Annotated in this window: 55 protein-coding genes and 1 pseudogene (2 of these 56 running past the window's edge); 53 read left to right on the forward strand and 3 right to left on the reverse strand. The window is 39.7% G+C overall.

Features of this window, described 5'->3' with window-relative positions; genetic code table 11:
- Positions 1-780, reverse strand: partial view of a nicotinate (nicotinamide) nucleotide adenylyltransferase gene (gene nadD / locus CVS84_RS04775; RefSeq protein ID WP_107691379.1) — the 5' portion only. Its footprint begins 102 nt before the window's first position; only the first 780 of its 882 coding nucleotides appear in the window; its start codon is at positions 778-780; its stop codon lies beyond the left edge, outside the window.
- 79 nt (positions 781-859) lie between these two features.
- Here nadD and gap point away from each other — a divergent pair, with 79 nt between their 5' ends.
- From gap to CVS84_RS04955, 37 genes and pseudogenes are all read left to right on the forward strand, one after another.
- On the forward strand, positions 860-1858 hold the full coding sequence (gene gap, locus CVS84_RS04780) for a type I glyceraldehyde-3-phosphate dehydrogenase (RefSeq protein WP_107691380.1): 999 nt from the start codon (positions 860-862) through the stop codon (positions 1856-1858).
- Positions 1859-1874: 16 nt separating this feature from the next.
- Positions 1875-3077, forward strand: a complete 1203-nt coding sequence (locus CVS84_RS04785; protein ID WP_107691381.1) for a phosphoglycerate kinase — start codon at positions 1875-1877, stop codon at positions 3075-3077.
- Positions 3074-3772 carry a triose-phosphate isomerase gene (locus CVS84_RS04790; RefSeq protein WP_107691382.1) on the forward strand — a complete coding sequence of 233 codons (699 nt, stop codon included), beginning with the start codon at positions 3074-3076 and terminating at the stop codon, positions 3770-3772. Before CVS84_RS04785 ends, CVS84_RS04790 begins: the two co-directional genes overlap by 4 nt.
- 288 nt (positions 3773-4060) lie before the next feature.
- Positions 4061-4879, forward strand: a complete 819-nt coding sequence (gene fabI / locus CVS84_RS04795; protein ID WP_107691383.1) for an enoyl-ACP reductase FabI — start codon at positions 4061-4063, stop codon at positions 4877-4879.
- A gap of 200 nt (positions 4880-5079) precedes the next feature.
- Positions 5080-5304: pseudogene (locus tag CVS84_RS09625) on the forward strand (DUF2625 family protein); the annotation flags it as partial.
- A 28-nt stretch (positions 5305-5332) separates the two neighbouring features.
- Positions 5333-5473 (forward strand): hypothetical protein, encoded by a 141-nt coding sequence (locus CVS84_RS09630; protein ID WP_234411906.1) that lies wholly within the window; start codon positions 5333-5335, stop codon positions 5471-5473.
- A 555-nt stretch (positions 5474-6028) separates the two neighbouring features.
- Positions 6029-8035, forward strand: a complete 2007-nt coding sequence (locus tag CVS84_RS04805; RefSeq protein WP_107691384.1) for a TonB-dependent receptor domain-containing protein — start codon at positions 6029-6031, stop codon at positions 8033-8035.
- 128 nt (positions 8036-8163) lie between these two features.
- Positions 8164-9510, forward strand: a complete 1347-nt coding sequence (locus tag CVS84_RS04810; RefSeq protein WP_107691385.1) for an FAD-dependent oxidoreductase — start codon at positions 8164-8166, stop codon at positions 9508-9510.
- A gap of 38 nt (positions 9511-9548) precedes the next feature.
- Complete coding sequence (locus tag CVS84_RS04815; protein ID WP_234411902.1) at positions 9549-10226, forward strand: DUF4272 domain-containing protein; 678 nt, start codon at positions 9549-9551, stop codon at positions 10224-10226.
- Positions 10227-10271: 45 nt separating this feature from the next.
- A complete protein-coding gene (locus CVS84_RS04820; protein WP_107691387.1) occupies positions 10272-11330 on the forward strand; it encodes an NAD-dependent epimerase in 1059 nt (352 codons plus the stop codon).
- A 9-nt stretch (positions 11331-11339) separates the two neighbouring features.
- Positions 11340-11918, forward strand: a complete 579-nt coding sequence (locus CVS84_RS04825) for a DNA-3-methyladenine glycosylase I (RefSeq protein WP_107691388.1) — start codon at positions 11340-11342, stop codon at positions 11916-11918.
- Positions 11918-12766, forward strand: coding sequence for a DNA ligase (locus CVS84_RS04830; RefSeq protein WP_107691485.1), 849 nt, complete (start codon positions 11918-11920; stop codon positions 12764-12766). Before CVS84_RS04825 ends, CVS84_RS04830 begins: the two co-directional genes overlap by 1 nt.
- An 80-nt stretch (positions 12767-12846) precedes the next feature.
- Positions 12847-13830 carry a UDP-glucose 4-epimerase GalE gene (gene galE / locus CVS84_RS04835; protein WP_107691389.1) on the forward strand — a complete coding sequence of 328 codons (984 nt, stop codon included), beginning with the start codon at positions 12847-12849 and terminating at the stop codon, positions 13828-13830.
- Between the two features lie 8 nt (positions 13831-13838).
- A complete protein-coding gene (locus CVS84_RS04840; protein ID WP_107691486.1) occupies positions 13839-15161 on the forward strand; it encodes a UDP-glucose dehydrogenase family protein in 1323 nt (440 codons plus the stop codon).
- On the forward strand, positions 15158-15598 hold the full coding sequence (locus CVS84_RS04845) for an ecotin family protein (RefSeq protein WP_107691390.1): 441 nt from the start codon (positions 15158-15160) through the stop codon (positions 15596-15598). The genes CVS84_RS04840 and CVS84_RS04845 overlap by 4 nt, the downstream gene beginning before the upstream one ends.
- On the forward strand, positions 15595-16827 hold the full coding sequence (locus tag CVS84_RS04850) for a nucleotide sugar dehydrogenase (RefSeq protein WP_107691391.1): 1233 nt from the start codon (positions 15595-15597) through the stop codon (positions 16825-16827). Before CVS84_RS04845 ends, CVS84_RS04850 begins: the two co-directional genes overlap by 4 nt.
- 8 nt (positions 16828-16835) lie before the next feature.
- Complete coding sequence (locus CVS84_RS04855) at positions 16836-18962, forward strand: STT3 domain-containing protein (protein ID WP_107691392.1); 2127 nt, start codon at positions 16836-16838, stop codon at positions 18960-18962.
- A complete protein-coding gene (locus tag CVS84_RS04860; protein WP_107691393.1) occupies positions 18962-20479 on the forward strand; it encodes an MATE family efflux transporter in 1518 nt (505 codons plus the stop codon). Before CVS84_RS04855 ends, CVS84_RS04860 begins: the two co-directional genes overlap by 1 nt.
- Positions 20480-21241 carry a glycosyltransferase family 25 protein gene (locus tag CVS84_RS04865; RefSeq protein WP_107691394.1) on the forward strand — a complete coding sequence of 254 codons (762 nt, stop codon included), beginning with the start codon at positions 20480-20482 and terminating at the stop codon, positions 21239-21241.
- A complete protein-coding gene (locus tag CVS84_RS04870) occupies positions 21242-22174 on the forward strand; it encodes a glycosyltransferase family 2 protein (protein ID WP_107691395.1) in 933 nt (310 codons plus the stop codon). It begins immediately after the preceding gene.
- Positions 22171-23229: a glycosyltransferase gene (locus CVS84_RS04875; protein WP_107691396.1), complete on the forward strand. Its 1059-nt coding sequence runs from the start codon at positions 22171-22173 to the stop codon at positions 23227-23229. Before CVS84_RS04870 ends, CVS84_RS04875 begins: the two co-directional genes overlap by 4 nt.
- Positions 23226-24269 carry a glycosyltransferase gene (locus CVS84_RS04880; protein WP_107691397.1) on the forward strand — a complete coding sequence of 348 codons (1044 nt, stop codon included), beginning with the start codon at positions 23226-23228 and terminating at the stop codon, positions 24267-24269. The genes CVS84_RS04875 and CVS84_RS04880 overlap by 4 nt, the downstream gene beginning before the upstream one ends.
- Positions 24266-25390 (forward strand): glycosyltransferase, encoded by a 1125-nt coding sequence (locus CVS84_RS04885; protein WP_107691398.1) that lies wholly within the window; start codon positions 24266-24268, stop codon positions 25388-25390. Before CVS84_RS04880 ends, CVS84_RS04885 begins: the two co-directional genes overlap by 4 nt.
- Positions 25383-27482 carry an STT3 domain-containing protein gene (locus CVS84_RS04890; RefSeq protein WP_107691399.1) on the forward strand — a complete coding sequence of 700 codons (2100 nt, stop codon included), beginning with the start codon at positions 25383-25385 and terminating at the stop codon, positions 27480-27482. The genes CVS84_RS04885 and CVS84_RS04890 overlap by 8 nt, the downstream gene beginning before the upstream one ends.
- A gap of 2 nt (positions 27483-27484) precedes the next feature.
- Positions 27485-28600, forward strand: a complete 1116-nt coding sequence (gene pglA, locus CVS84_RS04895; RefSeq protein ID WP_107691400.1) for a N,N'-diacetylbacillosaminyl-diphospho-undecaprenol alpha-1,3-N-acetylgalactosaminyltransferase — start codon at positions 27485-27487, stop codon at positions 28598-28600.
- Complete coding sequence (gene pglC, locus CVS84_RS04900; RefSeq protein WP_107691401.1) at positions 28593-29198, forward strand: undecaprenyl phosphate N,N'-diacetylbacillosamine 1-phosphate transferase; 606 nt, start codon at positions 28593-28595, stop codon at positions 29196-29198. The genes pglA and pglC overlap by 8 nt, the downstream gene beginning before the upstream one ends.
- Positions 29185-29775 carry a UDP-N-acetylbacillosamine N-acetyltransferase gene (gene pglD / locus CVS84_RS04905; RefSeq protein ID WP_107691402.1) on the forward strand — a complete coding sequence of 197 codons (591 nt, stop codon included), beginning with the start codon at positions 29185-29187 and terminating at the stop codon, positions 29773-29775. Before pglC ends, pglD begins: the two co-directional genes overlap by 14 nt.
- 50 nt (positions 29776-29825) lie before the next feature.
- Positions 29826-30917 (forward strand): UDP-N-acetylbacillosamine transaminase, encoded by a 1092-nt coding sequence (pglE, locus tag CVS84_RS04910; RefSeq protein WP_107691403.1) that lies wholly within the window; start codon positions 29826-29828, stop codon positions 30915-30917.
- Positions 30918-32702, forward strand: a complete 1785-nt coding sequence (gene pglF, locus CVS84_RS04915; protein ID WP_107691404.1) for a UDP-N-acetylglucosamine 4,6-dehydratase (configuration-retaining) — start codon at positions 30918-30920, stop codon at positions 32700-32702.
- 16 nt (positions 32703-32718) lie between these two features.
- Positions 32719-33330 (forward strand): imidazole glycerol phosphate synthase subunit HisH, encoded by a 612-nt coding sequence (gene hisH / locus CVS84_RS04920; protein ID WP_107691405.1) that lies wholly within the window; start codon positions 32719-32721, stop codon positions 33328-33330.
- Positions 33330-34040 (forward strand): 1-(5-phosphoribosyl)-5-[(5-phosphoribosylamino)methylideneamino]imidazole-4-carboxamide isomerase, encoded by a 711-nt coding sequence (gene hisA, locus CVS84_RS04925; protein ID WP_087579121.1) that lies wholly within the window; start codon positions 33330-33332, stop codon positions 34038-34040. The genes hisH and hisA overlap by 1 nt, the downstream gene beginning before the upstream one ends.
- Positions 34041-34103: 63 nt before the next feature.
- Positions 34104-34469, forward strand: coding sequence for a chemotaxis response regulator CheY (locus tag CVS84_RS04930; RefSeq protein ID WP_002939933.1), 366 nt, complete (start codon positions 34104-34106; stop codon positions 34467-34469).
- Positions 34469-35302: a 50S ribosomal protein L11 methyltransferase gene (locus CVS84_RS04935; protein ID WP_107691406.1), complete on the forward strand. Its 834-nt coding sequence runs from the start codon at positions 34469-34471 to the stop codon at positions 35300-35302. The genes CVS84_RS04930 and CVS84_RS04935 overlap by 1 nt, the downstream gene beginning before the upstream one ends.
- Positions 35295-37220, forward strand: a complete 1926-nt coding sequence (ftsH, locus tag CVS84_RS04940) for an ATP-dependent zinc metalloprotease FtsH (RefSeq protein ID WP_107691407.1) — start codon at positions 35295-35297, stop codon at positions 37218-37220. The genes CVS84_RS04935 and ftsH overlap by 8 nt, the downstream gene beginning before the upstream one ends.
- A gap of 2 nt (positions 37221-37222) precedes the next feature.
- Positions 37223-37849, forward strand: a complete 627-nt coding sequence (locus CVS84_RS04945; protein WP_107691408.1) for a phosphatidylserine decarboxylase — start codon at positions 37223-37225, stop codon at positions 37847-37849.
- Positions 37842-38573, forward strand: a complete 732-nt coding sequence (pssA, locus tag CVS84_RS04950; protein WP_021091822.1) for a CDP-diacylglycerol--serine O-phosphatidyltransferase — start codon at positions 37842-37844, stop codon at positions 38571-38573. The genes CVS84_RS04945 and pssA overlap by 8 nt, the downstream gene beginning before the upstream one ends.
- Before the next feature lie 144 nt (positions 38574-38717).
- A complete protein-coding gene (locus CVS84_RS04955; RefSeq protein ID WP_107691409.1) occupies positions 38718-40232 on the forward strand; it encodes a 2-isopropylmalate synthase in 1515 nt (504 codons plus the stop codon).
- Between the two features lie 535 nt (positions 40233-40767).
- Here CVS84_RS04955 and CVS84_RS04960 read toward each other — a convergent pair.
- Positions 40768-41415, reverse strand: a complete 648-nt coding sequence (locus tag CVS84_RS04960) for a ThiF family adenylyltransferase (protein ID WP_107691410.1) — start codon at positions 41413-41415, stop codon at positions 40768-40770.
- Positions 41405-42181, reverse strand: coding sequence for a 5'/3'-nucleotidase SurE (gene surE / locus CVS84_RS04965; protein ID WP_107691411.1), 777 nt, complete (start codon positions 42179-42181; stop codon positions 41405-41407). The genes CVS84_RS04960 and surE overlap by 11 nt, the downstream gene beginning before the upstream one ends.
- Positions 42182-42283: 102 nt before the next feature.
- Here surE and lpxB point away from each other — a divergent pair, with 102 nt between their 5' ends.
- The 16 genes from lpxB to fliG form a co-directional block, all read left to right on the forward strand.
- Entirely contained in the window at positions 42284-43318 is a 1035-nt protein-coding gene (lpxB, locus tag CVS84_RS04970; protein ID WP_107691412.1) for a lipid-A-disaccharide synthase, read from the forward strand.
- A gap of 3 nt (positions 43319-43321) precedes the next feature.
- A complete protein-coding gene (gene greA / locus CVS84_RS04975) occupies positions 43322-43807 on the forward strand; it encodes a transcription elongation factor GreA (protein WP_087579112.1) in 486 nt (161 codons plus the stop codon).
- A gap of 63 nt (positions 43808-43870) precedes the next feature.
- Complete coding sequence (locus CVS84_RS04980; protein WP_107691413.1) at positions 43871-44662, forward strand: UDP-2,3-diacylglucosamine diphosphatase; 792 nt, start codon at positions 43871-43873, stop codon at positions 44660-44662.
- Entirely contained in the window at positions 44662-45615 is a 954-nt protein-coding gene (locus CVS84_RS04985) for a chemotaxis protein (protein WP_021091802.1), read from the forward strand. The genes CVS84_RS04980 and CVS84_RS04985 overlap by 1 nt, the downstream gene beginning before the upstream one ends.
- A gap of 8 nt (positions 45616-45623) precedes the next feature.
- Complete coding sequence (locus tag CVS84_RS04990) at positions 45624-47978, forward strand: chemotaxis protein CheW (RefSeq protein ID WP_107691414.1); 2355 nt, start codon at positions 45624-45626, stop codon at positions 47976-47978.
- A gap of 9 nt (positions 47979-47987) precedes the next feature.
- Entirely contained in the window at positions 47988-48485 is a 498-nt protein-coding gene (locus CVS84_RS04995; protein WP_072594427.1) for a chemotaxis protein CheW, read from the forward strand.
- An 8-nt stretch (positions 48486-48493) separates the two neighbouring features.
- Positions 48494-49120 (forward strand): phosphoserine phosphatase SerB, encoded by a 627-nt coding sequence (gene serB, locus CVS84_RS05000; protein ID WP_107691415.1) that lies wholly within the window; start codon positions 48494-48496, stop codon positions 49118-49120.
- A gap of 6 nt (positions 49121-49126) precedes the next feature.
- Entirely contained in the window at positions 49127-50119 is a 993-nt protein-coding gene (locus CVS84_RS05005; protein WP_107691416.1) for a transaldolase, read from the forward strand.
- Between the two features lie 117 nt (positions 50120-50236).
- On the forward strand, positions 50237-50773 hold the full coding sequence (locus CVS84_RS05010) for a 50S ribosomal protein L25/general stress protein Ctc (protein ID WP_002939542.1): 537 nt from the start codon (positions 50237-50239) through the stop codon (positions 50771-50773).
- Positions 50774-50784: 11 nt separating this feature from the next.
- Positions 50785-51333: an aminoacyl-tRNA hydrolase gene (pth, locus tag CVS84_RS05015; RefSeq protein ID WP_107691417.1), complete on the forward strand. Its 549-nt coding sequence runs from the start codon at positions 50785-50787 to the stop codon at positions 51331-51333.
- Positions 51330-52394, forward strand: a complete 1065-nt coding sequence (locus tag CVS84_RS05020; RefSeq protein WP_107691418.1) for an LptF/LptG family permease — start codon at positions 51330-51332, stop codon at positions 52392-52394. The genes pth and CVS84_RS05020 overlap by 4 nt, the downstream gene beginning before the upstream one ends.
- Before the next feature lie 55 nt (positions 52395-52449).
- Complete coding sequence (lysA, locus tag CVS84_RS05025) at positions 52450-53673, forward strand: diaminopimelate decarboxylase (protein ID WP_107691419.1); 1224 nt, start codon at positions 52450-52452, stop codon at positions 53671-53673.
- Positions 53657-54736, forward strand: a complete 1080-nt coding sequence (pheA, locus tag CVS84_RS05030) for a prephenate dehydratase (RefSeq protein WP_103618790.1) — start codon at positions 53657-53659, stop codon at positions 54734-54736. Before lysA ends, pheA begins: the two co-directional genes overlap by 17 nt.
- Positions 54736-55833 (forward strand): histidinol-phosphate transaminase, encoded by a 1098-nt coding sequence (gene hisC / locus CVS84_RS05035; protein ID WP_107691420.1) that lies wholly within the window; start codon positions 54736-54738, stop codon positions 55831-55833. The genes pheA and hisC overlap by 1 nt, the downstream gene beginning before the upstream one ends.
- A 4-nt stretch (positions 55834-55837) precedes the next feature.
- Positions 55838-57535 carry a flagellar basal-body MS-ring/collar protein FliF gene (gene fliF / locus CVS84_RS05040; protein ID WP_107691421.1) on the forward strand — a complete coding sequence of 566 codons (1698 nt, stop codon included), beginning with the start codon at positions 55838-55840 and terminating at the stop codon, positions 57533-57535.
- On the forward strand, positions 57535-57671 hold the beginning of the coding sequence (gene fliG, locus CVS84_RS05045) for a flagellar motor switch protein FliG (RefSeq protein ID WP_021091747.1). 895 nt of this gene lie beyond the right edge of the window; the window shows 137 of its 1032 coding nt (coding positions 1-137); it begins with the start codon at positions 57535-57537; the stop codon falls past the right edge of the window. The genes fliF and fliG overlap by 1 nt, the downstream gene beginning before the upstream one ends.

The raw sequence follows: 57671 nt of genomic DNA on the forward strand, positions 1-57671 counted from the left end.
CATCACAATCCAATCAGGCGAGCTCTCAGTGCCTATAAATTTCTCTCCAAGAGGCTTTAACTCCTCTTTTAGATCCTCGCTCAGTGAGTAAGCGTGCCTCTCGCCAAGCGTTGTAGCGATAACTACGGCCTTTACGAAATAATCATCTCCGCTCATATCAAACACTTGTATCTCTTCAGCCTTTTTTGCGTCTAAAACCTTAACTATACTTTCGGTGCGCTCTTGCATTGATCTCTCTTGCATTTTAAATCCTTGGTAAAAATTTATGATCTCATCTTTTATCTCGCTAGGTAGCTCATCAAGCCCTTTTTGATGCCTGATCTGCGACGAGCTAACATCCACGTGCACGTCCATTTTTTGTAAATTTCGCGGAATTTCTATGTGATTGCGCTTGGCGATCACAAACTGCACTAAATTTTTTAGCTCCTCATATCCGTGCCACTTATCAAGCGTGGCTAGGTGGTCCGCGCCTATTATGAGATAAAATTTCTCTATCTTGAATTTCTCATACAAATACTTAACCGTCTCTATGGTAGGCACCGGGCGAGCTAAATTTATCTCATAGTCTGAGATCTCGACCTTCTCTAGGCCGCCCCAAATTTCTCTTATCCACTTTAGTCGAAGCTCTGGCGGAGCTGAAAATTCACTCTTAAAAGGACTTATAAAAGTTGGCATGATGATGAGCTTGTCGACATCAAGGCCACTTAGTGCCATTTTCACAATGCTATCGTGTCCTAAATGAACCGGATCAAAGCTCCCGCCAAAAAGTGCTAACTTCATCTATTAAAGTGCCTTGTTTATATTTGTTTTAAAATTCTTTTTTGTAGAATTAGGCGTAATTATATCAAAAGGAGCTAAGATGTCAGTTAAAGTAGCAATAAACGGCTTCGGGCGTATCGGCAGGTGCGCTGCTCGTATTATTTTAGAGCGAGACGACGTTGAGCTTGTCGCTATCAACGACACGGCGACGCGCGACATGACGCGCTATCTGCTCAAATACGACAGCGTGCACGGCGAATTTAAGCAAGACGTTAAGGTGATAAACGACGATTTTATAGAAGTAAACGGCAAAAAGATAAGAGTTTTTTCAACAAGAGATCTAAACGAGCTTAGCTATGCAGACTACGGTGTAGACGTGGTTTTGGAGTGCACGGGCAAGTTTTTGACCACTGAAAAATGCGAACCGTATCTAGCTCGCGGTATCAAAAAAGTCGTCATGAGCGCTCCGGCTAAAGACGACACGGCGACGTTCGTAGTCGGCGTAAACGACGATAAATACGCAGGCGAAGCGATCGTCTCAAACGCAAGCTGCACCACAAACGGCCTAGCGCCCGTCGCAAAGGTACTAAACGATAAATTTGGCATCGTAAAAGGGCTAATGACTACGATCCACGCCTACACAAACGGCCAAAGCTTGGTTGACGTGAAGGCCAAAGACTTCCGCCGCTCGCGCGCTGCAGCCCTAAATATCGGGCCTACGACCACCGGAGCTGCCAAAGCTATCGCAAAAGTACTTCCCGAGCTAAACGGCAAGATGCACGGCCAAAGCGTGCGCGTACCGGTCGCTAACGTCTCTATGGTCGATCTAACGGCTGTTTTAAAAAGACCAGCTAGCAAAGAGGAGATAAACGAGGCGTTTAGAACGGCTGCGGAGTCAAATTTAAAGGGAATTTTGTTTGTCGATGACGATTATAGAGTTAGCAGCGACTTTTGCACGAGCGCATACAGCAGCATCGTAGCCAGCGACACTACGCAGGTCATCGCTGATGATATGGTAAAGATCTTTGCATGGTACGACAACGAGTGGGGCTACTCGACAAGGCTTGTGGACCTAGCTAAGATCGTGGCTACGAAGTAAATTTAAAGGGTGAAAAATGAGTGAAATTTTATCGATCAACGATCTTGAGCTCGGCGGCGCGAAGGTATTTGTTAGGTGCGATTTTAACGTGCCGATGGACGAGTTTTTAAACATCACCGACGACCGCCGTATCCGCTCGGCGATCCCTACTATCCGCTACTGCCTCGATAACGGCTGCAGCGTGGTTTTGGCTAGCCACCTGGGGCGACCTAAAAACGGCTTTGAGGAGAAATTTTCGCTGCGAGGCGTCGCAAAAAGACTCTCGCTTTTACTGAGCCATGAGGTTGTATTTGCCGAGGACGTCATCGGCGCGGACGCCAAAACTAAAGCCGCCGCGCTGAAGCCGGGCGAAATTTTGCTTCTTGAAAATTTGCGCTTTGAAAAGGGCGAGACCAAAAACGATGAGGCGCTAGCTTCTGAGCTCGCTAAATACGGCGAATTTTACATAAACGACGCGTTTGGCGTCTGCCATAGGGCTCACAGTTCGGTCGAGGCGATCACCAAATTTTACGACGAAAAGCACAAGGCGGCGGGATTTTTGCTGCAAAAGGAGATAAATTTCGCTCAAAATCTCATCAAACACCCTGCGCGTCCGTTCGTCGCGGTCGTGGGTGGCAGCAAGGTAAGCGGCAAGCTGCAGGCCCTACACAACCTGCTTCCGCGCGTGGATAAACTGATCATTGGCGGTGGCATGGCGTTTACGTTTCTAAAATCTCTCGGTGAAAATATCGGAAATTCGCTACTTGAAGAGGATCTCATCGAGGACGCGCGCGAAATTTTGCGCAAGGGTAGGGAGCTTGGCGTTAAAATTTACCTGCCGGTGGACGTCGTCGCGGCTCAGACCTTTTCAGCCGAAAGCGCCGTAAAATTCGTCCCAGCGCAAGAAATTCCGAGCGGCTGGATGGGGCTTGATATCGGACCGGCGTCGATTAGGCTATTTAAAGAGGTCATCGCCGACGCGCAGACCATCTGGTGGAACGGGCCGATGGGCGTTTTTGAGATGGATAAATTTAGCAAAGGCAGCATCAAAATGAGCCACGCCATCATCGACACTCACGCGACTACGGTCGTGGGCGGCGGCGATACGGCCGACGTGGTCGAGCGCGCTGGAGACGCCGACGAGATGACCTTTATCTCTACTGGCGGCGGCGCGAGTCTGGAGCTTATCGAGGGCAAGGAACTACCAGGCATAAAACCGCTTAGAAAGGCTGCGGAGTGAGGTTTTTAGCAAATTTAAAGTGCAATCACACGAGAGCGAGCTTTAAAGAGTACGCCCAAATTTTAGACGCAAATTTAAGCTTAAACGACGACGTGACGGTGTTTCCGCCCTTTAGCGCGCTTGATCTTACGGCTCATAAATTTAAACTCGGCGCGCAAAATTTCTATCCGTGCGAAAGCGGCGCTCATACCGGCGAGATCGGCAAGGCGATGCTGGACGAGTTTGGCGTAAAAAGCGTACTGATAGGGCACTCCGAACGACGCGAGCTAGGCGAGAGCGAGGAGCTTTTGCGCGCTAAATTTGACTTCGCCGTAAAGGCAGGCTGGCAGATCGTTTACTGCATCGGCGAAAATTTGAGCGTGAACGAAGCCGGCGGCACGAAAGAGTTTTTGGCAGAACAGCTAAAAAATATCGAGCTTAGCTACGAGCGGTTGCTGATCGCCTACGAGCCCGTGTGGGCGATAGGCACGGGCAAAAGTGCTGGCACGGAGCAGATCGAGGAGATATTAAATTTCATCCGCGAGCAGACGAGCGCGCTGCTTCTTTACGGAGGCAGCGTAAATGTCGCAAACATCGGCGGGATAGCGGGGATCAAAAACTGCGATGGAGTACTAGTAGGTACGGCGAGCTGGGACGCTTCGAAGTTTTTGGAGCTTATACGCATTGTCTCGCATCGCTATACTTCGTTGTCTTAAAATTTTGCTCGGTCATTACCTGTATGGTAACTCCCGTCGCAAAATTTTAAGCCGCCTAGTCTAGCTTCGCGATACTGTCGCTATCGATTTGTGTTTGAAATTTAGCGTCTCGCGAGATTTCGCGAATTTTAATTTGTAGAATTTTAAGTCAAATTGCGCAGGATTTTTCGCTTAGTCAAGGCAAAATTTAAAAAATAAGCGGAGCGAACATATGGTTCGTGAGCATTATTTTTTAAATTTTAACGCAGAATAAGTAGAAAAGCCAAGCAAAAATAGAAAGGAGAAAGAATGATTTTAAAAGAAAAAAAAGGCCTCATCGTCGGCGTCGCTAACGCCAAATCTATCGCTTACGGCATCGCCGAAGCTTGTCACGAGCAGGGGGCGCAAATGGCGTTTACCTACCTAAACGACGCGCTAAAAAAACGCGTAGAGCCGATCGCGGAGGAGTTTGGGAGCAAATTTGTCTATGAGCTTGACGTAAACAATCCTGCTCACCTTGACGGGCTTGCGGATCGTATCAAAGCAGACCTCGGCGAGATAGATTTCGTCGTGCATGCCGTGGCTTATGCACCAAAAGAAACGCTAGAGGGCGAGTTCGTAAACACGACTAAAGAAGCCTTTGATATTGCGATGGGCACGAGCGTGTATTCGCTGCTAAGCCTCACGCGCGCGGTACTTCCGGTGCTAAAAGAGGGCGGCTCGGTGCTCACGCTCACCTATCTTGGCGGACCAAAATTCGTGCCTCACTACAACGTAATGGGCGTCGCAAAAGCAGCTCTTGAAAGCTCGGTGCGCTACCTAGCACACGATCTTGGCGCTAGAAATATCCGCGTAAACGCGATCAGCGCGGGTCCGATCAAAACGCTTGCGGCAAGCGGCATAGGCGATTTTAGGATGATTTTACGCTACAACGAGGTAAATAGTCCGCTAAAACGCAACGTCACGACGCATGACGTCGGCAACAGTGCGATGTACCTGCTTAGCGACCTAGCCAGCGGCGTAACCGGCGAGGTACACTACGTCGACTGCGGCTACAACATCATGGGCATGGGCGACGTGGCGACCGACGCCGAGGGCAACACGATCCTAGCTTGGGACGCAAAATAATCTACTGACATAAATTTGGCGGGACGACTCGCCAAATCCTTCTTTTAAATTTCATCAAATTTGACCAAAAGGACGCGCAATAAGAGCTTTGAGATGAGCTCATAGATAGCCAGCGGGCGCTGGTCGAAGAGTGACTAAAAGAGGCCAAAAATAGCTACGAGATTTTACCGCGTGACGAGAACAGGGCTTAAAGCGAGCTTTTGGGGCTTCAGGTAACTACTCGATCGTCGATTGGTGCGTTTGTTTATAGGTATGGTGGCATCGTGATGAATGGAGGTTGGCTGCACCTACTTGGTTCAGGATGTGAGCAGATGAAGCGCGGAATTTACAGCTTTAACCTTGGCAAAAACTTTAGCGAGGCAAGGTAGATGTCTAGCAATTTGTTCGTGGCAAACGATGTTTTGTATAAATTTTTCGTGATAAACGGCGGTGCCTTTGGTGGCAAAGCCGGCAATGTCTTTTACTGCATGCCAGACAAGCGGCAAATGGGAAGATGCGCAGCTTGGCTACTCGCAGTTTTTATACTGGGGCTATGCGGCGATATATCTAAATTTTGCTAGCTTTACTACTGGGATGACTGGCGCGAAGATGTGAAAAATTTTAGCCTTGATAGGATGATATTTGTACTACTGCCGATACTTTAGCAAGACACCAACATAAGTCTAAGGCTAAAAGATATGAAAAAAGATATTATTTGCATGAATGAATATTTCATTTTTGTATTCAATGGCGTCTAATAAATTTGCATGATACTTCTATTAGATCCAAGAGTTTTGCTCTATCTTATTTAAATTTTAAAATTTCTTCATAGTCTATCTAAGAGTGTTTATAAAAAAATTCTGAGCGCTAAAAAAGTAAAATTTATTTTAGATTTCTTAAGCCTTTTTTGATAAAAATTATCTATAAAAGTTAAGAATTTTTCTATTAAAAATTAACCTTATTTACTACTTTGATAAAATTATTTAATTTAGTCCTTTATATCGGAATTTAATTAAATTAATGGACAATTAAAAATTTAAAAATAATTTATATTTTTGTCTAAAAACCCGAAAATTTACCCAAAATTTATATTTTAAATTATAATATTCAATATCAAAATTATGTTATAAAATTAAAATAGTAACTTTAATAACCAAATTAGGAGGAAATATGAGATTTAAAAGCTTATTTAAACTCTCTCTTGCAGCAAGCATAGCAGTTTGTGCAAACGGGGCAGACGAGAGCGTATTAAGCGGAGTTGAGGTAACAAGTAGCAGTGGCGGATATGGAGTTGATGACATCAAAATTTCAACCAGAAATGCTGGCCTAGCAAAAGACGTGATGAGAGACATCCCTGGCGTTTACGTAGGCGGAACAAACGGTATGAATCAAAAAATTTACATGAGGGGCGTTAGTGACCGCGGCCTAAACATCACGATAGATGGTGCTAAACAAAACGGAAACACGTTTCACCACAACGCCGATTTACTAATCGACCCAGATCTTATAAAAGCCGTTGATGTCGAAGTTGGCTCAAGGTCAGTAGTAAATGGCTCAGGCGCACTTGGTGGCTCGGTCGCCTTTAAAACGGTTGACGCAAAAGACTTGCTTGATGATGGTGAGATCATCGGTGCAAAGATAAAGACTGGATACGCTTCAAACAACAGCGAATTTTCTCAAGGTCTTATGCTCTTTACTGCACCGGTTGAGGGACTTGACTTTATAGCCGCTATTAATCACAAAGACTACGACTATGGCAAAAGCGGCAATAAAAGAAAGATAGGTGGCGATGGAAACGACCTTAGCTATCTTTTAAAGCTTGGTTATAGCTTCCTTGATGCACATAGAATTTCTATCTCAAGAGAGCACAATGAATTTAAGGGTCTTTATCCTTTAAGAGCAGAATTTGGTAGTTCGCATGCAAATGATGACCACCGCAAATACGAGCGCGATACGACAACGCTAAAATACGAATACAAGCCTAGTAATCTTTTGAATTTAGAGGTAACGGCATATAATACCGAGCATAAAAAAGATGATCCGGTCTTAAAAATTTTAGGCGTAAAGACAAACGGCATAAATGCAAAGGCTAAGAGTATAGTCGAGACCGGCGCTTTGACGCAGACGCTTAGATACGGCGCTGAGTTTTACCAAAGTAAAAATTTTAACAAGCCAAATAATCACTATCCTGAAAAGGTAAATAACTACTCAATCTATGCGGAAGATGCGCTAAATTTTAGCTCGCTAACCATCACACCAGGCATCAGATACACCTATCACGAGCTAAAAAGCTACGACGGCAGAGCTGGAAATGTAAAGAGCTACACCTATAAATTTAATGAATTTACCCCAGCGCTTGCGCTTGATTATGAGATCATTAAAGGGCTTAATGCATTTGCAAGCTATGCAAGAGTCTTTAGAGGGCCTGATGTCATGGAGTCGATGATGGCAAGTGGAAGCAGCAGGGGCAGAGCCTTAAATTGGTCGGCAAATAAGGATCTAAAAGCGACAACTGGTAATAGCTACGAAACTGGTCTTAAATATCATGGCGACATAAATGAAGTTAGCTCATATAGCCTCTCTGCAAAATATTTCATGACAAAATATAAAAATTTAATAGTTGATAACAACGCAGCAGGTGGAGGTGTAAATCAAACTTTAGTTAGGATAAACGCTGGTGGCGCTGATATAAGCGGCGTTGAGCTACTTGCAAGGCTAAATTTAGACGCACTAAGCCTAGCTGCTAGCTACACTCATCAAAATGTAAAATATAAAGATAGAGTAGCAAACCCAGCAAGGGGCGGATACTACACCTCAAACGTTATCGGCTACCGAGATCAGGGCGATAAATACACATTTAACGCAGAGTATGCATTTTCTAGCATTGATACGCTAGTAGGCTACAACCTAATCTACTTTGCATCAAAAAATACCATCTCGGCTGGTAATGACGAAAGTGTGAATATACCAAGCTACGCAGTTAGCGATATCTACGCTACCTATTCACCAAGCAGCGGTAAATTTAAAGGCCTTGAGATAAACGCTGGAATTTACAACCTCTTTAACAAAGCTTATACTTCACAATCTCAAAGATTGGCTACATATACAGGCGACTCAAATTTCATAGACTGGGAACCAGGTAGAAATTTTAAGGTAAACGTATCTTATAAATTTTAACTTCAAGGCAAGGTGAGAACCTTGCCAAATTTCTCTTTTATATAAAAATTCTAGCTTTTTTCACTATGCTGTTTGTTTTAAAATTAATATAGTATCATTTTGGCGACTAAACTTTTTTGGGAGAAAAAATGAGGCAGAAGCACTTTGAAGTGGTAATTGTCGGAGCAGGCATTAGTGGGACGGCGCTCTTTTATGAGTTGGCTGCATTTAGTGATATAAAAAAGGTCGCACTTTTAGAAAAATATGACGGCGTAGCTACTCTAAATTCAAACGGCAAAGGCAACTCACAAACCATTCATTGTGGCGATATCGAGACAAACTACACACTAGAAAAGGCAAAAAAAGTCTCTCGTGTGGCAAATATGCCAGTAAAATATGCTCTAAAATACAATCTTGATGGCAAATATATGTTCGCTCATCAAAAGATGGCACTAGCTATCGGAGATGCTGAAGTAGAGCGCATGAAAGAGCGATATGAGAGTTTTAGAGAGCTTTTTCCTTATCTTGAAATTTATGACAAAGAGAAGTTAAAACAAATCGAACCAAACGTCGTTTTTGACGCAAATGGCAATGAGAGGCCAGAAAACATCATCGCCATAGGCACGCAAAATGGGCAGTTTACGACGATGGACTTTGGCGGCTTAGCAAACTCTCTTGTGCAAAATGCGCTAAATTTAGGCGCAGATGGTTATGAGATCAGCCTAAACTCAGAAGTAACTGATATAAAAAAGGCGGGTGATACATTTCACATAAAGATAAATGATGGCGAGGTGATCACCGCAAACTACGTTGTAGTAGATGCTGGAGGACACTCGCTATTTTTGGCTCACAAAATGGGTTATGGGCTTCATCTTAGCACATTGCCCGTTGCTGGAAGCTTTTATTTCGCAAAAAAACGCCTACTAAACGGCAAAGTCTATATGGTGCAAAACGATAAGCTACCATTTGCCGCGCTTCACGGCGATCCAGATATCCTAGCTAACGGCAACACTCGCTTTGGACCAACAGCTCTTGTCATACCAAAACTAGAGAGATATCACGGCTGTTCAAGCTTTTTTGACTTTTGTAAATGTCTAAAATTTGATAAAAACGTCTTTGAAGTCTTTACAAATCTCTTAAAAGATAGCGACATCAGATCTTATATTTTGAGAAATTTCTTATTTGAAGTACCATTTATCAATAAAAAAGAATTTGTAAAAGATGCTAGAAAGATCGTACCAAGCCTAAGTGAAAACGATCTGAGCTATGCTGTAAATTTTGGTGGCGTAAGACCGCAAGTTATCGACCGTAATAAAAAGTGCCTTGAGCTTGGCGAGGGCAAGATAAGCACAGGCGAGGGCATAAGTTTTAATATGACTCCAAGTCCTGGGGCTACTAGTTGCTTTGAAATAGCAAGAACTGATATGATCGAAGCCTGTAAATTTTTAGGTAAAAATTTTAACGAAGAGAAATTTAACGCTGAGTTTTTTGAATAAAAATGGGAGTGTTTGATATTTTTAAAAAAGGTGCGGATATGCCAAAAACAGCGCAACAAAGAAAAGATGAGAGCATAAAAATTTTAAAAAAAGAGGGCGTGGCTGTGCTTGAGAGTCTGCCACTAAGGTATGATAATAGTGAAGTTACGCCAAGAAGTGTTGATGAGATCATTACTCGTGCGGTTTGCTCATTTACAGCGATCATGTGCGCTTGCACTATCCGCGACAATGGCCACTTAAGTGAAGATGAGATAGCTTGGGCTAAAGACTTTTTGGGCGATTTTTATGGCGATCTAAGTGTAAAAGAAAAAGAGGTCGTAGAGGGCAGAGCCGATATAAATTTGGCTGTAAATATGGGCTGGAAATATGAGTCGCTTTGGATCTTGCTTTGGGCACTTGGTATAGCTGAAGATATTGGAGAGATGGATAAAATTTGCGACTGTGATTTTGTGATGGATGTCTTTAGAGAGGGTGGGCTCAAAAACCGCTCAAAACCGCGCAGTTTGGATGAAATTTTAAGCAAACTTGACCTAGTTTATCGTTACCACTGGGCGTGCGTAGATGCAAGGATAAACGGTAAAAAGGTTGCCGGACTTGACGAAGAGGTCGTTATGGAAAGACGTGCAGGGCTTGAGTGGTTATGTTGCAAAGGGCAAGAAAATGATGACATAAAGGCTGAATTTAACGCCTGGGATCATCCTGATCTAAATACGTAAATTTACATTTTTGCACTAAAATAAGCCAAAAATGAAAGGAAAAATATGAAAATTTTAGTAACTGGAACAGCTGGATTTATAGGATTTCACTTGGCAAATGCACTCATAAAAAGAGGCGATGATGTCGTCGGATATGACGTGATAAATGACTATTACGACGTAAATTTAAAGCTTGCACGCCTAAAAACGGCTGGCTTTGAGACTAGCGAGATAGATTATGGCAAGTTTATCACCTCAAAAACACATCCGAATTTAAAATTTATAAAAGCCGACCTCGCTGATGAAAAGACTATGAAAGAGCTTTTTGCTAAAGAAAAATTTAACGTAGTGGTAAATTTAGCCGCACAAGCAGGCGTTCGCTACTCGCTTATAAACCCAAAAGCTTACATAGACAGCAACATCACAGGCTTTATGAATATCCTAGAGTGTTGCCGTCATAATGAGATCAAAAACCTAGTCTATGCAAGCTCTAGCTCGGTTTATGGCTTAAATGAGAACATGCCATTTTCTACGCATGAGGCGGTAAATCACCCTATAAGCCTCTACGCAGCGACTAAAAAGAGCAACGAGATGATGGCGCACACTTATAGCCACCTATTCAACGTACCAACGACTGGACTTCGCTTTTTTACGGTGTATGGACCATGGGGACGCCCTGATATGGCGCTATTTTTGTTTGTCGACGCTGCACTTAAAGATAAAACTATCGACGTCTTTAACTACGGCAAGATGAAGCGTGACTTTACCTACGTGGACGACATTGTAAAGGGCATCATTAAGTGCATCGACAACCCTGCTAAGCCAAACCCAGCTTGGGATGCGAAACACCCAGACCCAGCCACTTCAAAAGCGCCATTTAAGGTCTATAATATCGGCAATAATAGCCCAGTCGAGCTCATGGACTACATCAAGGCGGTTGAGATAAAGATCGGCCGCGAGATCAAGAAAAATTTCCTCCCACTTCAAGCAGGCGACGTGCCAGCGACATTTGCAGACGTGAGCGACCTTGTAGCGGACTTTGACTACAAGCCAAATACAAAAGTAAACGACGGCGTGGCTAAATTTGTTGAGTGGTACTGCGAGTTTTACGGAGTTAAAATTTAAGGGACGCAGATGAAGCGATGTGAATGGGCAAAAGGCGAGCTTGATATAGCTTACCACGATAACGAGTGGGGCAAAGTCGTAAAAGAAGATAGAAAATTTTTCGAAATGATAGTTTTGGAAGGCTTTCAGGCGGGACTTTCGTGGCATGGAGTGCTTCAAAAAAGAGAGGCTATGAGAGAGGCGTTTGATGGCTTTGATCCAGAGAAGATCAAGCTTTACGGCGAGGCTGAGATAGCGAAATTTATGCAAAATGAGAGGCTGATCCGTAATAGATTAAAACTAAAATCACTCGCTATAAATGCCCTTGCATTTTTATCCGTAACGCAAGAATTTGGTAGCTTTTATGACTATCTTTGGGGATATTTGTTAAGAAAATTTGACCCAAAATTTGACGGCAAGCAGATCATAAATCACTATCAAGATATCAAACAAGTGCCAGCCACTACGCCGATGTCTGATTTTGTGGCAAAGGAGCTAAAAAAGCGAGGGTTTAAATTTTTAGGCTCTGTTAGCACCTATGCGTTTTTGCAAAGTGTGGGCGTTGTAGACGATCATATGGATTATTGCTTTTGCAAGGCAAAAGCTTGATTAGAATATTTTTTGCGGTTTTAGTCCTTTTAAATTTTGCATTTACTCTTGATTTGCTGCGCCTTAGCGAGTATAAAGATCAAAATGTCTCAGGCTGGCTAGCTAGCGAAAAGCTTGATGGCGTGCGTGCTTACTGGAACGGAGAGAATTTACTATCAAGACAGGGCAAAAAGCTAAATGCACCGCTAAGTTTTACTAAAAATTTCCCAAAATTTGCACTTGATGGCGAGCTTTACGCAAAGGAGCTTAAGTTTGAAGAAATTCAAGCAACAGTGATGGATAAGTTGCCCGATGAAAAAGCTTGGCAGAGGTTAAAATTTCATATTTTTGATGTGCCTGAGGCAAATGGTGGCTTGCTTGATAGGCTTGAAGTTTTAGCTAAATTCCTAAAAAATGAGCCAAATGAAAACTTAATCATCATAAAGCAGATAAAAATGCGTGATAATGCTCAGTTTTTAAAATTTACAGAGGACATTATTGTAAAAGGCGGCGAGGGAGCAGTCGTACGTGAGCCAAATGCACCGTACGAGCGAAAAAGAAGCAAAAATGCACTGAAATTTAAAAAATTTAAAGATGCCGAGTGTGAAGTAATCGCTATAAATAAAGGTAGCGGCAAATACGCAAAATTTGCTGGCTCGCTTACCTGCAAAGCGCTTGGTGGCAAGCAGGGTGAAGAAAAAGCTGACGAGCCAAAATCTGGCACTATCTTTAAAATAGGCTCAGGACTAAGCGATGAAAAGCGCCGAAATCCCCCAAAAATAGGCTCTATAATTACATATAAATTTCAAAATTTAACTGCTAATGGCAAGCCAAGATTTCCAATATTTTTAAGGGTTAGAGAAGATTAAAATTTATTCAAAAGCCTTGCTTTACTTTTGCTTTACCCTATTTTTGATAAAATTAACCACTTTTTACGAAAGGCTTAAACTTGAAAATTTTAGTAACAGGTGGTGCTGGATACATCGGCAGCCACGTAGTAAAAGCACTTTTAAGGCAAGGTAAAGATGAGATAACCATCATCGATAATCTCTGCAAAGGCTCACAAAAAGCACTTGAGGCGCTCCAAAAAATCGGAAATTTTAAATTTATAAACGCAAATTTAGAAGATGATCTAAGTGAAATTTTTGAAAATGGTAAATTTGATGCGATCATCCATTTTGCAGCGTTTATAGAGGTTTTTGAGAGTATGAGTGAGCCGCTAAAATACTATCTAAACAACACCGCAAACGTTGCGAGGGTGCTAAGATGCGCAAAAACTTATAATGTAAATAAATTTATATTTAGCTCAACTGCTGCAGTTTACGGCGAGCCAGATGTGGCGGAGGTTAGCGAAACAACGCCTACTATCCCTATAAATCCATACGGTAGAAGCAAACTCATGAGCGAGCAGATCATTAAAGATTATGCCGCTTCAAATGAAAATTTCAAATTTGCAATACTTCGCTACTTTAATGTCGCAGGAGCGGATGAGGAGGGGCTTATCGGTCAAAACTATCCAAACGCTACGCACCTTATCAAAGTAGCTGTGCAAACTATACTTGGCAAGCGCGAGAGTATGGGCATCTTTGGCGATGATTACGCGACAAAAGATGGTACATGTGTAAGAGACTACATTCACGTTAGTGACCTAGCAGATGCTCACATAAGTGCGCTAGAGTATATCGGTCAAAATGGAAGTGAAACTTTTAACGTGGGATACGGCAGAGGATTTAGCGTAAAAGAGGTTATCGAGACCGCAAAAGAGGTGAGTGGGGTAAATTTTAAGGTGCTAAATGCGCCAAGAAGGGACGGCGACCCAGCTATCCTTATCTCAAATGCGAGCAAACTGCGCTCGCTAACAAGCTGGAAGCCAAAAAGAGACGATCTAACACTCATCATAAAAACTGCCCTTGAATGGGAAAAGAAAATTTAAGGATAAGCATGAAAGTAGCTGTGATTGGGACTGGATATGTTGGGCTAGTAAGTGGCGCATGCTTTGCTAAAATGGGCAACAGCGTGATCTGCATCGATGTTGATAGCAAAAAGATCGAAGCGCTAAAAAACGGTGTCGTGCCGATATATGAGCCAGGGCTTGCTGATATCGTGAGCGAGTGCTACAAAAATGGTTCGCTTAAATTTAGCACGCAGATAACTGAGGCGCTAGAGCATGCAGATGTGCTATTTATCGCAGTTGGCACACCTATGGGAGCTGATGGACAGGCGGATTTAAAATATGTGCTTTCAGTTGCTAAATCTATCGGAGAAAATTTAAGCAAACCGCTAATCGTAGTTGATAAATCAACCGTTCCAGTGGGTACTGGAGCTAAGGTGCACGAGGTGATCGAGGCTGAGCTTAAAAAGAGAAATGTAGAGGTTAAATTTGAAGTCGTTTCAAACCCAGAGTTTTTAAAAGAGGGCGCTGCGGTTGAGGATTTTTTAAAGCCAGATCGCGTGGTTATCGGAGCTAGTAGTGAGTGGGGCTTTAGCGTGATGAGAGAGCTTTATGAGCCATTTATGAAAAATCACGACAGGCTCATTTGCATGGACGTAAAGTCAGCCGAGATGACAAAATACGCTGCAAATTCGATGCTGGCAACAAAGATAAGCTTCATAAACGAGATAGCAAATATTTGTGAACGCGTGGGTGCTGATGTAAATTTGGTGCGAAAAGGTATCGGCAGCGACTCAAGGATCGGTTATAGCTTCATCTATCCAGGTTGTGGATACGGTGGCAGCTGCTTTCCAAAAGACGTCGAGGCACTCATCTACACAGCTAGGCAAAATGGATTTGAGCCAGAGCTTTTAAGTGCGGTTGAGTCAAGAAATAAGGCTCAAAAAAGAGTTCTGTTTGATAAAATTTATAACTTCTTTGGCGGCGATCTAAAGGGCAAGACGATTGCGCTTTGGGGGCTTGCGTTTAAGCCAAACACAGACGATATGCGCGAGGCTAGCTCGCTAACTTTGATAAAGCTTTTGGATGAAGCTGGCGCAAAAGTGGTCGCTTACGATCCAAAAGCGAGCGAAGAAGCTAAAAAATATATGCCAAATTTAGATATAAAATACGCTAAAAATAAATATGACGCGCTTAATAACGCCGATGCTATGGTGCTTGTGACTGAGTGGAGTGAGTTTAGATCGCCTGATTTTATGGAGATCAAAGAGAGGCTAAAAAATGCCGTTATTTTTGATGGACGCAACCAATACAACGCTAAAATTTTAGCCGAGCATGGATTTAAGTATTTTCAAATCGGAGTAAAGGCATGAGAAAATTTTTACTTTTTATCGTAGCTTGCGTGCTTCCGTTTGCGCTTTTTGCAGGCGAAAACGCGCCAAAAACCGAGGAAAATATTTTTGAGTTACCTATCTCAAAGATGCCGCCTGATTATTTTAAATACGAAGTCGCATTTTTTAAAGAGATAGAAATCGACTGCAACTTCGCCTTTTTGCTCGGTGGAAAGCTCGAGGAAAAAGAAGACGCACACGGGATTTATTACGAATTTAATGGCGGTGATAAGCTAGCGCAAACGATGATGCTCTGCAAGGACGGAAAGAAAAAGAGGCGGGTTTATTATGAGCTCACTAAAATTTTACCAGGCGTTAGCCCTATTAGAATCATAACTCCAAAAGGTATAAGTGCGGAAATAAGAATGTATGAACGCGTAAAAAAGATAGAAGCAAAAAAGAAAGGAAAAAGTAAATGAAAATAGCAGTAGTAGGACTTGGATATGTTGGACTTCCACTTGCAGCAGCTTTTAGTGAAAAGTACGAAGTAGTGGGCTTTGATGTAAATGCAAAGCGTATAGAAGAGCTTAAAAGTGGCTATGATAGAACGCTTGAACTTAGCAATGAGCAGATGAAAAAAGCGATCGATAATGGCATGAAATTTAGCCTAAATTTAGATGACATCAGAAGTTGCAACTTCTTCATCGTAACCGTCCCAACTCCGATAGATAAGAACAAGCGCCCTGATCTAACTCCAGTCGTAAAAGCGACTGAGAGTGTGGCAAAAGTGCTTAAAAAAGGCGACATCATTGTTTATGAAAGCACCGTTTATCCAGGTGTTACAGAAGAAATTTGCGTGCCACTTCTTGAAAAGAGTGGGCTTAAATTTAACAAAGATTTCTTCTGCGGCTACTCTCCAGAGCGTATAAATCCAGGTGATAAAGAGCACACAGTGACAAAGATCAAAAAGATCACAAGCGGCTCAACTCCAGAGATCGCTGATAAGGTCGACGAGGTCTATCGCTCGATCATCACGGCGGGCACGCACAAAGCGCCAACTATCAAGGTCGCCGAGGCCGCCAAAGTCATCGAAAACACGCAGCGCGATATAAATATCGCCTTTATAAACGAGCTTGCGATGCTTTTTGAAAAGCTTCATATCAACACTATTGACGTGCTTGAAGCTGCTGGCACGAAATGGAATTTCTTAAATTTCCGCCCAGGTCTAGTTGGCGGACACTGCATCGGCGTAGATCCATATTATCTAACTCACAAAGCTCAAGAGGTAGGTTATCATCCTGAAATGATCCTAGCAGGTCGCCGCATCAACGATGATATGGGCAGATATGTAGCTGATCAAGTGATAAAACTAATGATAAGAAAAGGTGTGCTTATCAACAAAGCTCGCGTGCTTGTCCTTGGTATGACATTTAAAGAAAACTGCCCAGATATAAGAAATTCTCGCGTTATAGACGTGGTCGATGAGCTAAAAGATTTTGGCTGCAAGGTTGATGTGACTGATCCTTGGGCTGATAGCGCTGAGGTAAAACACGAGTATGGCTTTGATCTAGTAAAAGAGTATAATCTAGATGACTACGACTGCATAGTGATTGCCGTAGCTCACAATGAGTTTAAAAGGCTAAATTTAAAAGGTTATTTAGTTTACGATATAAAAAATATCTATCCAGAGGCTGACGCTAGGCTATAAGGAATTTAGTGCACAAAGTAAGCGTAAATTGTAAAATTTTACTTATATTTCTAGCCGCTTATCTGTTTGGATTTGCGGCCAGGATGCTCTGGGTATTGTGGGCAAAGGATATGCCAGAGTTTTACTTTAACGGCGAATTTATGCTTACGACAAATGACGCATACTACTACGCAGAAGGCGCTAGAGATATGCTGGCTGGCTTTCATCAGCAAAATGACTTTAGCCCCTTTAATCACCCAATCTCAACCATAGTTTTTTATATTTGCAAAATTTTTCCTTTTAAGATCGAAAGCGTGATGTTTTACATGAGTGCCTTTTTGACTCCTCTTATCACACTTCCAGTTGTTTTGATATCAAATGAGCTTAAAGTGCTAAAAGCTGGGGCTGTGGCTGCGTTTATGAGCGTTATCTTGCCAAGCTATCTTTCAAGGACATCGCCTGGATATTTTGATAGTGATATGTTAAATGTCACATTTGCACTTTTTATTATCTATTTTTTGATCAGGCTTTTAAACACAAATGAACAAAAATTTATCGTTTTGCCTGGAGTCTTTGTATCGCTTTATCTTTGGTGGTATCAAAGCTCATATGCACTTATTTTAAGTATTTTCTTTATGTTTTTACTATATACGCTAGTTTTTATGCGAGATAGATTGCAAAATTATCAAGCGATATTTTTTATGTTTATAAGCATCGTAAGCTCAAATATTTTTACTAAAGATCCACTAATAGCAAATAAAATTTTGGTTTTAAATTTAGCAGTTATTGCTTTATTTTTCTCTCTTTTTTGCAAATATAAAAATTTACTCTCAGCTAGAAATTTAGCCATTTTTCTTACTTTAATGCTAGCTATTTTTATCTATTTTGGTGGTTTTGATTTCATTACTTCAAAAATGGGTATTTATGTTTTTAAAGGTAATGAAATTCTTAGCGATAAATTTCACTTTATAAATGAATATAATTTCATCAGCGAAGTAAAAAGTGCTAGTCCTTTGTATTTTATATATTTCATGTCAGGAAATATTCTTATACTGCTGGCAGCTATTATTGGATACTTATTACTTTGCTTGAAATTTCGTCCATTCTTACTTACATTACCAATGCTTGGACTTGGACTCCTATCTTTCTTTGGTGGAGTTAGATTTGTTATGTACGTAACACCACTTGTTGCACTTGGTTTTGGGTATTTCTTGTATTTTTTTTTAAATTTATTTGATCTTAGAAATTCTATTAAAAATTTATCACTTTTGGTTTTTGTCGTAGCCGCTCTTGCTATAAATTTAGATTTTGCTTATTCATATAGGCCAAAGACTGTAATTAGCCGTGATGAAGCAATGGCGCTTGATGGGCTCAAAAAGGTAGTAAAGCGTGATGATTATGTATTTTCATGGTGGGATTATGGGTATGCTATAAGATATTTTGCTGATGTCATGACTTTAAACGATCCTGGCAGACAAGGTGGCGAAAATAATTATTTTGTTAGCCTTGCTTTGAGAAAAGATGAGGCATTTTCGGCTAGACTTGCAAGAGTGGCAGTTACGTATAATGACATCTCGCTTGAGCAAAATGTAAGGCCAATAGATAAAATTTTAAAAGACTACAACACAAGCGATATAAATACTTTTTTAAGTCAGCTTGAAAGCGAAAATTTCACTCTGCCAGCTGCAAAAAAAGAGGTTTTTTACTATCTTGTGCCAAATATGATTGACATCGCACCAAATATCTTTAGATATAGCTATATCGACGTCGCAACCGGCAAAAAACAAAAAGAGGATTTTTACCATGTTAGTGCATTAAATGGCATTGGTGAAGCTGGTATCGACCTTGGAGACGGCTATACTTTGCCTACAAATGAGCAAAAATTTATCATGCATAACAGCGAAAAAATAGCCGTAAAATCATTTTATAAAGTAAAAGGTGCTGGAAGAGATTTGCGAATAGATGAAAAAATCATAGATGAAAACGCCAAAATTTATGTGGTTTTTTTGGAAGATTATGCGCGGATATTATTGCTTGATGAAAATGCTTTTAACTCATCTTTTGTGCAGCTTTTTATATTTGAAAAGGCCGATGATGGATACTTTGAGCCATTTATCATTTCAAATGGCGTAAAAATTTACAGGTTAAAAATCTAATGCTAATCAATCTAATAAGCTCGATCGTCGTTTTTGTCGTATCAATGGGCATAAATTTCTTTCTTACGCCATTTATCTTAAAAAGTCTTGGCAACGAGGCATTTGGCTTTGTGGGACTTAGCAACGCCATAGTTAGCTACGCAGCAGTCGTGAGCGTGGCGATAAACTCGGTTAGTGGGCGCTTTGTCGCTCATGCGTGGCACAAAAATGACCTAAGCCTTGCAAACACCTACTACTCATCAGTGCTTGTTGTAAATATCTTCTTTTGCGCTGTTGTAGTGGTGCTTAGTTCGGTTTTTATCATAAATTTGCAAAGCTTTTTAAATGTCCCTGAAAATTTACTCTTTGACGTGAGAATAACCCTTGTTTTTTACTTTATAAATTTCTGCGTTGGGCTATTTAACGGCGTTTTGACGGTTTGCGCCTTTGTGACAAACAAGCTCTATCTACTCTCCATCAGAAACGCCATCTCAAGCGCGATCCTAGCAGCCCTCATCGTGGCGCTCTTTTTCTTTTTTAAGCCCTTTATCTCATACATCGCCATTTCAGCGCTAGTTGCTAGCCTTTTTGTCTTTTTTAGTACCATTTTTATGTCAGCTCGCATCACGCCGGAGCTAAAATTTAGCCTTAGCAAATTTGACTTTTCTAAGATCAAAGAGCTTTTAAGCTCTGGCATTTGGAACAGCTTTAATGCGCTAAATCGCATACTTTTAACTGGTATGGACCTTTTTATTTGCAACATTTTCGTAAATGCAAACGCCACCGGCCTTCTTTCAGTCGCCAAGGCCGCTCCTATCATACTTGAGAGCTTTGTAGCGCAGCTTAGTGGTATCTTTGCGCCAAAATTTGTCGAGCTTTACTCTAAAAATTTGATCACTGACCTCATAAAAGAGGCTAAATTTTCAATGAAGGTGATCGCCTTTGTGATGAGCGCTCCGGCTGCATTTTTCGTCGTTTTTGGGCTTGATTTTTACACGCTTTGGTTGCCATTTAAAAGTGCGGACGAGATAAAATTTATCTATAACGTCTCGATGATCACGCTTGTGCCGATCGTTTTTATAAGCTTTGTTTTTTCGCTTTTTAACCTTGATAGTGCGACAAACAAGCTTCGCCGACCAGCCATTGCCAACACTATCCTTGGCGTTAGCACGATCATAGCGCAGATCGCGCTGCTTAAATTTAGTGACTACGGCGTTTATGGCATTGTCATCGTCGCAGCCATTTTTTATAGCATAAGGATTCTCGGCTTTGACCTCATAAACGCTGCTTTAAATTTAGAGGTAAAGCTCACCACCTTTTATGGGGTCTATTTTAAAAATTTAGCCGTTTTTGCGCTTTGCGTGCTTGCGATGTTTGCCTGCAAAGACTTTGTGAGCTTAAATAACTGGCTAAAATTTCTGTTTTTTGCTGCAATATACGCCGGTGCAGCTTATATTTTGGGATATTTCTTATTTTTTAATGGCTTCGAGAGAGGCATAGTCTGGCGTAAAATTTTAAAAAAATTTAAAAGGTCTTAAATGAATGAAATTTATCTGATCTCTTTGGCTAAAGACACCAGAAGACGCGAGCTTTTGCAGCAGAAATTTAGCTCTTATGATAGCTTTAATCTAATAGACGCAGTGGACGGCAGGGAGCTAAATGCAAAGGAGTACTACAAGATCATTTCGCCATCATTTAAAGCTTACGGCAAGGTTTTAAGCCCAGCAGAGGTTGGCTGTTCGCTCTCGCATATGAAGACCTACGAGGCATTTTTGGCAAGTGAAGCCAAATTTGCCCTCATCTTTGAAGACGACGTTATAGGAGATGATAATGCCATAAAAGAGGCCTTTTTGGCAGCTAGCAAGATGCCTGAAAACAGCGTGCTCATATGTGGCATGCAAGATGGGCTGGAAGGCAGGTTTAGCGCCTTTGGTAAAAAGGTGGATACTAGCCTAAGTAAGCCGCTTTGGCAGGTCTCAAAGCACTCATTTTCAAGCATTTATAGAGCAGGGGCTTATGTGCTAACCAAAAAAAGTGCTAAAAATTTGCTTGAAATCCACAAAAATGTGCTTTGTACGACCGATGTTTGGGACTATTTGCTTGGCGTTAATGATATGCAGATGTATTTTTGCGATCTTTTTGCGCATCCAACAGATCTTAGTGGTTCAAACATCGAGGGCGAGCGCCTTGAGAGAGGATATAGCGCAAATTTAAAGGCCTATATAAAAACAATTAAATTTATACTTTTCTCAAGGCTTGAAAAGCTTCAAGGCTATGAGAGAATTTTTAAAAGGGGCTAAATGAGCGAGCCATTAATCAGCATCGTAACCGCGACTTACAAGCGTCCAGAGCTTTTAAAAAAGGCCATAAAAAGTGCTCTAGCTCAAAGCTATAAAAACCTAGAGATCATAGTCACTGACGACGGCGATGACGAGAGTGCGAGTGAAATTTGCAAGAGTTTTAACGACGCTAGGATCAAATTTGTAAAAAATAGCGCTCACAAAAAGAGCCCAAATGGCAATAAAAATAACGGCTTTGACAACGCAACAGGCGAGTTTGTCTGCTTGCTCGATGATGACGATGAGCTTTTACCAGAGGCGATTGCCCAGTGCTATGAAATTTTAAAAAGTGGCGAGTATTCGTGCGTTTTTGCAGACGCTATCTGCGAGAAAGATGGCGTGATGACCGAGGTCGTGGCTGGTAGAAGCCCATATAGCAAGAGTGGGGCGATGAGTAAGGTTGATTATCACTGCGGGCGGATAAATGGCGAGTATTTTAAGCTTTTTTCACGTGAATTTATAGACGGCTTTAGGTTTGACGAGAGCAGTTTTGGTGGCGAAAATGAGCTTTACATCCGCTTTTTTGAAAAAAATGTCTTCTATCTTAAAAAGCCACTTTATATCTACCGCATCGCAAGAAGCGATAGTGCTACGCTAAATGCCGGCAAACACGCGCTAAATGTGGCAAACGCTTACATTAAAACTGCAAATTTGCACTACGACATTGCTATAAAAAATGAGCCAAAATTTCTAGCTATGCAGTATAAGAACGCCGCTTACTACGCCAAAATAGCGGGCGAATATGGCCTTATGCTAAGGTGTATCTTTAAAAGTCTTAGCATTAAATTTAGTAAAGAAGCGTTTATATTTTTACTGCTTAGTCCACTCCCAAGTGGCATTTTACCAGCACTCTCAAGGCTTAGAGTAAAAATCAAACAAAGGTTTGGCGTATGAAGATATTATTTGTCACATCAACGCTTAGAAGTGGCGGTGCGGAGCGAGTTTGCGCGGTGATCGCGTCAAGGTTTAGCTTGGATCACGATGTAAGCCTTGTTAAATTTGACAAGGACGAGCCATTTTACGAGCTAGCAAGTGGCGTAAAGCTCATAAATTTAGGCGTTGGGGCTGACGAGCTTGGCTTAATTGGAAATTTAAAAAAGAGAGTTTTAAAGGTGCTTGCTTTAAGAGCGCTCATAAGAGAGGGCAAATTTGACGCTGTGATATCCTTTTTAGACGCCGTAAATACCTTGGTACTCTTTAGCTCAGCTGGGCTAAAAACGCCTATAATCATAAGCGAGCACACAAACTACCTTGCGCCAAAAAGAGCCATTTTTAAGGTGCTAAGACGCATAAGCTATCCATTTGCAAACGCACTTAGCGTCTTAAGTGACGAGGATTTTGGTTACTATTCGAAATTTTGCAAAAATGTGATGAAAATTTATAACCCACTCTTTGAAGAGGTACGCAGTGAGAGCTTTACTAAAGAAAATTTAGTCATCTTTGTTGGCAGGCTAAATAAGATAAAAAACTGCGAAATGTTTGTAAGAGTGGCTGCAAATTTAGAGCAAAGCGGCTATAAATTTGCTGTCGCTGGAGATGGCGGCGAGAGGGCAAATTTAGAAAATTTAGCCAAAAGCTTGGGCGCTGATGTAGAGTTTTTAGGCAATGTAAGCGACATCGCCTCGCTTTATAAAAGGGCAAAGGTACTGCTCTCTTGCTCAAATTTCGAGGGTCTTGGAAATACCTTGATAGAGGCGATAAACTATGACTGCGTGCGGGTCGCGACTAGCACAAGCGGGGCAAAAGAGCTTATAAAAGATGGTTTTGATGGCTTGCTATGCGAGATAAATGATGCAGAGCAGATGAGCGAAAAGCTTGCAAATTTGCTGCAAGATGAAGCAAAAATAAGTGAATTTGCCAAAGATGCAAGGGCTAGACTTGATGAGTTTAGCGTGGAGCAAATTTATAAAAAATGGCTGGAGCTTTTAAGGCTTGGAGGTGTGAAGTGAAAATTCTTTTTGTTATCGCCGCACTTAGAAATGGTGGGGCTGAGCGCGTGCTAAACGTGCTAGCAAATGAGCTTAGCAAAGACAATGAGATCACTATCGCCCTGCTTGAAGAGGATCTTGGACTTTATAAATTTAGTGAAAAGATAAATATCATAAACCTTAACGTCACTGGCTCAGGGCTGGCTTTAAAATTTAAGAAAATCCTCGCTCTTAGAGTGCTTTTTAAAGAGCAAAGGGCTGATCTGATAATGAGCTTTATCGACTGGACAAACGTCGCTTGCGTGCTGGCAAATTTGGGGCTAAAGAGCAAACTAATAGCAACCGAGCATCACGAGCACAGCTACTTAAAAAGCAAAATCGCAAGCGCTATGCGTGATATTAGCTACCGCTTTATAGATGGCCTAAGCGTGCTAAGCAAAAGTGACTACGACTACTATAAATTTGCCAAAAATCGCGAGGTTATCCACAACCCACTTTTTATCGATGTGCCTGAAATTTGTGAGAAGCAAAATGTCATCCTAAGCGTGGCAAGGCTGGAGGCGGTAAAGGGCTATGATGTCTATTTTGAGGCACTTAGCAAGGTGAGTAAGAGCTTGCTTGATGGCTGGGAGATAAAGATCGCAGGCAGTGGCAGGCAAGAAGTGCAGCTAAAGCAAATGGCGTCAAATTTAGGGCTTAACGTCAAATTTTTAGGTCATATGAGCGATGTTAGCAAGCTTTATAGTGAGGCAAAAATTTTTACTCTTTGCTCACGAAGTGAGGGGCTTTCAAATGTGCTAATAGAATCAGGCGCTTTTGGTTGCGCTAGGCTAAGTAGCGACACCGTGGGCGCAAGGGAGCTTATTAGAGAGGGCATAGACGGGCTTATCTTTAAAAATGGCGACGCAGATGATCTAAAAGATAAGCTTGAAATGCTTTTAAAAGATGAAAATTTAAGGCAAAAACTAGCAAAAAACGCCAGCGAAAGTGCAAATTTATTTAGCAAAGAAAATATCATAAAGCAGTGGCGAGAATTTATAAAAAAGGTTGTTAGCAAGTGAAAAAATTAGCCGTTTTTTTATACTCTATGGGGCCTGGTGGGGCTGAGCGAAATGTGGCAAATTTACTGACATTTTTGATAAAACGTTATGAAGTTCATCTCATCTTAATGAGTAAGGTCATCGCTTACGAGATCCCAAGCGAGGTGCAGATCCACTTTATAGAAAATAGCGATCCTTATGAGAGCGGGCTAAAGAAGCTTGCAAGGCTCTTTTTGGCGATGCCAATGCTAGCGTTTAAGTATAAAAAGCTTTGTCAAAATTTAGGCGTCGACATGCAGTTTGTGCTGATGAATCGCCCATGCTACATCGCTGGGGTTGCTAGGATTTTAGGGCTAAAGGCTAGGCTGGTTATCAGCGAGCGAAGCTGTCCATCGATCCTATATAAAGACGATTTAAGCGGACGAGTTAATAAATTTTTACTCACTCATCTTTATAAAAAGGCTGATCTCATTTTGGCAAATGCAGCTGGCAACAAAGAGGATCTGGTGCGAAATTTTGGTATGAGCGAGGCAAAAACAAAGGTGCTTTATAACGCCCTTGATCTAAAAACTATAAATTTACTAAAAAATCAGCCGCTAGAGAGTGATTTTAAGCCATTTTTCATAAACATTGGACGTCTTGATAGCGGTAAAAATCAAGCCATGCTAATAAAAATAATAGCTTCGATTAACGACCCTCGTGCCACGCTTGGCATCCTTGGCAAAGGGCCTTTAAAAGATGAGCTGCAAAATTTGATAGATGAGCTTGGCGTGGGAGAGCGAGTAAGGCTTCTTGGCACTGATAAAAACCCTTTTAGGCACATAAAAAACGCTTTGTGCTTGCTTTGTGCTTCGCGTTTTGAGGGCTTTTCAAACGTCTTGCTTGAAGCGCTAGCATGCGAAAAAACTATCATTTCAACCGAGCACAAGAGCGGTGCAAAAGAGCTTTTGGGCGATAGTGAGTTTGGCATTTTAGTGCCTGTTGATAACGAAAATGCGATGAAAGAGGCGATGATAAAAGTGCTTAACGAGTCAAAGATAAGGCAAAATTTTGAAAATGTTGCGTATAATCGGGCTAAATTTTTTGATAGTGAAAATATAGGGAGCGAGCTTATAAATTTTTTGGAAAATCCTAATGAATAGAAATTTGTTTTTTAAAAATTACTCTTTATACCTTATGATATTTGTCGCAGTCATCTTTGGCATGGTTTGCAGGCTTTACTGGGTCTTTTGGGCGAGCGAGTATCCGGTATTTTTCTGGAACAACGAGCTGATGATCAGCACAAACGACGGCTATGCATTTGCCGAGGGCGCAAGGGATATGCTGGCTGGCTTTCACCAAGAAAATGACCTTAGCTACTACGGCTATCCGCTTTCCACACTTACTTACTGGATCGTGAAATTTCTGGGCGTCAAGCTTGAGACGGCGATGATTTATATGAGTGTATTTTTCTCATCGCTTGTGACTGTGCCAGTTATCCTGATTGCAAATGAGTATAAACTCAAATTTGCTGGCTTCATCGCCGCACTTCTTGCTGTCATAGCAAACAGCTACTACAATCGCACAATGGCAGGATATTACGACACTGACATGCTCATCATCACACTTAGCGTCTTTGTCGTCTGGGGGCTTGTTAGAGTGCTTGAAAAAAAGGACGCAAAGAGCCTAATAATCGCACCCTTAAGCGCACTTATTTATATGTGGTGGTATTCAAGTGCTTTTTCGCTTATTAGTATTTTAATTGCGTTATTTTTAGTTTACACACTTATTTTTGATAGGAAAAATCCTCTTTTTTATCTTGAAATTTCGCTGCTTTTACTTGCCATTTCAAATCTTGATCTAATACTTAAATTTGCTATAATATTTGTATTTTATGCACTCTGTCTTTTTAAAAAAGAGATAATAAATTTAAAATTTGCTCTTGGTGTTTTAACTATTGTTTTTGCTGTTTTTGCGATTCGTGGCGGGCTAAATCCGATAATCTTTCAGCTTAAATTTTACGTCTTTAGAGATGCGCCTGAAGTTGGCGGCATGAGCTTTCACTTTTTTAATGTCAATCAAACCATCCAAGAGTCAAGCATCGTTGATTTTACGCTATTTTGCGAGAGGATCAGCGCAAATGTCATCACATTTTTGATCTCGCTTGCTGGCGTTGCTCTTTTTTGCTTTAAATACCGCTCATTTGCTGTTTCACTTGGCATGCTGGCACTTGGCTTTTTGGCATTTAAAAGCGGTCTTAGATTTACCATTTATGCTGTGCCTATCATGGCACTTGGCTTTGGCTATTTAGTGGAGTTTATACTTTCAAATTTAAAGTTAAAAGGAGCGGTGCTAAATCTTGCGAGAGCTTTTATAACCGTGCTTGCTCTTACTCCAGCGCTCATTCATATTTATGGTTACAAAGCTGAGCCGGTTTTTGTGCACAAAGAGGTTGAAATTTTAAACAAGCTAAAAGGCATCGCAGGACGCGAGGACTACGTGGTTGCATGGTGGGACTATGGATATCCGATTAGATATTACAGCGATGTTAAGACGCTCATTGACGGCGGAAAGCACCTTGGACGTGAAAATTTTGCCGTGAGTTTTGCGCTTGGAAGCGATGAAATGAGCTCGGCAAATATGGCAAGACTTGATGTTGAGTACACAGAGAGAAATTTTAAAGAGCGATTTAATGGCAATTTGGCTCAAATTTTAAAAGAGAGAAATGCAAGCATTGATCAGTTTTTTAGCGATATAAAAGAGGCAAATTTTAGCCTGCCAGCAAAGACTAGGGATATTTACTACTACTTGCCAGATAGGATGCTTGGTATTTTTCCGACCATTTTGCAGTTTAGCAAGATCGATTTAAAAAGTGGTAAAAATTTAAACAACGGCCTTTTTATCGTCACAAGAGCGATCTCACAAAATGAACAAGGCATCAGGCTAAGCGGTGGATTTACACTATCAAGTGATGTTATAAATTTGATCTATGAAAACAACGTCTTGCCGCTAAGATCTTTCATAGAGACCGACTACGACGAGTCTGGCAAGCTAAATGTCAAAGAGTATAAAAATAACGAACTCTCAAACATTTCTGTCATTTTTATGAGAGACTATGGCAGGTTTATCATCCTTGATGAGAGCATTTTAAATAGCGCCTACATCCAACTTTTCGTGCTAGAAAGATATGATCCAAAAGTTTTTGAGCCAGTTATACTTGACGGGGCGACAAAAGTTTATAGGCTAAAGAGGTAGAGATGGCAAGGATAGGGTTTTTAAGCCACGCTGATATGAGCATACACTTTTTTAGACGGCCCATTATGCAGGCTTTAAAAGATATGGGGCATGAGGTTTTTGCTATCGCTCCAAGAGGAAATTTTACTGGCGAGCTTGCTAAAAGCTTTAATGCCGTTACCTACGAGCTTGATAAGGCGAGCCTAAATCCGCTAACCGTGATAAATAACTCAAAAAAACTATCTCAAATTTTAGGTGAGCTAAATTTAGACCTGCTGCAAACTGGCGCTCACAAGTCAAATGTCTTTGGCACGTTTGCCGCTAAAAATGCTGGCATAAAGCACGTTATAAATTTGGTTGAAGGGCTTGGCAGCTTTTATATCGATGATGATATTAAAACAAAGGCCGTGCGTTTTGTCATGGAGAGCCTTTATAAGCTCTCTTTTGCAAAAGCTGATGCTTGTATCTTCGTAAATGACGCAGATCCAGACTATCTGATCTCTAGAAATTTGATAGATAAAAGCAAAGTGTACCGCATAAAAAGTGTCGGTGTGGATACTGCTAAATTTGACCCAGCCATCACGCAGGCGGCTGACCTTGGCGAAAAAAAGGTCATTTTAATGATCGCAAGGGCTATGTGGCACAAGGGCGTTCGTGAATTTTACGAGGCAGCTGAAATTTTAAACGGCTATAAAAACTGCGAATTTGTCTTTGTTGGCGAGGGCTTTAGTGGCAATAAATCAACCGCGGACGAGGCCTTTTTAAAAGGTAGCAAAGTGCGCTATTTGGGAGCAAGAAACGACATACCGCAGCTTTTAAAGGCCTCTTATTTACTGGCACTTCCTAGCTATAAAGAGGGCTTTCCAAGAACGGTTTTAGAGGCGATGAGTATGGCAAAAGCAGTCGTCGTAAGTGATGTTACAGGCTGTAATGAAGCTGTAAAAGAGGGCTACAACGGACTTTTATGCAGAGTAAAAGACGCAAACGATCTTGCTAGTAAGATAAAAATTTTGCTTGATGACGAAGCGCTTTGCGCTAAGCTTGGGCAAAATGGCAGGAGCTGGGCGGTGAGCGAGTTTGACGAGAAGCAAATCGCAAAAAGATATATAGAAATTTATAGGAAATTTATAGATGTATAGAAATTTTTTAAAAAGAGTGATTGATATCTTTGGTGCTTTGTTTTTGCTCATTTTAACATCACCTATCATCATAGCAACGGCGATCTTTATCTATTTTAAGGTAAGCCGCGATGTTATTTTTACGCAGGCAAGACCAGGGCTAAATGAGAAAATTTTTAAAATTTATAAATTTAAGACGATGAGTGACGAGCGTGACGCAAATGGCGAGCTCTTGCCAGATGAGCAGCGACTTGGTAAATTTGGCAAACTGATCCGCTCGCTCAGCCTTGATGAACTACCACAGCTATTTAACGTAATAAAGGGCGACATGAGCTTTATTGGACCAAGGCCGCTTTTGGTTGAGTATCTACCCATCTATAACGAAACGCAAAAGCACCGCCACGACGTACGCCCAGGTATCACGGGCCTAGCGCAGGTAAATGGTAGAAACGCCATAAGCTGGGAGAAAAAATTTGAATACGACGTCTATTACGCTAAAAATTTAAGCTTTATGCTTGACGTAAAGATTGCCTTACAGACAATAGAAAAGGTGCTAAAGCGAAGTGGTGTTAGCAAAGAGGGGCAGGCGACGACGGAGAAATTTAATGGCAAAAACTAAGAAAATTTACATCTACGGAGCGAGCGGCCACGGCCTTGTGGTCGCTGACATCGCTAGAAACAATGGCTATGATGAGATAGTTTTTTTAGATGATGCGAGTGAGCGTAAATTTAGCCCAGAGCTTAAAAAAGCAGACATCATAATAGCAATCGGTGAAAACAAAACTAGAGAGATGATAAGTAAAAGAGTCGAGGCTGCTGGCTTTGAGATAGTAAATTTGATCCATAAAAGCGCGGTTGTGAGTGAAAGTGCCGTGCTAGAAAAGGGCGTGGTCGTCATGCCAAATGCTGTGATAAACGCAAAAGCCCATATAAAAGAGGGCGCTATCATAAACTCTGGCGTAGTGATAGAGCATGAGTGCGTGATAGGCAAATTTGCTCACATCAGCCCAAATGCAGCTCTTGCTGGAAATGTGAGCGTGGGCAAATTTACGCATGTTGGCATTGGCTCAAGTGTAATTCAAGGCATAAGCATCGGCAACAACTGCATCATAGGTGCTGGAAGCGTGGTGGTAAGAGATATAAAAGATGGCATAAAGGCGTATGGCGTGCCTGCATGCGAGCGCGCTAAGATATAAAATTTAAAAATAAGTGCTAAAATCGCTAAAAAATCACGAAAGGTATGAACATGGATAGGGTTTTTTTATCTCCGCCAAACATGAGTGGAAAAGAGCAGGAATATATAAAAAAAGTATTTGAAAGCAACTATATAGCGCCACTTGGTGAGTATGTAAATAAATTTGAAGAAAGTATAAAAAACTACACTGGAGCAAAAGATGCGCTAGCACTATCTGCAGGAACTGCGGCACTTCACCTAGCACTTCGCGTCCTTGGCGTGAAAGAGGGCGACTTTGTGCTAGCTTCTAGCTTTACTTTCATGGCTTCAGTCTCGCCTATACTTTACGAAAAAGCAACTCCAGTCTTTATAGATAGCGACGAGAGCTGGAATTTAAGCCCAGAACTACTAAAAAAAGCGATATCAAATTTACCTAAAAAGCCAAAGGCATTAGTCGTTACTCATCTTTACGGACAAGCTTCAAAGATGAAAGAAATTTGCGAAATTTGCCAAAACGAGGGTATCGCTTTGGTAGAGGACGCAGCTGAGGCACTTGGTGGATTTTACGCTGGCAAGGCGCTTGGCACATTTGGTGTGATGGGAGCATATAGCTTTAATGGCAACAAGATCATCACCACTTCAGGCGGCGGTATGCTAGTTGGAGATAGCGAATTTGTGGAAAAAGCTAGATTTTACAGCACGCAAGCAAGAGAGCCGCTACTTCACTACGAGCACAAAGACTATGGCTACAACTACCGTTTAAGCAACGTTCTAGGCGCTATTGGTGTGGCTCAGATGGAAGTTTTGGAAAAAAGAGTTGAGCAAAAGAGAAAAGTTTTTGAAATTTATGAAAAAGAGCTTGGTGACGTTTTAGAATTTATGCCAGAGCTAGCAAATTCTCGTGGCAACAGATGGCTCACAACTGGCATTTTTGCTAAAAAAGATGCACATTTAAAGGTTATAAAAGCGCTAGCTGATGAGAACATCGAGAGTCGCCCACTTTGGAAGCCTATGCACATGCAGCCTGTATTTAAGGGCGCGCTAAGCTTTGTTGATGGTTGCAGTGAAGATCTATTTTCAAGAGGAATTTGCTTGCCAAGCGGTAGTGATATGAGCGAGGAAACGCAAGCAAGAGTGATCAAACTAGTCAAGGAAAACGCCTAAATGTTTCATGCAACAAAGTTAAAAAGGCTTATATTTTTCCTTACTGGTGATGTTTTTATATTTGCGTTTTCGATATATGCGGCTTATCTTTTGAGATTTAACGCAAACATCCCAGATATCTACGTCCAGGGCCTTTTTGTAACGGCTGGATTTTTGATTATTTTTAAGCTATTTTTTATGTGGATGTTTAAAATTTACAAGGTGCCGTGGAGATTTTTTGGATTAAATGAGGCTAGAAAAATTTTCTTAGCTCACATTTGCTCAGCGGTTTTGTTTACGATCATATTTTTCATAATACAAGACTTCTTTAATCCATACCCAAGAAGCGTTATTTTCATCGATCTTCTAATTTCATGCCTACTTATTGGACTTTTGAGAATTTCAAAGCGTATGGTGCTTGACTTTTCAAATAGACCTCGCAAAGGTGAGCCTTGTATCGTTATAGGTGCGACATCAAAAGCGCTTCACGTTTTGCGTGGCTTAAAGCAAGGGTATCTTGATTATTACGCAGTTGGCGTGGTAGATGGTAGGAGTGATCTTGTGGGCACTTATTGTGATGGATTTTTGGTGCAAGATAAAAAAGAGATACCAAATTTGATAAAAGACTACGAGGTAAAGACCGCTATCATTGCGCTTGCACTAGATCAAGACGAGCTTCAGGCCTTAGTTGATGAGCTAACGGGGTACGGCATAAGAGATATGAAACTATTTTCACTTATTGAGAATGAGCCGATCAAGGATATCTCTATCGAAGATTTGCTCGCTAGAAAGCCAAAAGACCTAAATCCTGAAGCTATCTCAAATTTTTTAAAAGACAAAAAAGTGCTTGTTACTGGAGCCGGTGGCAGTATTGGAAGTGAAATTTGTAAGCAGTGCTTAAAATTTGGAGTAAGTGAGCTTGTAATGGTTGAGCACAGTGAGTTTAACCTTTATAAAATAGGCGAAGATACAAAAGATAAAAGGACTATCAGTAAGCTTGTAAACATCACAAATTTAAAGGACTTTGAAGAAGTTTTTGCTGACTTTAAACCTGAGATTGTTATCCACGCAGCAGCATATAAACACGTGCCACTTTGTGAGCTAAACCCTCGCTCGGCTGTCGAAAACAATATCCTTGGCACAAAAAATGCTGTCGATCTTTCAAAAAAATATGGCGTTAAAAAATTTGTCATGATCTCATCAGACAAGGCCGTACGCCCAACAAATATAATGGGCACAACTAAGCGTGTTTGTGAGCTTTATGCTTTAAATTCAAATGAAGCAGGTGTCTGTGAGATAGTTTGCGTTCGCTTTGGAAATGTCCTTGGCTCAAGCGGTTCTGTCATACCAAAATTTAAAGCACAAATTGCCGCAAATAAGCCACTAAGTGTTACTCACCCAGAGATTACAAGATATTTTATGCTCACATCTGAAGCGTGTCAGCTGGTACTTCAAGCTGCCTCTATTGCAGAAGGTGGTGAGCTTTTTGTGCTTGATATGGGCGAGCCAATCAAGATTGTCGATCTGGCTAAAAAGATGCTGCTTCTTTCAAATAAAGAGCATTTAGGTATCGAATTTGTAGGACTTAGGACGGGCGAGAAGCTTTATGAGGAGCTACTTATTAACAAAGACGATGTTCAAACCAAGTATGAGTCGATCTTTGTGACGCATTCACAGCCATATGATTTAGTGCTTTTAAATTCGCAGATCAATGAGCTTTTGGAACTAGAAGATGATAGTGAGATCGCATCTGCGCTTAAAAAGATCGTTCCTGAGTTCAATCACGCATTAAATTTAAAAGGCTAATTAGAGGCAAAGAACAATGATAGCGATAATTGACTATGGAGCTGGAAACATCAAAAGCGTGATAAATGCTTTTGATTTTCTTGACAAAAAATGTGCCTTAGTGAGTAAGCCTGAAAATTTAAAGGAGTATTCGCACATTGTTTTGCCAGGCGTTGGAGCTTTTGGTGAGGCGATGACAAAGCTAAAAAATAACGGCATGGACGAAGCCGTAAAAGAAGCTGTAAAAAGCGGCAAAGCTTTTATTGGTATTTGCCTTGGTATGCAGCTTTTATTTGAGCGAAGCTTCGAGTTTGGCGAGCATAAGGGACTTTCTCTTTTGCCCGGCGAGGTCGTAAAATTTAATGAAACTAATTTCGATAAGCCATTAAAAATACCTCACATTGGCTGGAACGCTTTGGAATTTAAGCAAAATAGTCCATTAAATTTAGGACTAAAAAAGCTTGAGTATTTATATTTTGTACACAGCTATCACGTGGTTTGTGATGATAAATTTGCACTGGCAAAGACGACTTATGGATATGAATTTACAAGTGCGGTTTGGCATGAAAATATCTTTGGCTTTCAGCCTCATCCAGAAAAAAGTCATGAAGCTGGACTTAAAATTTTAGAGAATTTTGCGAGGTTGTGATGGAAATTTTTCCAGCGATTGATTTAAAAGAGGGGCAAGCAGTTAGACTTAGCAAAGGTCTTATGCAAAGTGCAAAAATTTATAGCAACGAGCCAAGTGAACTTGCTAAGAAATTTGAAGATTATGGCGCAAAATGGCTTCATGTGGTTGATTTAGACGGTGCATTTGCTGGAGAGACGATAAATTTTAAAACAATTGAAAAAATTACAAAGGCTACAAATTTAAGCGTCCAAGTAGGTGGTGGCATAAGAGATGAAGAGCGAATAAAACGCTATTTAGACCTTGGAGTTAGCAGAGTGATCCTTGGCTCAGTAGCTCTTAGAGATCCAGAATTTACAGCAAAAATGGCTGAAATTTATAGAGTTGTAGTCGGCATTGACGCAAAAGATGGCTACGTGGCCGTGCAAGGTTGGGGCGAGATCTCAAATATAAAAGCAGTCGATCTTGCAAGAAAATTTGCAGATGTTGGTGTGGAAGCTGTGATTTGCACCGATATTAACAAGGATGGAATGCTTGGCGGAGTAAATGTTGAGTTTAGCTTGCAAATAGCTAGAAATAGCAAGCTTGAGACAATAGCAAGTGGTGGCGTGAGTGATATAAATGATATTTTGATGCTAAAAGCCACAAATGAGATTAGTGGCGTAATAGTTGGGAAAGCCTACTATGAGGGGTTGCTTGACCTAAAAGAGGCCTTTAAACTACTTAGATAGCGTTAAAGCTTTTATAAATTTAAATTAGCTAGAATAGGGCAATTTTTACTAAAAGGATATTATGTGAAGATTTTGGTTGTAGATGACAGTTCAACAATGAGAAGAATCATAAAAAATACTTTACAAAGGTTAGGACATCAAGAAATTCTTGAGGCTGAGCATGGTCTTGAGGCTTGGAATATCTTAACTCAAAATGAAGGTATCGAAGTTCTTATCACTGACTGGAATATGCCTGAGATGAATGGTCTTGAACTTGTTAAAAAGGTAAGAGCAGAGCAAAAGTATGTTGATATGCCTATCATAATGGTAACAACAGAGGGCGGAAAGGCCGAAGTTATAACAGCTTTAAAAGCAGGTGTTAATAACTACATCGTTAAACCTTTTACACCACAAGTTTTAAAAGAGAAGCTTGAAGACGTTCTTGGTTAATGAAAGATAAATTTTACGAATTAAGCATCAAAACATCAAATTTTTATGATGAAATTTTAGAGTTAGTTTTTTATTTTGGGGTCACCTGTGTAGAAGAGCTAGATCACGAGATCATCATCAGGGAAGAGTATGATCTAAAAGATATAGCTTGGGGTATCGAAGAGTATGCAAAAGGGCTCTCTAGTGTTCGTAAAATTTCAAATGATTTAAAAATTTCTCTTAATTTAAAAGAAAATAAAGACTGGCTAGGTGAATATAAAAAGGCAGTTAAGCCTATTTTGGTTGACAAAATTTATGTTAGACCTAGCTGGGAAGAACCGCTTAAGGATGTAACAAACATCATAATTGACCCAGCTCTAGCTTTTGGTTCAGGGCATCATGAAAGCACAAATTCTTGCTTGCAGCTTTTACAAAAATATGCAAAAAGTGGCAATACTGCTTTAGATGTGGGCTGCGGAAGTGGAATTTTAAGTATTGCCTTGGCAAAGCTTGGCTGTAAGGTCGATGCTTGCGATACAGACGAGCAAGCTACGCAAAGTTCACTTAGTAATGCCGAGTTAAATGAGGTTAAATTTAATAAAGTTTGGACAGGTTCTATCGCAAATTTAGAGCAAAAATATGACATTGTCGTAGCAAATATCATTGCTGATGTCATTTTTATGCTCTCAAATGACTTAAAAAAATCGCTTAAAAAAGGCGGCTACTTGGTATTGTCAGGAATTTTAAACAAGTACGAAGATAGGATTAAAGATACATTTAAGGATTTGGAGCTAATTGAGATAAAACAAAGTAACGATTGGAGTAGCTTTGTTTATAAGGAAATAGATGAATAACCAAAATAATAATCAAAACAATGGTAACAATAACGGTTTTTTTAATAAAAATCCTATTTTCATTTTTGCCATTTTTGCAATAGTTATAGTTTTAGCTTTTAGAAGCTTTAGTGGAGACGGACTTGGCGGCTCTTTTGGGCTAAATGGTAATGCTCAGAGTAAAATGGTAGCTTATTCTGAGTTTAAAGATATGTTAAAAAATAAGCAGCTAAATGAGGTTGCTATCTCAGAAACTACCATAAAAGGCATAGGCAGTGACAAAACTATCTATCTTGCAAAACGCATAAATGATCCAATGCTCATTGGCATACTTGAGCAAAATGGCATAACTTATAGCGTTTATAGCGAAAACAACTGGTTTGGTGATCTTATATTTTCATGGATCATCCCGGTATTTATATTTTTTGCTATTTGGATGTTTATTGCTAGTCGTATGCAAAAGAATATTGGCGGCGGCATACTTGGCATAGGAAGTGCAAAAAAACTTATAAATTCTGAAAAACCAAAAGTAAAATTTGATGATGTCGCAGGCGTTGAAGAGGCAAAAGAAGAGGTTCAAGAGATAGTTGATTATCTAAAAAGTCCTGATAAATACCTAAGACTTGGGGCAAAAATTCCAAAAGGAATTTTGCTAGTTGGCCCTCCAGGCACAGGTAAAACGCTTCTTGCAAGAGCAGTTGCGGGTGAGGCTAGTGTACCATTTTTCTCTATGTCAGCATCAAGCTTTATAGAGATGTTTGTCGGTGTTGGAGCAAGTAGAGTTAGAGATCTTTTTGAAAATGCTAAAAAAGAGGCTCCAGCGATCGTTTTTATAGATGAGATCGATGCGATCGGTAAAAGTAGAAATTCTGGTCCAATGGGTGGCAACGACGAGAGAGAGCAGACGCTAAATCAGCTTCTTTCTGAGATGGACGGCTTTGATGCGGATAAATCACCAGTCATTGTTATAGCTGCTACAAATAGACCTGAAGTTTTAGACGCTGCGCTTTTAAGACCAGGTAGATTTGACAGGCAAGTGCTTGTTGATAAGCCTGATTTTAAAGGACGCTGCGATATTTTAAAAGTTCATATGAAAGATGTAAAGATTGGCAAAGATGTAAATATCGAGGATATCGCAAGGCTTACTACTGGTTTAGCAGGCGCTGATCTTGAAAATATCATAAATGAGGCAGCACTTCTTGCAGGACGTAAGTCAAAGACCTTTGTCGAGCAGGCTGATCTTGTAGAGGCTGTCGAGAGATCGATCGCTGGACTTGAGAAAAAGTCTCGCCGCGTAAATCCAAAAGAAAAAAGAATCGTCACTTATCATGAGTGTGGTCATGCCTTGATAGCTGAGCTAACAAAAGGTGCAAAAAGGGTAACAAAAGTCTCAGTCGTACCACGTGGTCTTGCGGCACTTGGCTATACTCTAAATACGCCTGAAGAGAATAAATTTATGATGCAAAAGCATGAATTGATAGCAGAAGTAGATGTACTTTTGGCTGGTAGAGCAGCTGAAGAGGTGTTTATTAAAGAAATTTCAACTGGAGCTAGCAACGACCTAGAGCGTGCAACTGATATCATAAAAGCTATGGTTAGTATGTATGGTATGAGCGATGTTGCCGGTCTTATGGTGCTTGAAAAGCAACGTGCTACGTTTTTAAATGGCGGTCAAAGCATCAAAGATTACAGTGATAAGATGGCTGAAAAGGTTGATGAGTTTGTAAAAACGCTTCTTCATGAAAGATACACGGCTGTACTTGGTTTGCTTGAAATTTATAAAGGCGCTATTGAAAATATGGTATCAGCACTTTATGAAGAAGAAACGATCGAAGGAAAAAGAGTTAGAGAGATCATTAAAAACTATGAGATCGAAAATAGTCTAGAGAGCAGACTCGTAGAGATAGAAGAAGACGAAAAGAGCAAAAAAGAGGAATAAAAATGAGTGGCTATATCGCGAAAGCAGGATATAAATTTATATTATTTTTTCTAATTTTATTTGTTTTATCTTTGCTATTTGGGATATTGCCACTACTTTTTGCTATTTTACTTTTTTTGGGACTTTATTTTTTTAGAGATCCTGAGAGGGAGCCATTTTCTGATGATAAATTGGCTTTACTATCGCCGATTGATGGCAAGATAAAAGAGATCAGTGCTTCAAATTTTGACAATAATGAAGTAGCTAAGATCGTCATAAAAAAATCTTTTTTTGATGTTGGTACATTAAGGGCTGTAAGTGATGTAAAAGTAGCTGAAATACGCAAAAGACATGGCTTATTCTTATGCCAGGCTATGAAAATTTCAGAATTTTTAAATGAAAGAGCTATTATTCGCTTTGAAAAAGAAAATATAAAATTTGTTATGAAAATTATAGCTGGAGTTTTCAGTCGAAGCTTAGAAATTTCAAATGTTACTAGCCTAAAAGCATCTAGAAAATTTGGTTTTTTAGGAAGTGGTGAGGTGATTTTATACTTACCAAGAGAGACTAAAATATGTGTAAGCGTTGGAGAAAGCGTAAAGGCTGCTTCACTTTTGGGATATTTTGAAGAGGGAAAAAGAGATGAATAACATACAAAAGATGCAACTAATGTATATCTTGCCAAATTTATTTACAGCAGCTAGTGCTTTTTTGGGTGTTATTAGCATTATTTCATCTATTCAAGGTAACTATTTTAAAGCCATTATTTATATAATCTTATCGCTTATTTTAGATGGACTTGATGGACGTGTGGCTAGACTTACAAAGACAACTAGCAAATTTGGCGTAGAGTTTGATAGTCTTGCAGATCTTGTTGCTTTTGGTGTAGCGCCAGCGATTTTATTTTATTTGACTATTGGTAAAAATTTTGGCAGATTCGGAGCACTTATAGCTGCTATGTTTGTAGTTTTTGGAGCTATTAGGCTTGCTCGTTTTAATGTCACTACTGGCACATATGAGCCAAATGTTTTTATCGGGCTTCCTATTCCATCAGCAGCTATTGTGAGCGTACTTTGGGTTGGAATTTATATTGACTATACTTTTTTAGAGGGATTTGAGTGGTGCTTGATGTTACTTGAAGCTACTTTGGCAGCTTTAATGGTTAGCAACATCCGCTATCCAAGCTTTAAAAAAATAAATTTAAAACAAACCCATGTGATAAGAATTTTAGTAGCTCTTGTAGTTGCATTTTCGATGCTTTATCTATATCCATTTGAAAGTGCGACTTTGGTTATGAGCATCTATATGCTTTATGGTATAGTAAGAGCTACTATAATGTTTAGTAAAAATTCCAAAAAAAAGGAGAGCGAATGAGTGAAAATGGCGTCATAAAATCACGTAAATTTTTACCTAAAATCGAAATCAAAAACTCTCTACTGCTGCTACTTAGGTAGCAAATTTCTCTTTACTTAACTCATCAAATTTAAAATTTAAATAAAAAAATAAAAAAGGACAAAAATGGATAAGAATAAAATTATAATCTTTGATACAACTTTAAGAGATGGCGAGCAAAGCCCTGGTGCATCGATGAATACAGCCGAAAAACTACAGATCGCACTTCAGCTTGAAAGGCTTGGTGTGGATGTTATGGAGGCTGGATTTGCAGCAGCAAGCCCAGGGGACTTTGATGCGGTAAATCAAATAGCAAAGCAAGCCTCAAATATCACGGTTTGCTCTCTTGCACGTGCAGTTGAACGTGATATCAAGGCAGCTGGCGAGGCATTGGCTCCGGCTAAAAATAAGAGAATTCATACATTTATAGCGACAAGCCCAATTCATATGGAGTACAAGTTAAAAATGAGTCCAGATGAAGTAATAAAACGTGCAGTCGAGTCTATAAAATACGCAAAAACCTTTTGCGATGATGTGGAGTTTAGCTGCGAGGACGCTTGTAGAAGTGAAATGAGCTTTTTAAAAGAAATTTGTGATGCTGCTATAAATGCGGGTGCAAAAACTTTAAATATCCCTGATACAGTTGGTTATTTATATCCTGAAGAGATAACTGCTCGCATTAGTGAAATAGTAAAATTTGTAGGCGATAGAGCGATAATATCTGTGCATAATCACAATGACTTAGGTATGGCTACGGCAAATTCACTAGCAGCCATAAAAGCTGGTGCAAGGCAGGTTGAAGGTACGATAAATGGCATAGGTGAGCGTGCTGGAAATGCTGCGCTTGAAGAGATAGTGATGGCTATCAAAACCCGCCAAGACGTCTTTGCTCCACTTTATACGGACATCATCTCAAAAGAAATTTATCCAACTTCAAGACTGATCGCTAGTATTATAGGCATTGAGCCTCAACCAAACAAAGCTATCGTTGGTAAAAACGCATTTGCTCATGAGAGTGGCATACATCAAGACGGCGTGCTAAAACATAAAGAGACCTATGAGATAATTAGCGCTGAGAGTATAGGCCTTGAGAAAAATTCTCTTGTTTTAGGTAAGCATAGTGGTCGCCACGCGTTTAAAGATAAGCTTGCTAGCCTTGGATTTGACCTTGATAGCGATGCTCTTAATAAGGCATTTGAAAAATTTAAAGAGCTAGCTGATAAGAAAAAAGAGATATTTGATGATGATATTAGAGCTCTTGTGGCTGAAGAGATTACAAAAATTCCACAAGCTTATGAGATCACGGCTCTTCTTCAAAGTAGCGGCGGAAGCCTTGCGAGTGCTTCAATTAGTATAAAACACAATGATGAGATCATCAGTGACTCAGCTCTAGGAAATGGTACTGCTGATGCGATATTTAAGGTAGTTGATCGTATTAGTGGTATTAGTGGCACGCTAAAAGACTATAAAGTGGCATCCGTTTCTCAAGGTAAAGACGCACTTGCAAAGGTTGATGTAAAGGTCGAGTTTGAGGGCAAAACGGCTGTAATAGGCCATGGACTTGACATAGATACTATGATGGCAAGTGCAAAAGCCTATGTTGGCGCACTAAATAGCTACCTTCGCATACATAAAAACTAAAATTTTAGCTGGCTGTTAAATTTACAGCTGGCTACTTTAAATTTAATCCAAAAAATATATAAATTTTTAAAATTCAAAGCCTTTATTTAAAAAATAGAATTTTTACTATCTTTGCAAATTTTAAAATCTTACTCACTCGCCTTAGTAACTTACTAATTTTAGGGCTCATAAACATTCACCACTAAATTTAGAAGCGTGATATACTCGCTCGTAAATTTTTAAAATTTGATAAGGTTTAGACCGCATGCAGTGTAAAGCACTAGTGTATGCCTCTTGAATGTGCGAGGGATTTGGGGGATTTCTTAAAAAAAGGAGGGGGACAAGGGGATGGACTTCGCGTCTACCACGCAGTTGCGAGCCTGAGAAGTAAAATTAAGTCCCCTTGCCTCTCTTTCGAATAAAAAATTGCAAATTTAATCAAGCCATTTTGTAAATTTTAAAATATTACACTCGCCATAGCAGACTACTAAATTTATAGCCACAAAATACCAGCTTTAATTTAAAATTTTGCTCAGAGAACAAATTTTTTGACTTACTACCCAACTATCTTTTTAACAGCTAGTGAGGCTAAATTTAGCCCAAAGCAAGCAGTCACACCCATGAAGCTGCCAAGTAGTTTGCAAAGTGGCTCTTCTGTTGAAAAGACCACATCAAATTTACCGCTAAAGCCTGATTTTTTGAGTTCATATCTATATTTTCTAGCTAGTGGATCGACCGAGGTTTTCCACACGCTAGCCACCTTTATCTTGGTTGGATCGATCCTTTTTGCACCACCCATAGAGGCTATAAATTTGCTAGGATCTACCGCATTTGCAAGGGCGATCTTAGCAGTGATATCATCGATCGCATCGATCACCACGTCAAATTTACTAAAGTCAAATCCAGCAATAAACTCAGGCGTAATCAGCGTCTGAATAGGCGTGATACAAGGATAAATTTTGGCAAACTCATCTACCTTTATGCCACCAATGTTTTCGCTGTAAATTTGGCGATTTTGATTTGTTATATCAAAGGTGTCTTTATCGATCAGCGTGATGCTCCCAACCCCGCTTCTAGCAAGCGCATCTACGCACATTCCACCCACACCACCAGCTCCACAAACTAGCACTTTTGCGCTTTGAAGCTTGCTAAAACCATCCTCGCCAAAGAGCCATCTTGTCCTCGTAAATCTATCATTTTGCATCAAATTTCCCTTTTAAGCTCTCCAAACTCTCGTATGAAGTCATATTTAGTTTTATGGGCGTTATCGTGGCAAAGCCCTCATTTACCTTGCTGATGTCACTAGGCTCGCCCTTTTCGTATTCAAGTGCAGCGTTTCCAAGCCAGTAGTACTCGATACCTCTTGGGTTGCGATTAAGCGTAGCATGTGTGGCGTAGGTGCGTTTGCCAGCTGGGACGACGGTGTAGCCTTTGAAATTTTTGCTTGTCACGGCTGGGATATTTACATTTAGAAATTCTCTTTGATTTAGCGAAATTTCATCCTCTAGCACCTTTGGTACGATAAATTTCACCACCTCTTTTGCTAGATTAAAGCCAAGTTCATTCAGCGAGTTGTTTGCATAAAACTGCGAAAAAGCGATACTTCTAATGCCTTGCAAAACCCCCTCCATCGCCGCTCCACACGTACCAGAATAGGTTATATCTTCGCCCAAATTTGCTCCGTGATTTATGCCGCTTATCACTAGATCTGGCTTTTTATTATAAAGTGCGTGAAGTGCGAGATAGACGCAGTCACTTGGCGTTGCGTCATCGAGTTTAAAAAAGTTATCATCAAGTTTTATAAATCTAAGTGGCCTTGTGAGCGTCAAAGAGTGAGCGCAGGCTGATTTTTCAGAGCTTGGAGCTACGATCGTGACGTTCACGCCGTCTAGCTCACTTAAAGCTTCTTTTAAAGCAAGTAAGCCAGTCGCCTCAAATCCATCGTCATTTGTTATCAAAATTTCTTTCAAATTTTATCCTTTAAAGGGTTGGATTTTATCACAGCTTTCTTAAAATTTTAAAGAATTTTTGCGTATAATGCCCCCAAAAAAAGACCTGATGAAAGTGTGTAAATGAAAATTTTAGTCTCCGCTCTTGAGCCATCGGCAAATTTGCATTTAAAAGAAATTTTGAAAAATTTCGAGGGCGAATTTGAGCTTATGGGAATTTTTAGCGAAGAGCTTGGCACGCCATATATGAAAAGTAGCGAATTTTCAGCGATGGGCTTTGTCGAGGTTTTGCCGCTCATTTTCAAAGCAAAAAAGGCGATAAAAGTGATGAGCCAGATGGCAAAAGAGGCTGATGCAGTGCTGCTAATAGACAGCCCAGCATTTAATCTGCCACTTGCAAAGGCGATAAAAAAGGCTGGTGCAAAGACGGCCGTGACATACTATATCTTGCCTCAAGTTTGGGCGTGGAAGCCAAAAAGAGTGAGCGTAGTGGAGAGGTACTGTGACAACCTGGCTTCGATCCTGCCATTTGATGCGAAATTTTATAGCCGATCGACCTACGTGGGACATCCTTTGATGGATGAGATAAAGCTTAAAAAAACTAGCCTAAGTAGCAGTGGCAAAGTGGCTTTTTTGCCAGGCTCTAGAAGGTCAGAGATTTCAAGACTTATGCCAGTTTATAGAGAGCTTGCTAAGAATATTGAGGCAAAAAGACTGCTTGTCGTGCCACCATTTTTGCTTGATAAAGTGGGTGAAATTTATGGCGATGTAAGCGATTTTGATATCGTCTTAAATACGCCTGAAGCTTTGTATGAGAGCGATTTTGCCTTTGTTTGCTCAGGCACGGCTACGCTTGAGGCAGCGCTCATTGGCACGCCATTTGTGCTAGCTTACAAGGCAAAAGCCATAGATATTTTTATAGCTAGAAAATTTGTAAAGATCAAGCACGCTGGACTTGCAAATATAATGTTTGATTTCATGGGCAAAGAGCCGCTTCATGAGGAGTTTATCCAAGAGTTTGCAACGGCTGAAAATTTGCTAAGAGCTTATGAGAGCTGCGATAGGCAGAAATTCTTAAAAGGCTGTGATGAACTAAGGGCTTATTTAGGGCATGGCAGCAGCAAAAACGTAGTAAAAATTTTAAAGAATATGGAGTAAAAAATGAGTGAACCAATGACAATGCACGGATATGAAAAGATAGAAGCTGAGCTAAAGGATCTAAGGCTGGTGCAACGCCCTCAAATCGTAACTGAGATAGATATCGCAAGAAGTCACGGTGACCTAAAAGAAAATGCTGAGTATCATGCAGCAAAAGAGAAGCAAGCCTTTATAGACGCTAGGATAGCAGAGCTAGGCTCGCTTCTTGCAAATGCCGAAGTGATCGATCCAAGTAGCTATGAGCACGATAGAGTTAGATTTGGCTCGAGTGTGACGATAATGGACGAAGAGACCGAAATAGAGCATACATATACGATAGTTGGCATTAGTGAAAGCGACATCGATAAAGGCTATATCTCGATAAACTCACCTCTTGCAAAGCAGCTTTTGGGTAAGGCTGAGGGCGATGAGGTAGTGCTAAATTTACCAAAAGGTAGAAGCGACGTTGAGATCGTAAAAATTTGCTATAAGCCTATAAAATTTGACTAAAAAGATGGGACAAAGAGCTAGAAACTGCTTTTTGGCTCTGCTATTTTTTAATTAAGGCAAAATTTGAGCGAATATCTATATGCCCCCATTATAAAAGAAGGCGCGATCTTTATAGCTGATGCACATGAAAACGTAAACCGAAATGGCTTTTTAAAATTTTTAAGAGCTGTTGATAGCGGGGAGATCAAAGAGCCGCCACAAATTTTTTTATTAGGCGATATGTTTGACTTTCTAACGGGCGAGGGCGAATACACAAGAGAATTTTACGCTGAGCACTTAAGCCTTATAAATAAAATTTCACAAAAGGTAGAAATTTTTTACTTCGAGGGCAACCACGATTTTAGACTTTCAAATTTATTTAATAAAACAAGAGATTTTTGGGATGGACACGAGGTGCAAAGCTATAAAAATGTCAAAATCTATGACATTTCCGCACAGCCAGCAAATTTTAAGACGATCAATGAAGAGCACGTCCAGATCGCACATGGCGATATATTTTTACCTTTTGTAGATAAATATGCACTTAGATTTTTGCGTTTAAAATGGTTTTTAAAATTTATGAATGCTTTGGATAAATTTTTACATTTTAAAATATCAAAAGCGATACTAGCCAAACTTACTAAGAAAAATTTAGACTATAAAATTCCTAATTTTAAGGAGCTAATGAGCAAGCATTTGCAAGGATATGAGGCCGGCATTGTGATAGAAGGACACTATCATCAAGGCGAGCAATTTAACATTTATGATAAGTTTTATATAAATTTACCTTGTTTTGCATGTGAGCAAAGTTATTTTGTTGTAGAATACGCCCAGCAAAAATTAAATTTGCTCAAAATGAGTTTGAAAGGACATTGATGTTTGGAGATAACGTACTAAAAACGGACTCAAACGAGATGGAACTTGTTGATTTTCGTATCTTTAAAAAGACCGAAAACAAAGTATATGAAGGAATATACGGAGTCAATGTCGCAAAGGTGCGGGAGATCATTAAGATGCCAAATCTTACAGAGCTTCCAGGCGTTCCTGAGTATATCGAGGGAATTTTTGATTTAAGGGGTGTGGTGATCCCTGTCATAAATTTGGCAAGATGGATGAATATTATCGAGCCAACCGAAGGTGTAGTTATAAAGCCACGTGTTATTATTGCTGAGTTTAGCGGTATTTTGATCGGTTTTATCGTCCATGAGGCAAAAAGGATCAGGCGTATAAGCTGGAAAGATATCGAGCCTGCAAATTTTGCTTCAGGTTCTGGCGCTTTAGACAAAGGCAAAATAACAGGCGTAACAAGAATAGAAAATGATGAAGTTTTGCTTATTCTTGATCTTGAAAGCATAGTAGAAGAGCTTGGAATTTACTCACCAAAGATCGAATTTGATGTAACAGACGATCAAAAATTAAAAGGTGCTGCTTTGGTTTTGGATGATAGCTCGACTGCTAGAAAACTGGTAAAAGACGCACTTGAGAAAATGGGACTTAGCGTGGTTGAGGCTAAAAACGGCGTTGAGGGTTTGGAGAGAATGGAAGAACTTTATCAAAGATATGGAGATAACTTATCAAGAGAGCTTAGAGTTATCTTAAGTGATATCGAAATGCCACAGATGGATGGATACCGCTTTGCTTCAACTCTTAAAAACGATGAAAGATTTAAAGAAGTGCCAATAGTATTTAACTCCTCATTGAGTAATGATTTTAGTGAAATCAAGAGCAAAGAAGCTGGTGGTGCGGCGTATCTTACAAAATTTGATGCAAGCATATTTTATCAAGAAGTGCTAAAGGTTATTGAAGCACATTCTAAATCTGCAAAATGAGGTGAAACATGGATGATATGAAAGAAATAATGGAAGACTTTTTAATAGAGGCTTTCGAACTTATTGAGCAGATAGATCACGACCTTGTTGAGCTTGAGTCAAACCCTGAAGATTTGGAATTATTAAATAGAATTTTCCGCGTTGCTCACACAGTAAAAGGTAGTTCAAGTTTTTTAAATTTTGATGTTCTAACAGAGCTTACTCACCATATGGAGGATGTTTTAAATAAAGCCAGAAAAGGCGAGCTAAAGATCACTCCAGACATTATGGACGTAGTTCTTGAGTCAGTTGATATGATGAAAGGCTTGTTAAGCAGCATTAGAGATCATGGAAATGATACAGCTGCTGGCATTGATATTAAAAGTATTTGCGCAAGACTTACTCAAATTTCTGAAGGTGAGGTTCCAGTAGCAGCTCCTGAAGCTCCTGTCACGCCAGTAGCTGAGCCAACACCAGAGCCGGCAAAAGAGTCAGAGCCAGCCGCGCCTGCCGAAGAAGCACCAGAGATAAGTGATGCTGAGCTTTCAAAGCTAAGTGATTCAGAAGTTGAAGCTGAGATAGAAAGACTCTTAAAGGTTAGAAAGGCTGAGGATCAAGCAAGGCGTGCTTCAAAAGGTATAGCTCCAAAATCTCCTAGCGAGATAGCCCCAGCTGCAAGTAGCACTTCAGCTCCAGCTGCAAAAGCAGAGAGCAAAGAAAAAGACGGAGATAAGAAGGTCCCAGCGGCAAGTAGCGGTGCAGTAGCTCAGGAACAAACTATACGTGTTGAGGTAAAAAGACTTGACCACTTAATGAACCTAATTGGTGAGCTTGTTCTTGGTAAAAACCGCTTATTAAAAATTTATGATGACGTGGAAGAGAGATATGAGGGTGAGAAATTCCTTGAAGAGCTAAACCAGGTAGTTTCAAGTCTAAGCTTGGTAACGACTGATATTCAGCTTGCCGTTATGAAGACAAGAATGCTTCCAATAGCAAAAGTCTTTAATAAATTCCCACGTATGATACGCGATCTTAGCCGCGATCTTGGTAAGCAAATCGATCTTGAAATTTCAGGTGAAGAGACTGAACTTGATAAGTCAATCGTAGAAGAGATCGGCGATCCACTAGTTCACATCATCAGAAATTCATGCGATCACGGCATCGAGGATCCTGAGACAAGAAAGGCAGCAGGTAAGCCAGAAAAAGGCCTTGTTCAGCTAAAAGCTTACAATGAAGGCAACCACATCGTTGTTGAGATAGTTGATGATGGTAAAGGCTTAGATGCTGACATGCTTAAATCTAAATCGATAGAAAAAGGCATCATCACTGAGCGCGAAGCTGATGCGATGAGCGAAAAAGAGGCATTTGGCCTTATCTTTAGACCAGGATTTTCAACTGCAGCAAAGGTTACAAACGTATCTGGTCGTGGTGTTGGTATGGACGTTGTTAAGACAAATATTGAAAAGCTAAATGGTATCATTGATATTGAAAGTGAAGTTGGAAAAGGCACGGTTATGAAGCTTAAAATTCCACTCACGCTTGCGATTATTCAGTCGCTACTTGTTGGAACGCAAGAAGAATTTTATGCTATTCCACTTGCTAGCGTTCTTGAAACTGTTCGCGTGCCGATTGATGATATCTACACGATCGATGGCAAAAATGTACTAAGGCTAAGAGATGAAGTCTTATCTCTTGTTAGACTCTCTGATGTATTTGGTGTAGAAAAAGCATTTGATGGTGGAGATCAAACTTATGTCGTAATAATCGGTGTTGCTGAAGCAAAACTAGGTATTATCGTCGATACTTTGGTTGGACAAGAAGAGATTGTTATCAAATCAATGGGTGATTATCTACAAAACATCCCAGGCATCGCTGGTGCTACCATTAGAGGTGATGGCCGTGTGACTTTGATTATAGATGTTGGTGCTATGATGGAGATGGCAAAAGATATCAAGGTAGATATTAGAGCCGAAATAGAAGATAGCACGAAAGCAAAGGAAAAACCAAGCGATTATAAAGTCTTGATAGTTGATGACTCAAAAATGGATAGAACTATCATGCAAAAAGCGCTTGAACCAACTGGGGTAACAATAATAGAAGCTACAAATGGTGTTGAGGCATTAAATATCGTAAAATCCGGAGAGCACTCTTTTGATGCGATTTTGATAGATATTGAGATGCCAAGGATGGATGGATATACACTGGCTGGCGAAATTAGAAAATACTCTAAGTATAGAAATTTACCACTTATTGCTGTTACATCAAGGACGTCAAAAACAGATAGATTGCGTGGTGTAGAAGTTGGAATGACTGAGTATATTACAAAACCATATTCAGCCGAGTACTTAGAAAATGTCGTTAGAAAGAATATAAAATTAGCTTAGGGGTAAGGGATGAACAATAAACTAAATCAAGTTTTAAGCAAACAAAAACAGCAAATGAATGGTCCTGAGTTAAAAAATAATGAGGATATAGTTCAGCTAGTAGGATTTGTTGTCGGTGAGGAAGAGTACGCGATACCTATTTTAAATATCCAAGAGATAATCAAACCTATTGAATATACACGTGTTCCTAGTGTGCCTGATTATGTTCTTGGCGTGTTTAACCTACGCGGAAATGTTATTCCGCTTATTGATTTGCGTAAGCGTTTTTCACTAAATGTCACAAAACAAAGCCCAAGCACAAGATATATCGTTATGAAAGATGCGGATAATATCGCTGGCTTTGTGATAGACCGCTTGACGGAGGCTATCAGAATAGACCGCAACAGGATCGATCCGCCACCAGAGACTTTAGTAAAAGACAAAGGCATGATTTATGGTATCGGAAAGCGCGACCAAAATATCCTTACGATCTTAAAGGTCGAAAGTCTTTTAAAACGTGATTTTTAGGGTATAGCTTGATAAAACTTTGTGTTTTTGATTTTGACTCTACAATAATGGACGGCGAGACGATAGATATTCTCGCCGCCGCTAATAATGCTAGCGAAGAAGTAGCTAATATAACTAAGCATTCGATGAACGGTGAGCTTGATTTTTTTGAAAGTCTTACAAAAAGAGTAAAATTTTTAAAAGGATTGCCGCTTTTAAAAGTAAATGAAATTTGCAAAAATTTACCCATAATGCCAGGAGCTGGCGAGCTAATAAAAGCTTTAAGGCAAAAAGGTATCAAAGTTGTGGTTTTTAGCGGTGGATTTCACAATGCAACCGATGTAATGCAAAAAAAACTTAATTTTGATGCAAATTTTGCAAATATCTTGCATCATAAAGATGGAATTTTAAGTGGTGAAGTTGGCGGAGAAATGATGTTTAGTAGTTCAAAGGGAGATATGATTGACCGCTTGTGTGGACTATTAAATCTAGGCAAGGACGAGATAATGTGTGTTGGGGACGGGGCCAATGACATATCGATGTTTAGAAAGTGCGACCTTAGCATTGCATTTTGTGCAAAAGATATCTTAAAAAAAGAAGCGACACATTGTGTTGATGTTAAAGACTTGCGTGAAATTTTAAAATTTATAAGGTAGAAATTAATGTATGACAACGAAGCTAAATTCTCTCTTTGGTGTGATTTTATAGAGAGAAATTTTTTACAAAGCGAATTTAACTCTTTATTGGAAAATAATATTATAAACGGTGCTACAAGCAACCCAGCTATTTTTAAAACAGCGTTTGCTTCACCTGCTTATAAAAAGATCATAGAAACTAGCAATAAACGCCATCCAAAAGATCTTTATGAAATTTTGGCTACTCAAGATATAAAAATCGCAGCATGTAAAATGTTAAGAAATTATGCAAACGGTGATGATGGCTTTGTAAGTATTGAGGTTGATCCAAATTTAAGTGACGATACAGCTGCAACGATAGAGGAAGGTATCAGGCTTTATAATCTAATATCAATGCCAAATGTTATGATAAAAATTCCAGCTACAAAAGATGGTTATGAGGCGATGAGCGCGCTTATGGCAAGGGGAATTAGTGTAAATGCTACGCTTATATTCTCGCCAGATCAGGCTAAAAACTGTCTTGAGGCTTTTAAAGAAGGCAGTAAAGCTTATGCAAGTCGCTTTATAGATACTACTATGCCAAAAGGTGTGATAAGTGTTTTTGTAAGTAGATTTGATAGAAAGCTTGATGAGGTTATGGCTGCAAAAAGCTTGCCAACGGGACAAATTGGCATAATGAATGCTGCAAATATATATCACCTTATTGAAGATTTTGGACTAGAAAATGTAAGAACGCTTTTTGCAAGCACAGGCGTAAAAGGCGGTAGTTTAAGAGGGGATTATTACGTTAGAGAGCTAATGTATAAAAATTCTATAAATACAGCACCAATAGAGACGATAAAAGAATTTATAAAAGAAAGAGCAGAGGCAAAAAATGTGCCTAGTAAAGAAAATATCTCAAGTTTTTTCCAGATTATAAAAAATAATGATATGGATATAAATGTTGTTTATAAAGATTTATTAAGCGATGGTTTAAAGCAGTTTGTATCAGCATTTGATGATATTATGAAATCACTTTAGACAAAGAAGCCTAAGCTAATACAAAAACAGCAAAAGTGACCATTTTTAAGTAAGCTTTATGTGAAATTTATAAAGCATTAGATAAAATCAGCACCTATTTTTTATGAAAGGAAAACGATGTTAGAAGGAATCGTTAGAGAGAGTATCGGTAAGAAGTCTGCGAAGGCTTTGAGAAGAGATGGTTATCTAATCGCCAACATTTATGGCAAGGGATTAGAGAATGTTGCAGCTGCTTTTAAAGTAAATGACTTTATTAAAGAAGCGCGCAAAAAAGAGAGCCTTGCTTTTGATGTAAAAGTAGGCGGGAAAGTTTATAATGTCGTTATTGTTGATTACCAAAGAGATGTTGTTACAAGTGATCTTAAACACGTAGATCTAAAAGTAGCACTTCCTGGCGTTTTATCAAAATATATGATCCCAGTTAAGCCAGTTGGAACACCTATTGGTCTTAAAAATAAGGGCGTTTTGATCCAGTCAAAAAGACGTCTTTGCGTAAAATGCACGGCTGAAAATTTACCAAATTCATTTGATGTTGATGTAAGCAAACTTGACATTGATGATACGATTTTGGTTCGTGATATCACAGCTCCTAAAGGCGTCACTATTATCGACGCTGACCGTGTTGCGGTACTTGGAGTTATTAAAGCTAAATAAAAAGGGCTTTTGTGACACTAATAGTGGGGCTGGGAAATCCTGGTCCCAAATACGAAAATACTAGACACAACATAGGCTTTATGCTTATAGATCTCCTAAAAGACTCAAATTACAAAGATGTTAGCTCAGCCAAATTCCAAGGCGAAGTTTTTAAATTTAACGACATTATCTTGCTAAAACCTACAACTTTTATGAACCTCTCAGGGCAAAGTGTAAAAGCGGTCAAAGATTTTTATAAACCAGATAGAATAATCGTAATACACGATGATCTTGATCTTAGTTTTGGTGCAGTTAAATTTAAAAAAGGCGGTAGTAGCGGCGGGCATAACGGCATAAAATCGATCGATGGACTAATAGGTAACGAGTACGAAAGGGTGCGTGTTGGCATTGGACACCTTGGTGATGCTAAAAATTTTGTCCTTGGAGAGTTTAGTGATGAGGAGAAAAAGGCTTTAGATGAAATTTTAGCCTATACAAAAAATGCAGTTTGTGAACTACTAAAGAGTGACATCAACGAAATCTCGCAAAAATTTACGATAAAAAAAGGTCTTATAAAATGAAACTATACGCCAGATACGTTGGCTGGGTCTATATAAAATCTTTTCTTATCGTATTTTTAGCGCTTGAGTTATTTTATGTTGGCATCGATCTGCTTACAAATTTAAAGGATCTGCCACCATCTGCTAACCTTCAGCTCCTTTATGTTGGGCTTACATCGCTTAGCGCTATTGGCTATGTTTTACCACTTTCGCTTATTTTTGCACTCATTATTTTACATGTAAATATGGTCAGGTCAAACGAGCTAATCAGTTTTTATGCGCTTGGCATTAGCAAAAATAGTCTAATTTTTCCACCATTTTTTATTGCACTTTTTGTAACTATTTTTTATGTTGGCTTAAATTTTACTCCATTTGCCTATGCGCACGACTATCAAAAAAGCATCGCTAAAAATACGGCTTTCTCAAAAAGCACTACCGATTCATTTTTAAAATTTGAAGGTAAATTTATCTACATAAAGGAGCTAAATTCTGTTAATCAAATAGCAAATGATGTTAGAATTTTTGAGATAAATGGCACAAATTTACTTTCAACTACATTTGCAAATCATGCTAATTTTAAAGACAATGAGTGGATTTTAAAAGATGTTAATCAAACTATTTTGCCGCAAATTTTAGAGCTTGGTGAGGCTGGTTTTAATAAGATACAAAGTGAGAGCTTAGATGCATTAAAGGGCTTTAAGCCAAAGAGTATTGAAAGCGCTGTTAGCGTTGAAAACTCAAAATTTAATATCCCAGATGCAATAAATTTTATAAAGACATTTAAGAATGAAGGTATCGGCCTTGATAGCGCAAAAACAGCTTTTTATAACCTTGCTATCGCACCATTTTTTGCACCATTTTTGTTGCTCATTTTTTACTATCATTTGCCTGTAACTGGTAGATTTTTTAATCTTGCACTTTCGACTTTTATTTTTGTTGTGATAACTCTTGTCGTTTGGGGGCTGCTCTTTATTCTTGCAAAATTTGCACAAACTTCCGTAATCTTGCCAGAGATTGGCATAGTTTTGCCAGTTATTTTACTTTTTGCATACGCCATTTATCTCATAAAATCGCATCGTTAAGCCAAATTTTGGCAAGCTTTTTGTAAAATCAAGCCATTTTAATAAAGGCTATTTTATGGATTTTAAAGAGCTTGCAAATAGATACAAAACCCCACTTTACATTTATGATTTTAACCACATAAAAAACCGCTACGAGGCGCTAAAAAACGCATTTTACGCTAGAAAATCTCTCATTTGCTATGCGGTGAAAGCAAACTCAAATCTAAGTGTTTTAAAATTTCTAGCTGATCTTGGAGCTGGATTTGATTGTGTTAGCATCGGCGAGGTCAGAAGAGTACTTTTAGCAGGTGCAAAGAGATATCAGATCATTTTTAGTGGCGTTGGTAAGAGCGATGAAGAGTTAAAAGAGGCTTTAAAAAATGAAATTTTGCTCATAAATGTCGAGAGTTTTGCTGAACTTTTAAGACTTGAAGAGATCGCAAAAGGGCTAAACTTAAAGGCAAGAATTAGCATTAGGGTAAATCCAGGTGTCGATGCAAAAACTCACCCATATATCTCAACAGGACTAAATGAAAATAAATTTGGCGTTGATGCCGAAACAGCCAAAAAAATGTACATTCATGCTAAAGCTTCAGACTCTCTTGAGCCAACTGGTATACATTTTCACATCGGATCTCAGCTAACATCACTTAGCCCGATAATCGATGCTGCAAATATCGTTAGTGAGCTTTTAAGAGAGCTAAGAGCACTTGAAATTGATATCAAATTTTTCGATGTTGGTGGCGGACTTGGCATCATTTATAACGATGAAAAAGAGATAAATTTATACGACTATGCTCAAGGAATTTTAGCTGCACTAAAAGGCCAAGACGTGACTATAGTATGCGAGCCAGGACGCTTTATCGTAGGTAATGCCGGCTACTTTGTCGCAAGCGTTTTATATGAGAAATTTAACGGCAAAAAGAGATTTGTCATCACTGATGGCGCGATGAATGATCTTATTAGACCAAGCCTTTATGGTGCTCACCATGAAATTTTTGTTTGTGGTAAGGATAAAAATTTAGGCCCATGCGATGTGGTTGGTCCAGTTTGCGAAAGTGGAGACTTTTTAGCAAAAGATATAGAGCTGCCAGAGTGCGATAGTGGCGATATTATCGTGGTAAAAGGTGCTGGAGCTTACGGTTTTAGCATGAGTTCAAACTACAACACAAGAAACAGAGCTGCTGAAGTTTGCGTGCTTGATGGCAAAGATAGGCTTATAAGAAGACGTGAGAGCTTTGAAGATGTCGTGGCACTTGAGAGAGAATTTTTGGAGAGCGCTGATGCAAGAGCTAAATGAGCTTAGAAAAGAGATCGATGCGATCGATGATCTCATCTTAAATAAACTAAATGAAAGGATGATTTTAGTTGAGCAAATCGGCAAGCTAAAGCAAACTAGCGGAACGCCTATTTATCGTCCTGAGCGTGAGCGAGCCATCATAAACCGACTAACTAGTCTTAGCAAAGACAAAGCTTTAAATAAAGCTGCTATTGAAGCCATTTATCTTGAAATTTTTGCTGTAAGTAGAAATTTAGAGATGCCTCAAAAGATCGTATATCTAGGGCCTGAAGGCACTTACACGCATCAGGCGGCTCAGAGTAGATTTGGTGCGATGAGTTCATATTTGCCACTTGCGACCATCGAGGCGGTTTTTACAAAGCTAGCTCAAAAAGAGGCGAAATATGGCGTTGTGCCTATTGAAAATAACACCGAAGGCGCTGTTGGCGCTACACTTGATTGTTTGAGTAAATTCAGTGATATAAAAATAGTTGCTGAGCTTTATGTGGATATCCACCACAGCTTTGTTAGCATAAATGAAAATTTAAAAGAGATAAAGCGAATTTACTCGCATCCGCAAGGGTATAATCAATGCCGTAAATTTTTAGAAGATCATATGCTAAATGAAATTGAATTTGTTCCAGCAAAATCAACCGCAGCAGCTGCATATATGGCATCAATGGATAGAAATTCAGCTGCCATTTGCTCAAAGATCGCAGCAAAAATTTATAACGTACCGATCGTTTATGAGACGATTGAAGACAATATGGCAAATAGAACGAGATTTCTCATTCTTAGCGATTTTAAAAATGCAAGAGTTGAAAACTCAAAAACTTCGATCCTTGCAAAGACTGATCACAGTCCAGGACGTCTTGCTGATCTGCTTTCTATCTTTAAAAATGAAAATATCAATATCACAAAACTTGAGTCACGCCCTATTAAGCAACGCGAGTTTAAATCGATGTTTTATCTTGATTTTGAAGGGCATATCGACGATGAGAAGGTACAAAATGCCTTTGAATTAGCAAAAGAGAGCGGCGCTGAGATAACGTGGCTTGGAAGCTATTTAAACGGAGATGAGTAATGAAATTTAATGACTTTTTAGACGATCTAGTAAATTACGAGGCTGGAAAGCCGATCGAGCTTGTAGTTAGAGAGTTTGGCATCGATGCAAAAGATGTGATAAAGCTAGCGAGCAATGAAAACCCTTTTGGCACTAGCAAACGCGTAGAAGAGGCGCTAAAAGAGGTCGCTAAAAAAGCGCATCTCTATCCAGATGATAGCTACTTTGAGCTAAAAGAGGGGCTGGCTAAGAAATTTGGCGTAACTAGCAAAAATTTAATCATCGGCTCTGGAAGCGACCAGATCATAGAGTTTGCACTGCACGCAAAGGCAAATAAGCAAAGTGGCGTTTTGATGGCTGGCGTGACATTTGCGATGTATGAAATTTATGCAAAACAAACTGGAGCTAAAATTTACCGCACAAAGAGCGTGGAGCATAATTTGAGCGAGTTTTTAGAAATTTATAATGCGCATAAAGATGAAATTTCTGTCATCTTTCTTTGCTTGCCGAATAACCCATTAGGTGAGTGTTTGGACGCAGATGAGGTCTATAAATTTATAAAAAACATTGATGAAAACACGCTTATTGTGCTTGATTGTGCTTACAACGAATTTGCAAAATTTAAAGATAGTAAAAAAGAGATAAAGCCAAGCGAGGTGGTGAAATTTAAAAATGCCATCTATCTTGGCACTTTCTCAAAGGCCTACGCACTTGGTGGTATGCGCGTGGGATACGGCGTAGCAAATGAAGAGATTATAGGCGCTCTTTCAAAACTAAGAGCTCCGTTTAACATCACAACTCCAAGCTTAAGAGCTGCGATAGTAGCACTTGGGGATGATGAGTTTGTGCAGCAAGCCATGCAAAATAACTTCGAGCAAATGAAGAGATATGAAGAATTTGCAAAGCAAAATGGCATTGAGTTTATCCCAAGCTATACGAATTTTATAACTTTTAAATTTGACGAGCTAAAATCAAGCCAGATATGCGAAAAGATGCTAAAAAAGGGTATAATTTTGCGAGATCTAAAAAGCTACGCCTTAAATGCGGTGAGAATCACCATCGGCATTAGCTGGCAAAATGATAGAGTTTTTGAAGAGTTAAAGCAAATTTTAAAGTAGGAATATGGATTTTAAAGCATTACTTCATCAAATAAGTCAAATTTATCAAAAGCTTTCATTAAAGCAAAAAATCATTGCAGCTAGCTCGATCGTCTTGGTCGTGGCATTTTTGGTATTTTTAACACTTTATAAAAGCAAAAATGAAAATTTTGCAGGTTACAGCGTCCTTTTTGAAAACATTAGCCCAAACGATTCTGCCTTAATACTTGATCAGCTAAACAAAGATGGAATTAAATATAAATTAGCAAACGAAGGCACTATCCTTGTGCCAACGAGTGATGTCTATAAAGAGCGTATCGCTGTTGCAACGCTTGGAATACCAAAAGAGAGCAAAATCGGCTTTGAAATTTTTGATAAGCAAGAATTTGGTGCGACTGATGCCGAGCAGAGAGTAAAATTTCAAAGAGCGCTTGAGGGTGAGCTAGCTAGAACGATCGAGAGTCTTTCTTCTATCCAAAAAGCGACTGTTCGTATCGCTATCCCTAAAGAGAGCGTCTTTACTGAAAGACAAGCACTGCCAACCGCTTCTATCGTCGTTGAGCTAAAGCCAGGCGTTAGTTTAAATGCGAAGCAAATTTTTGGCATTAAAAACCTAGTTGCTGCCTCTATTACAAACTTAAGCACAGAAAATGTAAAAATCGTAAATCAAGACGGAGTCGCACTTGGCGATGAAGATGGTGAGTTTGATAGTGACGCTATAGCTCAGCAGATACGCTATAAACGTGAGTTTGAAAATAATTACGAGCAAAAGATCGTAAATGTGTTAGCTCCTATTGTGGGCGGAGCAGATAAGGTCGTAGCAAAGGTAAATATCGACTTTGACTTTGACAAAAAAGATACAAAAAGTGAAGTTTATGACCCAAATAACGTCGTAAGAAGTGAAAGCAATATCGAGGAAAAACGCCAAGGCTCAGCACCAAATGAAGTAGGTGGTGTCCCTGGTGCGGTTAGCAATATCGGCCCTGTTCAAGGTCTCGATGATAGCACTTTAAAAGAGCAATACAACAAAAGCTCGCAGCAGACAAACTATGAAATTTCAAAGAAAGTAACAAGCATCAAAGGACAGTTTGCTAGCATAAATAGAGTGAGTGCGGCTGTCGTTATAGACGGACTTTATCAGAGTAAAAAAGATAGCGACGGCAAGCCAACTGGCGAGCTTGAATTTGCCCCACTTACCAAAGAGCAAAGAGAGTCAATCACAAATTTAATCAAACAATCAATCGGCTATAACCAAAATAGGGGCGATGAAGTAAGCTTAGATAACTTTGAGTTTAAAACCGGCAAAGATATAAGCACTAGTGAGAAGATGGATGGCTTTGTGAATAACTATGTAGTGCCATTTATGCCGCTATTAAAATATATTTTTGCAGCATTGTTGCTCTACATCTTCTACAAAAAAGTCATTGTGCCATTTATGCAAAAGATGCTTGAAGAGACAAAAGAAGAAGAGGAGCAAGTTCAAGATGGTCTTGAAGATATTGAGGTAGATGCTGAAGATACGCTTGAGAAATTTAAAGCTGCTCGCAAAAAGGTCGAAGAGCAACTAGGACTTAGTGGCGAGTTTAATGAAGATGAATTAAAATACGATGTTTTACTTGAGAAAATGAGAGCGGTCATCACAGAAAGAAATGAAGAGATAGCAATGCTGCTTCAAGATATGGTAAAAAATGACAGCGACTTTAATATGCGTAAGGAAATTTGATGTCAATAAAGCTAAATGACAAGCAAAAAATGATTTATGATGATCTATCGATGCCTGAAAAGATTGCTATTTTGCTGATCCAGCTTGGCGAAGAGGCAACTGCTCTTATATTTTCTCACATGGATGTTGATGTCAT

The sequence above is a fragment of the Campylobacter concisus genome, assembly GCF_003048575.1.
In the GTDB taxonomy this organism is placed as follows: domain Bacteria; phylum Campylobacterota; class Campylobacteria; order Campylobacterales; family Campylobacteraceae; genus Campylobacter_A; species Campylobacter_A concisus_U.

Bases quoted from the DNA above. Each gene is read 5' to 3' on its own strand.
- CVS84_RS04960 (WP_107691410.1), bottom strand. From the start codon at position 41,415: ATGCAAAATGATAGATTTACGAGGACAAGATGGCTCTTTGGCGAGGAT.
- greA (WP_087579112.1), top strand. From the start codon at position 43,322: ATGAGTGAACCAATGACAATGCACGGATATGAAAAGATAGAAGCTGAG.
- lysA (WP_107691419.1), top strand. From the start codon at position 52,450: ATGGATTTTAAAGAGCTTGCAAATAGATACAAAACCCCACTTTACATT.
- CVS84_RS04870 (WP_107691395.1), top strand. From the start codon at position 21,242: ATGAGCGAGCCATTAATCAGCATCGTAACCGCGACTTACAAGCGTCCA.
- pheA (WP_103618790.1), top strand. From the start codon at position 53,657: ATGCAAGAGCTAAATGAGCTTAGAAAAGAGATCGATGCGATCGATGAT.
- fabI (WP_107691383.1), top strand. From the start codon at position 4,061: ATGATTTTAAAAGAAAAAAAAGGCCTCATCGTCGGCGTCGCTAACGCC.
- CVS84_RS04845 (WP_107691390.1), top strand. From the start codon at position 15,158: ATGAGAAAATTTTTACTTTTTATCGTAGCTTGCGTGCTTCCGTTTGCG.
- lpxB (WP_107691412.1), top strand. From the start codon at position 42,284: ATGAAAATTTTAGTCTCCGCTCTTGAGCCATCGGCAAATTTGCATTTA.
- CVS84_RS04805 (WP_107691384.1), top strand. From the start codon at position 6,029: ATGAGATTTAAAAGCTTATTTAAACTCTCTCTTGCAGCAAGCATAGCA.
- CVS84_RS04875 (WP_107691396.1), top strand. From the start codon at position 22,171: ATGAAGATATTATTTGTCACATCAACGCTTAGAAGTGGCGGTGCGGAG.
- CVS84_RS04815 (WP_234411902.1), top strand. From the start codon at position 9,549: ATGCCAAAAACAGCGCAACAAAGAAAAGATGAGAGCATAAAAATTTTA.
- pglA (WP_107691400.1), top strand. From the start codon at position 27,485: ATGGCAAGGATAGGGTTTTTAAGCCACGCTGATATGAGCATACACTTT.
- CVS84_RS04825 (WP_107691388.1), top strand. From the start codon at position 11,340: ATGAAGCGATGTGAATGGGCAAAAGGCGAGCTTGATATAGCTTACCAC.
- CVS84_RS04860 (WP_107691393.1), top strand. From the start codon at position 18,962: ATGCTAATCAATCTAATAAGCTCGATCGTCGTTTTTGTCGTATCAATG.
- CVS84_RS04995 (WP_072594427.1), top strand. From the start codon at position 47,988: ATGAACAATAAACTAAATCAAGTTTTAAGCAAACAAAAACAGCAAATG.
- pssA (WP_021091822.1), top strand. From the start codon at position 37,842: ATGAATAACATACAAAAGATGCAACTAATGTATATCTTGCCAAATTTA.
- CVS84_RS04945 (WP_107691408.1), top strand. From the start codon at position 37,223: ATGAGTGGCTATATCGCGAAAGCAGGATATAAATTTATATTATTTTTT.
- CVS84_RS04810 (WP_107691385.1), top strand. From the start codon at position 8,164: ATGAGGCAGAAGCACTTTGAAGTGGTAATTGTCGGAGCAGGCATTAGT.
- fliF (WP_107691421.1), top strand. From the start codon at position 55,838: ATGGATTTTAAAGCATTACTTCATCAAATAAGTCAAATTTATCAAAAG.
- CVS84_RS04890 (WP_107691399.1), top strand. From the start codon at position 25,383: ATGAATAGAAATTTGTTTTTTAAAAATTACTCTTTATACCTTATGATA.
- CVS84_RS05020 (WP_107691418.1), top strand. From the start codon at position 51,330: ATGAAACTATACGCCAGATACGTTGGCTGGGTCTATATAAAATCTTTT.
- pglC (WP_107691401.1), top strand. From the start codon at position 28,593: ATGTATAGAAATTTTTTAAAAAGAGTGATTGATATCTTTGGTGCTTTG.
- CVS84_RS04865 (WP_107691394.1), top strand. From the start codon at position 20,480: ATGAATGAAATTTATCTGATCTCTTTGGCTAAAGACACCAGAAGACGC.
- pglF (WP_107691404.1), top strand. From the start codon at position 30,918: ATGTTTCATGCAACAAAGTTAAAAAGGCTTATATTTTTCCTTACTGGT.
- hisA (WP_087579121.1), top strand. From the start codon at position 33,330: ATGGAAATTTTTCCAGCGATTGATTTAAAAGAGGGGCAAGCAGTTAGA.
- CVS84_RS04820 (WP_107691387.1), top strand. From the start codon at position 10,272: ATGAAAATTTTAGTAACTGGAACAGCTGGATTTATAGGATTTCACTTG.
- CVS84_RS04840 (WP_107691486.1), top strand. From the start codon at position 13,839: ATGAAAGTAGCTGTGATTGGGACTGGATATGTTGGGCTAGTAAGTGGC.
- CVS84_RS04985 (WP_021091802.1), top strand. From the start codon at position 44,662: ATGTTTGGAGATAACGTACTAAAAACGGACTCAAACGAGATGGAACTT.
- ftsH (WP_107691407.1), top strand. From the start codon at position 35,295: ATGAATAACCAAAATAATAATCAAAACAATGGTAACAATAACGGTTTT.
- CVS84_RS04955 (WP_107691409.1), top strand. From the start codon at position 38,718: ATGGATAAGAATAAAATTATAATCTTTGATACAACTTTAAGAGATGGC.
- CVS84_RS05005 (WP_107691416.1), top strand. From the start codon at position 49,127: ATGTATGACAACGAAGCTAAATTCTCTCTTTGGTGTGATTTTATAGAG.
- CVS84_RS04850 (WP_107691391.1), top strand. From the start codon at position 15,595: ATGAAAATAGCAGTAGTAGGACTTGGATATGTTGGACTTCCACTTGCA.
- hisC (WP_107691420.1), top strand. From the start codon at position 54,736: ATGAAATTTAATGACTTTTTAGACGATCTAGTAAATTACGAGGCTGGA.
- CVS84_RS05010 (WP_002939542.1), top strand. From the start codon at position 50,237: ATGTTAGAAGGAATCGTTAGAGAGAGTATCGGTAAGAAGTCTGCGAAG.
- CVS84_RS04935 (WP_107691406.1), top strand. From the start codon at position 34,469: ATGAAAGATAAATTTTACGAATTAAGCATCAAAACATCAAATTTTTAT.
- pglD (WP_107691402.1), top strand. From the start codon at position 29,185: ATGGCAAAAACTAAGAAAATTTACATCTACGGAGCGAGCGGCCACGGC.
- CVS84_RS09630 (WP_234411906.1), top strand. From the start codon at position 5,333: ATGTCTTTTACTGCATGCCAGACAAGCGGCAAATGGGAAGATGCGCAG.
- gap (WP_107691380.1), top strand. From the start codon at position 860: ATGTCAGTTAAAGTAGCAATAAACGGCTTCGGGCGTATCGGCAGGTGC.
- CVS84_RS04990 (WP_107691414.1), top strand. From the start codon at position 45,624: ATGGATGATATGAAAGAAATAATGGAAGACTTTTTAATAGAGGCTTTC.
- pglE (WP_107691403.1), top strand. From the start codon at position 29,826: ATGGATAGGGTTTTTTTATCTCCGCCAAACATGAGTGGAAAAGAGCAG.
- CVS84_RS04785 (WP_107691381.1), top strand. From the start codon at position 1,875: ATGAGTGAAATTTTATCGATCAACGATCTTGAGCTCGGCGGCGCGAAG.
- hisH (WP_107691405.1), top strand. From the start codon at position 32,719: ATGATAGCGATAATTGACTATGGAGCTGGAAACATCAAAAGCGTGATA.